The organism is Sphingomonas sp. 1F27F7B, from assembly GCF_005503355.1.
In the GTDB taxonomy this organism is placed as follows: Bacteria; Pseudomonadota; Alphaproteobacteria; order Sphingomonadales; family Sphingomonadaceae; genus Sphingomonas.
In genome coordinates this window covers 1-56174 of the sequence record NZ_SCMK01000005.1, presented here as the reverse complement: position 1 = coordinate 56174, position 56174 = coordinate 1, and the positions used below count along the sequence as shown (strand labels likewise).

Below are 56174 nucleotides of genomic sequence, written 5' to 3'. Positions count from 1 at the left end.
GCCTCGAAGCGCAGCAGCCGGCAGCGCGAGCGGATCGTCGGCAGCAACCGGCCCGGCGCATGGCTCACCAGCAGGAAGATCGTTCCCGCCGGCGGCTCCTCGAGGTTCTTGAGCAGCGCATTGGCGCCGCCGCGCTCCAGATCGTCGATCGCGTCGATCACGATCACCCGGCGCGGCGAGAAGCTCGGCTTGGTGGCGAACAGCGGCTGGAGCGAACGGACCTGGGCAATGGTAATCGACCGGGCCAGCGCCTCATCGGGCTTGTCCGGATCCTTGGGCAGGCGGACGAGCTCCCGATAGTCGGGGTGCGCACCGGCCTCGATCAGATGCACGGTCTGGCTGTCCGCCGGCACCTCCCAGCCGGGAGCGAGCGGATCGCGGCCCGCCGCCTCGGCGAGCAGGCGCAGCGCCGCCTGACGGGCGAACGCTCCCTTCCCCACGCCCTCCGGCCCGGCGATCAGCCAGGCATGGTGGAGATTGCCGTTCCGCATCGCGGCGGCCAGTGCCTCGCGGGCAGGTTCGTTGCCGATCAGGGGCATCAAGACCGTTCAGACCATATCGCCGGCCCCGCGCCGGCGGGGACAGCGGAAAAGGGCGTGAGGCTCGCTGCCGCGATCACATCCCGAACAGCGACCAGAACCCGCGCCAGGCGCGGCCGAAAAAGCCCGCCTCGCCCACGTCCTTCTCGGCAACCAGCGGCACCGTCTGCGACGGCAGGCCAGGCGAATCGATGACGAGATCGGCGATGTGGTCGCCCGCCTTGAAGCCGGCCGGGACCGGGCCGTTATAGACGATGCGGCCCTGCATCTCGGGGGCGGTGCCCGCGGGCACGGTGGCGGACAGGTCGCGCGGCGCGATCACGCCCACGCTGCCCGAAGTGCCGCCCTGCACCTGCACCTCGCCCACCTTGCGGCCCTTCTTGACCAGCGCCTTGCCCTGCCAGGCGCGGAAGCCCCAGTTCATGAACTTCACCGATTCCTCGGCCCGGCCGTTATAGGTGGTGAGGCCGGCGACGACCATCACCAGGCGGCGGCCATTCTGCTCGGCCGAGCCGGTGAAGCCATAGCCGGCTTCGTCGGTATGGCCCGTCTTGAGGCCGTCGGCGCCCTGCACCTTGCCGAGCAGGGGGTCGCGATTCGCCTGGGTGATGTCGGCGCCGGCACCCAGCGTCTTGCCCCAGGTGAAGCTGGTGAGCGAATAGAATTGCTTGTAGAGATCCGGATGGTCCTGGATCGTCGCTTTGGCGAGATGTGCCAGGTCGCGCGCGGTCACATAGGTGACGCCGTTGTCGGGCCAGCCGTTCGACGTCCCGAAATGGCTGTTGGTCAGGCCCAGCCGCTTGCCGGCTTCGTTCATCCGCTGAACGAACGCTTCCTCGGTGCCCGAAATGCCTTCCGCGAGCACGACGCAGGCATCGTTGCCCGACAGCGTGACGATGCCCTTCAGCAGATCGGCGACGGTCGGCTTCTGGCCGACGCTGAGGAACATGGTCGAACCCTGGCTGTGCCACTTCTTCCACGTCTCGGGCGTCACTTCGATCTGCTTGTCGAGCTTCAGCTCGCCCTTCTTGATCAGATCGAAGGCGACATAGACGGTCATCATCTTCGCCATCGAGGCCGGCGGCATCCGCCGGTCGGCATCCTTGGCGTAGAGCACCGCGCCGGAGGACAGGTCCTCCATATAGGCGATCGGCGCGGGCGTATCGAACGGCGGCGGGCCTGCGGCATTCGTGGACTGGGCGGCGGCTAGCGCCAGGAACGATGCGGCAAGCAGCAACTTCTTCATGTGATTCGTCCGGCCTTTCAGTTGGCTTGGACGCGCGCATCTCCATAGCCCGCGCCCGCGGCGCGCCGCCGTGCCGCTTCGGCCTCGCCCGCCGTGGCGAAGGGACCGAGCTGGACGCGATGGAGCCCGCCCCCCGGCTTTACGAAGCCGCCTAGGCTTTGGGCAAGCGCTTGTGCGCGGCTCGCGTTAGAAAGTGCGGCGACCTGCACGATAAATCTGCCGCTCGCGGCCGGACGGGCAGCGGGCGGCGCCGTGCGCACCGGCGCGGGGCGCGGCGCGGCGCTGGGGCGCGGCGGGCTATAGGCCGGCGGCGTGGCGACGACCGGCACCGCGCGGACGGGCGCGCCGGGAAGCCGCTTGCGCAGCGCCGTGAGCAGCACCTGCGGGGCGTCCGCGCGATCGGCGGCGGGGCGGCCGGCCTGGAGTGCGGCCTTGTCCATCGCCGGCGGGTTCACCGTGCGGATCCGCACGCCGATCGAATCGCCGTTCGCGCCGAGCAGCCGCGCGGCGCCGGCCGACAGGTCGATGGGATGGCCGGCGCCGGGATCCGAGCCGGTGATCAGCACCAGGATCGTCTTCCCCGTATCGAGCGAAGTCACTTCGACATAGCTGTTGGCGGGCAGCGAGCGGTGCACCGCGACGACTGCCTGGTCCATCGCCCCGCCTCCGCTGACCGGGCGGATGCCGGCATAGCCGATTTCGTCATAGCGCGGCGTCTCGCCCGGCCCAGGCTGCGACGAACCGCTTGGCCCGGCCACGCCCGCGGTCGGGTCGGCAAAGCCTTGCGGCAACGTAGGTGCCGGCGCCTGTTGCCGGACGACAGGGGCCGGCGCGGGCGCGTTGCGCTTCTTCTGGACCGATTCGCTGCCAGGGACCGCATAGGAGGCACCAGGGCCGCTCGCCTGCCCGGCGGGCGCGGGATCGGCCCATTGCGGCTGCGGCTCGGGCTGCGGCGCTACGGGCTCGGGCGCCGGCGGATAGTCCGGCTGCGGCTGTTGCTGCGATGGCGGCGGCGCGGGGCGCGAACGCAGCGTGCCGTCGGCGGCACGCCAGGTCTCGGAGGACTGACTGTCCTGCAGCGGCCCATAGGCTTGTGCGGCGACCGAGCCCATCCGCTGTGCGGCATGGGCATAGCCCGGCGCCCCGCCGCCCAGAGCGGCGAGGAGCGAGAGCGCGAAGATGCTAGCGTTCGACCTCATCGGCGAGCAGGCCTACCGACAAAGCGTAAAAATTCGAGCAATTATAGTCGAGGATCACGCGATAATTGCCGGTGAGCAGATAGCCGGTCTTGCCGGGCCCGTCAGGCTCGAGCAGCGTCGCCTGGACATTGTCGCCCGGCCAGGCGCGGGTCTGCGGCACCAGGCCGAGCGCGCGCCATTCCGCCATGGTCTTCCAGCGGCTGTGCCGCTCGAAGACGCGAGGGCAGCGCGGCGCCCTGGTCTTGTTCACCAGCGCGGCGCGGTTCAGATTGGCCGGCACGCTCACCGCAAAGCCCCAGGGCTGCCCCTTTCGCCAGCCGGCATTGACGAAATAATTGGCGATCGAGGCCAGCGTGTCCGGCTCGCTCGTCCAGATATCGGCCATGCCGTCGCCATCGCCGTCGCGGGCGAGGCGGAGATAGACCGACGGCAGGAATTGCGGCCCGCCGAACGCGCCGGCCCAACTGCCGACCAGCTTCTCGCGCGGCACGCCGCGGTCGATCATCTTGAGCGTGGCAATGAACTCGCTTGCGAACAGGTCGCGACGGCGCCCCTCATAGGCCAGGCTGGCGAGCGCGCGGGGCAAGTCGAACCCGCCCATCACCCGGCCGTAATTGGTCTCGTGCCCCCAGATCGCGACCATGATCGATTCGGGCACGCCGGTCTCGGCTTCGATCCGCTGCAGGCGCGGGCGCTGGCGCTGATAGGCCGCGCGCCCCTGGCTGATCCGCGCGGCATCGACATGCGCGCGGCGATAGGGTTCGAAATTGGAGATGGGTGCGTTGGGCGCGGTCTCCGGCTGCTGCCGGTCGAGCTGCACGACGCGCGCATTATAGGTGAGCGTGGGGATCACCGAATCGATCGTCCGCCGGCTGACTCCCTCGGCCGCCGCCTGGCGCGAAAGCTCGCCCAGATAGGTCTGGAAGCCGCTTTCGTCCTGTGCGATCGCGGGTGCCCCCATGGGCGCCGCCGCGATCACGGCCACGCCAAGCGCCAACAGGCTACGCATTACGCCACTCGATCCCCGCATGCGCTTTTTGTGCCACAGGGCAGCCAAATGCTGAACCCCCCGGCATCGGCTTTCGTCAACAAATTGTAGCGGATCGTCGCGGATCGCATTAGCGCAGGCACCGACGCGGAGAGGTGGCCGAGTGGTTTAAGGCAGCGGTCTTGAAAACCGCCGTGCGCGCAAGCGTACCGTGGGTTCGAATCCCACCCTCTCCGCCAGCTGCTCAAGGGGGATATGGGCATGTGCAAGGACTGGCTCGGAACCATCGCCGCCATCGCGCTGCTCGCGCTGCTCGCGCCGGGCACCGCCCTTGCGGGCCCGTGCGAGGACAAGGCCGCCTGGGCCGCCGCGGTTCGGCCGGAGATCGAAAGAGCCTTCGCGCTGATGAAGGCCCAGGACAAGCCCGGCTTCGCCGCCCTGCTCCCGGCGCTGCAGAAACGCTACGCCCCGCTTCCCGCGGCCATGCCGGCAGCAGAGCGCTGCGGCGGCGAGGTCCGCGTCTATGACGAGCATCAGTATCTCGCCTATGCCGATGCCCATAAGGCCGGTCGCGCGATCGACGGCTTCCCGGCCGACGCGAATTTCGTGCTGACCAACCTCCATTATGCCGATCTCGCCTATGCGGTGGGCTGGATCCAGTACGAGCTGGAGGACTATGCCGGCGCCAAGGCAAGCTATGCCAAGGGACTGGCGATCGCACCGAACCAGCATGATCTGACCAGGGAATATGTGGCGACGCTGCTCAGCCTCTCCGCCTTTGGCGAGATGGCGCCGTTCATCGACAAGTTCCTCGCCAGCGACCGCGACATGGACGGCCCGGGCCGCGCCAATCTGATCGCCGCCAAGGGCATCGGCTTCGTCGCGCAGGGCGACATTCCAGGCGCCACCAACGCCGCGAGCCAGGCAAAGGCGCTCGATCCGAGCAATGAATATGCCGCCCTGGTGCTCAACCTCGTGGCACAGAAGCAGAAAGCCAACTGATCGCGGGGAGACGGGGCGTCGGGGATCAGGCGCCCCGGTCAGTTCCCCGGCAGCACCTGCCACAGTGCGGAGGCGACGCCGCCCCCGCCAACGCTGAGCGGCCGGCTGTCCTCCTCGCCGTCGATCCGCAGCACCAGCATGGTGCTGAGCGGCGAGCGGCGGAAACGCAATTTGCGATGATCGGAAAGCGTGTCGTACACGGCCCAGGTGCCACCACGCGCACTGGTCGGGTCGGTGCCGGAATCCAGCGTGGCGAGATGCCAGGACGGCCGGGCGCGCAGCTCGGCAATGGAGAAGCCCGCAGTGAGCCGCACCGGCTCCTGCGGCAGCGATATCGCGGATAAGGTGCGAACCTCCCCCCGTTCCAGCCCGCGATAGGCAATCGGCACGAAAGTCGCGATTCGCGGCCGGACGGACTTCCGGCCGGGCGCCGTGCGCGCAATGCCATCGGCAGCGAGCAGTGCCCTCAGATTGGGGACGATCGGCAGGTCCCTCTCACCCGCCATCGCCGTCATGGGCGCGGCACATGCAGCCGCGCAAAGCAGCAGACCCTTGATCATCACCAGTTTCCCCAGCAGGTGAATTGGGGCTAGGATGTCCTATCTTGCGGGCGAGCGCAATCAGGCGGCGCCGCCTTTCGGCGCACGACGCCGTCGCTACGTCGTAAGTGTCTCGAAAGCTTCGGGAGTCAGCGCAGTCTGAAATTCGAGACCGGCCTCGAAGTCGTTGGACCAGACGACGCGTGCCGCGACGTGCCCGATCCCGGGCAGCGCCAGCCAGATCATCGAGTTGGCCCTGATCAGCGAATAGGTCTGGATCCGGGCGCCGTGCAGCGACACGTCAACCACCTTGCACAGCGCACGGTCGAGGCCGCCTCGGCCGATCTTCGCGTCGAGCGAGACCGGCGCGCGCATCGAACGCCGCCGGCCAAGTTCCTCGGCCGGTTCGAACTCTGCTGCGAATGCTCGTGCTGCGCTTGCCATGAACGGCAAGCTAGTCTCGGCTGGCTAACGGCGCGTTAACGTCGTAACGCGCCGAAAGCCCAGGGAATTACTTCTTGCCGAGGTTGAGGCCGCCGAAGCGCTTGTTGAAGCGCGCGACCTGGCCACCCTGATCGAGCAGACGGTTCTGGCCACCGGTCCAGGCCGGGTGCGCCAGCGGATCGATGTCGAGAGTCATCGTGTCGCCTTCCTTGCCCCAGGTGGAGCGCGTCTCGTACACGGTGCCATCGGTCATCTGCACCTTGATCATGTGGTAGTCGGGGTGAGTGTCTTTCTTCACGTCGAATTCCTTGGAAAGCCACCGGTTTCCGACCGGCAGCGGAGGCGCGCGCCTAGCAGAGACGCGAGCGCCGCGCAACCTGAGGCTGCGCGGCGCCGGAAATCGGATACCAGGCCCAGGCCCGGCCCCGCGGATCACGCGGAAGGCGGATCCGCAATCATCGCGGTGAACTCGCATTCGGTAGCGACTTCGCCGTCGAGCATCGCGCGGCCGGCAAACTTGCAGACGCGCGAACGCTTCTGGACGAACTCGACCTCGAGACGCAGCAGGCAGCCGGGCTCGACCGGCTTGCGGAACTTCACCCCGTCGATCGTCATGAAATAGACGAGCTTGCCCGAGCCGGCGAGGCCGAGGCTCTCCACCGCGAGCACGCCTGCCGCCTGTGCCAGCGCCTCCACCTGGAGGACGCCGGGCATGATCGGCCTTCCCGGGAAATGCCCCTGGAAGAATTCCTCGTTCATGCTGACCGCCTTGATCGCGACGATTCGCTGGTCGAGGACCAGTTCCTCGACGCGATCGACCAGCAGCATCGGGTAGCGATGCGGCAGCGCCGCCATCACCCGCTGAATGCTCAACGGGCCGATGTCGGTCGCTGCCGTGGATTCCTCGCTCACCGCGGCTCGGCGGGCTTGTTGCCAGCGGCCGGCTTGGCACCCGCGGCCGGAGCAGGAGCGGCGCCTGCCCCACGCTGCTGCTGCGCAGCCGCCTGATAGGCACGGATCTGCTCGAGCTGGGCGAGCTGCTGCTGCATCGCCTGAGTCTCGCGCGCCGGCTGCCAATCGGCCGGCGGCTGGATGCTCACGGTCGGCAGCGACTTGTCGAGCTCGGCGGTGATCGCGTCGCTGATGTCGGCCGAATCGGGCGCGTACATGAAGACTTCCGGCGAGAGCACGACACCGATCTTGCGGGCAGTGACGACGCGCAGCTGGGCGGCCTCATACTGGCGCAGGATCGATTCGATCGCGAACAGCTCGGCCCGGGCGGCGGGCAGGCTCAGCTTCTGGACGTCGGCATTGGCGGCGTTCTGCAGCGCGGCGATCTTGTCGAGCACCGGATTCTTGGCAGCCTGGGCAGCCTTGAGCTCGGCGTCGTCGACCTTCTTGTCCTTGTTGGTGTCGAGCTGCGCGAGGAGCGGTTCGGCTTCCTTCTGCGCGGCCTGGCGGCGGGCGTTGATCTGATCGAAGGCGCCCTTGTACGTCGTCTGGATCTGCTGCTGGGCAGCACCGAACGCCTTGCTGGCATCGATGACGCGGACCGGGCTGGCAGTGGCGATGCCGTTGACCTGTGCGTGCGCGGGAGCCGCGACGACAAGCGCGGCAGGCGCCGCGAGCAGCGCGGCGAGAATGCGCTTCTTGATAATCATCAGAATTGAGTCCCTACATTGAAGGTTACAAGCTTGGTGTCGTCGCCCTTGGCATGGAGCAACGTCTTGGCCACGTCGATACGCAGCGGGCCGAAGGGCGAATTCCAGTTCACGCCGAAACCGATCGACAGGCGCGGCGAAGCGGTGTCGCCGACATAGCGCTCGAAGAAGGGCGTGATCGGCTGGTTGGCGATGGCGTTGATCGAGGTACCGACGCACGGCGCAGTCGTGCTCGCCGAATAACCGACCTTACAAGTGGTGTAATAGCCCGAATAGGTCGGGTCGGACGCGCTCACGATGTAGAGCTGGTTGCCCGCCGTATCCTTGATGAAATTGTCCTTGGGCAGCAACGTCGGCGAGCCGTCCTTGTTGTACAGCAGGTTGCCGTTGGTGTCCTTCGCCTGATCGAACTCGATCGTCTTGCCCGGACGGGTGATGTTGAACAGGCTGCCCGCCATGACGAAGATCGAAGGCCGCAGGCCCATCTCGCGGGCGCCGGCGCCCAGCGGAATCTCCAGCTCGGCCTTGGTGAGGTAATAGGCCTTGCCGCCGATCGCGTCGTCGACGATCTGGTTGCGATCGGTCACCAGCAGCTGCGTGCCCGTGGTCGGATCACCGGTATAGTTGATGCGCTGAACGCGCGGGCCGACGCCGCGAATGTCGAATCCGCGGAACTGCGGCTCGCCCAGATAGAAGCGATCGGTGATGCGCACCGGATCGATGCCCGGGCCGCTCGCCTTTTCGAGGCTGTGGATGAGGCCGCCCTCGGCCGAGACCGAGGCGATGAAGCCGCTGCCGACATTCCAATATTTGTCGGCATTCATCCGCGCGCGCAGATAGCGCACGTCGCCGCCCACGCCGGCGAAATCGCCGCTCACCGACAGACGCTGGCCACGCGTCGGGCGAATGCGGCTGTTCAAGCTGTCATAGGTCAGCGTCAAGCCAACCAGCGAAGTGATGCGATTGCCCACTGCCTCGCAATAATAGCGGCCGGCCTTGAGCGGATCGCAGACGCCGTTGGTGTAGAAGCTCGCCTTGTCGAGCGTCACATTATCCTGGGCGAGATAATAGCGGCCCGACAGCGTCCAATATTCGGTCAGCGGCACGCCGGCCACGACCTGGAAGCCGGTCGAGACCTGGCTGTAGGTCGTGGAACGGTCCGAGCCGATATAGTTGAACGCGTTATAGTCGCGGCGGAAGATCGTCCCGCCCAGCGCGATGTTCTTGTCGAACAGATAGGGTTCGGTGAAGCCCAGCTCGACCGACTTGGAATAAGTCGAATAATCGACCGAAGCCGAGACGGTCTGGCCCATGCCCCGGAAGTTGCGCTGGCGGATCGAGGCCTGGAGAATGAACTGCTCGAGGCTCGAGAAGCCGGCCGACAGCGTCAGTTCGCCGTTCGCGCGCTCCTCGACATTGGCCTTGAGCACGATGCGGTCCGGCGCCGAACCCTCGACGCGCTCGATCTCGAACTTGTCCTGGAAATAGCCGAGCGAATTGATGCGGTCCTGCGAGCGCTTGACCAGGAAGGTGTTGAAGGCATCGCCCTCGGCCACGCGGAACTCGCGGCGGATCACCTTGTCCTGCGTCTGGCGATTGCCGGTGATGTCGATGCGCTCGATATAGGTGCGATTGGCTTCCGCGATGTGGAAGTTCATCGCCATGGTCAGCGTGTCCTTGTCACGCTGGAATTCGGGGCGGACGTCGGCAAAGGCGTAGCCGGCGATGCCGGCGGTCTCGCTCAGCTGCTCGACCGTGTCTTCCACGGCCTTGGCGTTGTACCAGTCGCCTTCCTTGATGCTCAGCGCCGCCGCGAGCTTCTTGTCGTCGAAGTCGCGGATCGCGCTGTCGACGCTGACCGGGCCGAACTTGTAGCGCGGACCTTCCTCCACCACGTAAGTGATGATGAAGTCCTTCTTGTCCGGCGTCAGCTCGGCCACGGCCGAGATCACGCGGAAATCGGCATAGCCGTTGGTCAGGTAGAACTGGCGCAGCTTCTGCTGGTCATAGGCCAGCCGGTCCTGGTCGTAGCTGGTATTCGAGCTCATCAGGTGCGTGAGGCTGGCCACCTTGGTCGCCATTTCCCCGCGCAGCTTGCTGTCGGAGAACACGGTGTTGCCGATGATGTTGATCTGCCGGACCTTGGACTTGGGCCCTTCATGAACCTCGAAGATCACGTCGACGCGATTCTGGTCGAGGCTGACCATCTTCGGCTCGACCACGGCGGCGAAGCGGCCCTGGCGGCGATAGAGCTCGACGATGCGCGCCACGTCGGCGCGGACCGCGGTGCGCGTGAAGATCTGGCGCGGCGCCAGCTTCACTTCCTTCTTGATCTTGTCTTCCTTGAGCCGCTTGTTGCCCTCGTAGATCACGCGATTGATCACGGGGTTCTCGCGGATGCGGATCACCAGGTCGCCGGTCTCGACGCCTTCGATCGCCACGTCGGCGAGCAGCTCCGAGGCGAGCAGGTCCTTGATCGCCTGGTCGATCGTCTCGTTGGTATAGGCGTCGCCCACACGAAGCCGCGTGTAGCTCATCACCGTCTCGGGCTCGATGCGCTGCGAGCCCTGGACGCGGATCGACCTGATCGTACGCGCCACCGGAGCGGGAACGGCGGGAGCCGGGGCAGCCTGCGCCGCCGGAGGCGCGCTTGCGGGAGCCGCCTGGGGCGCAGTCTGCGCGGCCGCCATGCCCGAGAGCATGGTGCCCGCGAGGAGGGTCGCAGTGGCGCGCGCGCCGATTTTCGTTGCCTTGATCGCAGTCACCATCCCACCCCAGTCGGAATCAAAATACCCGGCCGTCAGCCACGCGGCTTGCACCGCCCTGCACGAACCACATCAGCCGATCAACCCGGCCAGACTTCTCCACACGCCATACGCGCCGAGATCGTTGAACGTGACGAACAGCATGAGCGCGAGAATTGCGACCAAACCGCCACGATAAGCCCATTCCATCACCTGCGGCTCCACCGGGCGGCGGCGAACGGCTTCCACTGCGTAGAACAGGAGATGGCCGCCATCCAGCACCGGGACTGGCAACAGGTTGATGAATCCCAGATTAATCGACACTAGCGCGATGAAGCTCACCAGCGCCAGCGGTCCCATGGAGAGACTCTCGCCGGACGCCTGGGCGATCTTGATCGGCCCACCAAGCTCGCTCACCGGAATCCGGCCCAGGATGATGCGCTTCAGCCCCTCGATCGTGATGCCGACGATCTCGACGGTCTGGCGCAAGCCGGCGAGCGGTGCTTCCCAGAGCGGCACCTGCCGCACCACCGGCGCGCCGGGGCCGATGCCCAGCCGGCCCCGGCTGGAGACATTGCCGAACCGGTCCTTCTCGCGCAGCGTGCTGATCGTCGCCTCGGTATGGCGGATCTGGCCGTCGCGCTCATAATCGATCGTCACCCGCTCGCCGCCGCGCAGCGCCGTGAATACGCGCACGTCGAAGAAATCGTCCATCCGGCGGCCGTCCATCGCCGTGATCCGGTCGCCGGGCTGCAGCCCGGCCTGGGCGGCGGCGCTGTTCGGCTCGATCTCGCCGATCCGGGTCGGCGTGACGTTCTCGCCAAAGGCCACCGCGAAGCTGCCCAGGATCGCGATGGCGATCAGGAAATTCATGACCGGTCCGGCGGCGACGATGATCGCACGCTGCCAGAGCGGCTTGGCCTGGAAGGTCCGCGCGCGCTCGGCGGCCGGCAGCGAGAGCCACTCGGGCGAAGGCTGGCTGGCCGGGTTCATGTCGCCAGCGAAACGGACATAGCCGCCCAGCGGCAGCCAGCCGAACTTCCAGCGCGTCCCGCGCCGGTCGGTAAAGCCCGCGACCTCCCGGCCGAAGCCGATCGAGAACTCCTCGGCCTTCACGCCGAACCAGCGCCCGGCGAGGTAGTGGCCCAGCTCGTGAAGGAACACGAGCGGCCCGAGCACCAGCACGAACGCCAGTAAGGTGAGCAGGATGCCGGGATTCTGAATCAAGCGACGCCGTCCTTCACACGCTCGCCCGCGATCCGCCTAGCCTCGGCGTCGATTGCCCAAACGGCTTCGAGGCTTTCCGGAGCGACCGGGTCATAGCGGTCAAGCGTATCGGCAGAGATTGCGGCAATTTCAAGAAAGTTGAGACGGCCCGCAAGGAAGGCCGCCACGGCCACTTCATTGGCTGCGTTCAGGATCGCCGGACGGGCGCCTCCGGCCTCCAGAGCCTCGCGCGCCAGCCGCAGCGCCGGGAAGCGCGCGGGATCGGGCGCCGCGAAGTCCAGCCTTGCCATTGCCACAAAGTCGAGCGGCGGCATCGGCGTCGCCATCCGGTCGGGCCAGGCCAGCGTGTGCGCGATCGGCACGCGCATGTCCGACGGGCCCATCTGGGCGAGCACCGAACCGTCGACATACTCCACCATCGAGTGGATAACCGATTGGCGATGCACGAGAATCTCCAGCGCATCGTTCGGCACGGGAAAGAGCCGGGCGGCCTCGATAAGCTCGAGCCCCTTGTTCATCATCGTTGCCGAATCGACCGAGATCTTGGCGCCCATCGACCAGTTGGGATGCGCGCACGCCTGGTCCGGCGTCACGCCGCGCATTGCCGCGACTTCCCAATCGCGGAACGGCCCCCCGCTCGCGGTGAGGATGATCCGCCGCACCCGCTCGGGCCGGGCGAAGTCGAAGCACTGGAAGATCGCGTTGTGCTCCGAATCGGCGGGAAGGATCGTGGCGCCGTGCCGCGCCGCCGCCGCGGTCACCAGGTCGCCGGCCGAGACCAGCGGCTCCTTGTTGGCGAGCACCACCGTGCCCCCGCCCTCGATCGCCGCCATCGCGGAGCCCAGACCCGCCAGCCCGACGATCGCCGCCATCGTCCAGTCGGCGCCCATCCGCGCCGCCTCGCAGACCGCCTGCGGTCCACCGGCCGCGGCGACCCCCGTCCCCGCCAGCCGCTCGCGCAGTGCGGGCAGGCAGCTTTCGTCGGCGACAACGGCGTGGCGCGCGCGAGTGCGGATCGCGGCGGCGGCGAGCTTCTCGACATCGCAATTGGCAGTGAGCGCAACCACTTCGAAGCGCTCGGGTTCGCGCTCGATCAGGTCGAGCGTCGAACCACCCACCGATCCGGTGGCGCCCAGGATCGTGACGCTGCGCTTCATCGGACCAGCCAGAGCACCAGCAGGGCCGCCGCGGGCGCGACTGCGACCAGCCCGTCGAGCCGATCGAGCATGCCGCCATGGCCGGGCAGCAGGTCGCCCGAATCCTTCACGCCCGCCACGCGCTTCAAATGACTTTCGAACAAGTCGCCGAACTGCGCGAGCACTGCGAGCAGCGGCGTCGCCCAGGCGAGCGCAGGCGGCAGGTTGCACAGCCAGACCAGCGCGAAGGCGAACAGGGTTGCGCCCGCGATTCCGCCCAGGAAACCGGCCCAGGTCTTGTTCGGGCTGATCGCCGGGGCGAGCTTGGGCCCGCCGATCGCGCGGCCGGCGAAAAAGGCGGCGCTGTCGCACGCCCAGACCAGCGCCATTGCCCAGAAGGTGAGCCAGAGGCCATGCTGCGGCTGCTCGCGGAGCAGCACCAGCGCCAGGATCGGCAAGCCGACATAGAAGGCGCCGAGCGCCAGCTGCGCGCGCTTCGTGACGATCATGAGGAAGAAGAAGGCACCGATGATCAGGCCCAGCGCCAGGAAGCCCGGCCCGGCCGCCAGTCCCGGCGCCATCGCGGCGAGCGGCACCGAGACCGCATATTGGGCGAGCCGCTTGCCCCGGAAGTTCGCGCCGGCGAGCAGTGCCCACTCGCCCATCATCAGCACGCCGGCAACGCTGACCACCAGCCAGAAGCCCAGCCCCCCCGCATAGAGCGCGGCAAAGGCCAGGCCGATCAGGACGAAGGCGACACCCAGCCGGGTGGCAAGCTCGGAACCGGTCTTGCTCACAAGCCCCCGAAACGCCGCTGGCGCCGGCCATATTGCTCAAGCGCCGCCGCCAGCGCGTTCTCGTCGAAATCGGGCCAGAGCGTGTCGACGAACAGGAACTCGGCATAGGCCGCCTGCCAGAGCAGGAAGTTCGACAGGCGCTGCTCGCCCGAGGTGCGGATCAACAAGTCGAGCGGTGGCAGGTCGCCGGTGTCGAGCGCCACCTCGAACGCCTTCTCGTCGATGTCCGCAGGATCGATCGCCCCTGCCCTCGCCTGCTCGGCGAGCGTCCGCGCCGCCTCGGCCAGCTCGGCCTGGGCGCCATAGTTGAGCGCGATCACCAGGGTCGGTCCCGGATTGTTCGCCGTGCGGGCGATCGCGCCGTCGATCATCGCGACCAGATCGGGCGACAGCTTGCGCCACGCGCCGATCACGCGGAGCTTCACCCCTTCGGAGACCAGCTCGTCCAGCTCGCTCGCCAGGAAGTGGCGGAGCAGGCCCATCAGGTCGCGGACCTCCTCCTCCGGCCGGCGCCAATTCTCCGAGGAGAAAGCGTAGAGCGTCAGCACCTCGATACCGAGCTTGCGCGCGGCGCGGCTGATGCGCCGGACCGCCTCGACGCCCTGCTTGTGGCCGGCGATGCGCGGCAGCAGCCGCTTCTTCGCCCAGCGTCCGTTGCCGTCCATGATGATGGCGACATGGCGCGGCGGCGCCGCGCCCTCCGACGCGGGAGCAGGCTTAGCGGCCATCGAACGCACCACTGACGTCATCCCGGCAAGAAACGGACGGGGCGCGCACCACGATCACTTACCCAGGATTTCCTTTTCCTTGGCGCTCGCGGCCGCATCGATCTCGGCGATGGTGCTGTCGGTCAGCTTCTGCACCTCGGTCTCGTGGCGCTTGCGGTCGTCCTCGCCGAACAGGCCCTTCTTCTCGTCTGCCTTCAGGCTGTCATTGCCGTCGCGACGCACGTTGCGCACTGCGATGCGAGCTTTCTCCGCATATTGGCTGGCGAGCTTGGCAAGCTCCTTGCGGCGCTCCTCGGTCAGGTCCGGGATCGGCAGGCGCAGCGTCTGGCCGTCGACGATCGGATTGAGGCCGAGGCCCGCCGAGCGGATCGCCTTGTCCACCGGGCCGACATTGGTCTTGTCCCAAACCTGGACCGACAGCAGGCGCGGCTCGGGGGCCGAGACCGTCGCCACCTGGTTGATCGGCATGTGCGCGCCGTACACCTCGACCGTCACCGGATCGAGCAGCGTCGCGCTGGCGCGGCCGGTGCGCAGGCCAGCCAGGTCGTGCTTCAGCGACTCCACCGCGCCGTGCATGCGGCGCTCGAGGTCGGCCTTGTCATATGCGGCCATTATCGGCTCCTTTTATGCGTATTGGGGTTCGTTCTGAACGATCGTCGAGGTGCCCTCGCCGCGCAGCACGCGCGTAAGGTTGCCGGCGTCGCGGATGTTGAACACCACGATCGGAATGTCGTTGTCGCGGCAGAGCGCGACCGCGGATGCGTCCATCACCTTCAGATTGTCCGCGAGGACACGGTCGTAACTCAATGTATCGTAACGCTTCGCAGTCTTCACCTTCTTGGGGTCGGCATCATAGACGCCGTCCACCGAAGTGCCCTTGAACAGCGCGTCGCACTGCATCTCGGCCGCGCGCAGCGCCGCCGTCGTATCGGTGGTGAAGAACGGCAGGCCGGTGCCCGCCGCAAACAGGACCACGCGGCCCTTCTCCATGTGCCGCTCGGCACGGCGACGGATATAGGGCTCGCAGACCGACGCCATCGGAATCGCCGACTGGACGCGGGTGTCCACGCCGATCTTCTCGAGCGCGTTCTGCATCGCCAGCGCGTTCATCACCGTGGCGAGCATGCCCATATAGTCGGCGGAAGCGCGGTCGAAGCCCTGGGCCGCGCCGGCGAGCCCGCGAAAGATGTTGCCGCCGCCGACGACCATGCAGATCTCGAGACCGCTATCCTTGGCGTCCTTCACTTCGAGCGCCACGCGCTCGCAGGTGTCCGGATCGATACCGAACTGTCCCTGCCCCATCAGGACCTCGCCCGAGAGTTTGAGGAGGATGCGTTTGAATCGGGGAGCGGTCATCGGAGCCTTTGGTTACGACGGATACTGGGAGCGGCGCGGACCCTAGAGGAGCCCGCCGACTGTAACAAGCGCTCAGATGCCGGTTATCCGCCGCTTTGACGACTCTGCCGCCATGCGAGCGCCAGCCCCCAGAGCAGCATCGCCGCGACCAGGCTCAGCGCCGCGATCAGCGCGACGACGATCGCTCCGGTCGGCTCGCCATTGGGTGCGCGGATGCCATAGGACATCGCCTCCAGCCGCCCGAACACGCTGCGCCAGCCAAAGCCGAGCGCATAGGCCCAGCCCGCCGCCAGCAGCCCCGCCGCGCTTCCCGGCCGGGCGGTCAGCGACGCGAAGCCGCCGAGCAGCATCAGCGCGTTGCAGATATAGTCCACCAGCAGCGCCTGGAGCGGCTGGCCCCAAATGAGATGATACCAGGTCTCCAGCGTGAAATGCGTCGCGGCGGCGAACAGGGTGATGACCGCCAGCGCGGTTTCCGAACGATGCCGCATCCCGAACCTCCCCGCCCCCGATCCAGGCAAATTCGCACGCCGGGCGCCGCGAGTCGACGGGGGCTCAGCGCGCGGCCGAGTTGCGCGCGGCCGTGCAGGCGATCGTGCCGCCGCGCCCGTCCGCGACGCGGCGGATCCGGATGACCGGCACGGCCTCCGCACCCGGGACGAGAAACGCCACCTGGCATATTCCCTCGCGCGCCAGCGCGCGCATCGCTATCTGCATCTCCCGCTTCCCGGCGCCGTCCGGAAGGCGTGCGGTCAGATAGGGACCGATATCGTCCGGCCCCCGCGGACCCGGTTCCGGCCGGACCAACCCGGCGGCCGAGGCTTGCCGCCTGCCGTCGGCGATCCAGCCGCCCGTCGCCGGATCGAACATGGGAAGCTTCGCCAGCTCCGCCGCTTCCCGTCCCGGCGTGAGCTCGGCCGAGAAATTGGTGATCTCGAACTCGGTATCGGGCGCTGCGACCTTGCCCGCCGCCAGGAACCACCAGCCATAGCCGAGCAGGATAAGGACGATCGCCCCCACCAGCACGATCCGCGTCTTGATCCCGAACCCTCGCATGCGCGCCAAGCTGCACGAGGCGCGCGCCAAACGCAAACGGGCGCGGCACCCCTGGGATGCCGCGCCCGCGCATTCAGGTCCGGGAAGACCTTACTTGGTGAGGCCCGCCGTCGCGGCCACTTCGGCGGCGAAGTCGCTCTCTTCCTTCTCGATGCCTTCGCCGAGCTGGAAGCGGACATAGTCCTTGAGCACGATCGACGAACCGGCATCCTTGCCGGCCTTGGCGATCACGTCCGCGATCGGGGTCTTGCCGTCCATCACGAACAGCTGGCTGAGCAGCGCGTTCTCCTTGGCGAACTTCTTCACCGCGCCTTCGACCATCTTGTCGATGATGTCGGCCGGCTTGCCGCTCTCGGCCGCCTTTTCCTTGGCGATCGCGCGCTCGCGCTCCAGCGTCTCCTGGTCCAGGCCGGTCTCGTCGAGCGCCAGCGGGAAGGCCGCCGCGATGTGCATCGCAACCTGCTTGCCGAGCGGCTCGAGCACGTCGACGCCCGCATCGCTCTCCAGCGCGACGAGCACGCCGATCTTGCCGAGGCCCGGCGCCGCGGCGTTGTGGACGTACGGGATCACCGCGCCATTGGCCACTTCGACCTTCTTGGCACGGCGGAGGACCTGGTTCTCGCCGATGGTCGAGATGTTGTTGGTCAGCACCTCCTCGACGGTGCCGGCCGGCAGCGGGGCGGCCCGGATCACCTCGAGATCGTCGCCCAGCTCGAGCGCGACCGAAGTCACGTCACGAACGAAGGTCTGGAAGATCTCGTTCTTGGCGACGAAATCGGTCTGCGAGTTGATTTCGACGGCCACGCCCTTGGTGCCGGCGACAGCGACGCCGACCAGACCCTCGGCAGCGGTGCGGCTCGACTTCTTGGCGGCGGCAGCCAGGCCCTTCGAGCGCAGCCAGTCGCTGGCGGCTTCGAGGTCGCCATTGGTCTCGGTCAGCGCCTTCTTGCAGTCCATCATGCCGGCGCCGCTCTTCTCGCGGAGTTCCTTCACGGCTGCTGCGGTGATCTCGGCCATGTTTCTTTCCTCTTGGTTAGGCCACGGCAAAGGCGCGGCCGATAAATCAATCCCCGTTCGCCCTGGGCTTGTCGGGCCGTTCTTCTTGCGGCCCCGGCTGGGAGAAGAAGTACGGGGCTTCGACAGGCGCAGCCCGAACGGGGATGGGATGACACCCCGAACTGACCGGGCGCCTAGTGCGCGCCTATGTCAGTTCGGAGACAGTCACTTGCAAGCTTACGCGTCGATCTGGCGCTCACCCTCGACGGCCTGCTCCGGAACCTCGCTCAGGGCCGGCTCGACCGGAGCCACTTCCTGGGCGCCCAGGTCGACGCCGAAGCTCGCCTGGCGGTCCTGGTTGCCGCGGGTCGCGGCGATCGCGATCGCCTCGCAGTACAGGCGGATGGCGCGCGAGGCGTCGTCGTTCGCCGGAACCGGGAAGGCGATGCCGTCGGGCGAGACGTTCGAATCGAGGACCGCGACGACCGGGATGCCGAGCGTGTTGGCTTCCTTGATCGCCAGCTCTTCCTTGTTCGCGTCGATCACGAACATGACGTCGGGCAGGCCGCCCATGTCGCGGATACCGCCGAGCGAGAGCTCGAGCTTGTCGCGCTCACGGGTGAGCTGCAGCACTTCCTTCTTGGTCAGGCCGTGCGTGTCGCCCGAAAGCTGCTCCTCGAGCGTCTTGAGGCGCTTGATCGACTGCGAGATCGTCTTCCAGTTGGTGAGCATGCCGCCCAGCCAGCGATGGTTGACGAAATGCTGGTTCGCGCGGCGCGCAGCCTCGGCGATCGGCTCCTGCGCCTGGCGCTTGGTCCCGACGAAGAGGACCTTGCCGCCGGCGGCGACGGTCGAGTTCACGAACTCCAGCGCGCGCGCGAAGAGCGGCACGGTCTGCGAGAGGTCGATGATGTGAACGCCGTTGCGCTCGCCGAAGATGTAGGGCTTCATCTTCGGGTTCCAGCGGTGGGTCTGGTGACCGAAGTGCGCGCCCGATTCGAGCAGCTGCTGCAGAGTGACGACAGGTGCCGCCATAGGGATAACTCCTTCCGGTTGAGCCTCTGGGAAGCGAGTGACCAGGCAAGCGCCTTGGCACCGGTTTATGATGCTTCCCATGCGGGTTGAGGCGGCGCGCTTACTCGAAAGCACCGGACGATGCAAGCGGCGAGATCATCGCGGCGCCCCCGGGGAGCATCCGCCGCGGCGGAGGCGCCTGTCCGGGCAGCCCCCCGGAACAACCCGGGAACATCCGCTTGACATTGGAACGTTAACGGAACATAAAGGGCTCACAACGCGGACATGGAATGTCGGCGGGGCCAAGCTGTTGGAATCCTTGAATTCCAGTGGGCGCGGCGCGTTTAGGGAGCCAGGTGATGACTGCACTGCTTACCGTTCTGCTGTTCGGCACTGCCTTTGCCGTGGCGGGCTGGACGATCGTCACGTCGATCGCCGGCGCGCTGCCGCGCATGCGCGAACTGGCCGGCCGCGACGTCTCCCGGCCGCTGCCCGAGCCGGTGCCGGCGCGCGTCACGGTGCGCTGGTCGACTCCGGCGCGGCGCCCCGCGGCGTTCCCGCTGCGCGCAGCAGCCTGATGCGGCGATAGCTGCGCACGCTGAACGGGATCGACGCCAGGTACAGCACCGCGATTGCCGCCAAGGTCGGCCAGGGCGCGGCCACCAGTGCGGCGACGAGCACCACCAGCACGGCGATCGCCTCGAAGCGGATGCGCTGCTTGAGCCGAACGTGTGGCGCGAAGGTGGCGACGCTCGAGATCATGAGTACCGCGACGAACGCGCTCCACGGCGCAACCACGATCGGCGAGCGCAGGTGCGGCTCGTCGGTGAACAGCCACAGATAGAGCGGCAGCAGCGCGAGCACGGCAGCGGCCGGCGCGGGCACGCCGGTGAGGAAGCCGGCGGATTTGTGCGGCTGTTCCTCGGCATCGATCTGGGCGTTGAACCGGGCGAGGCGCAGCGCGCAGAACAGCGCATGGACCAGCGCGATCATCCAGCCGAACCGGCCGAGCGCCTGGAGCGACCAGAGGTACAGGATCAGCGCCGGCGCCACGCCGAACGAGATCGCGTCGGACAGACTGTCGAGCTCGGCACCGAACCGGCTCTCGCCACGCACCATCCGGGCGACCTTGCCGTCCACGCCGTCGAGCAAGCCGGCGATCAGCACCATCAGCACCGCCAATTCCCATTTTCCGTCGATCGCGAACCGGATTCCGGTCAATCCCGAACACAGCGCGAGCGCGGTGATGGCATTGGGCGGGATGGCGCGCAGCGGGATGCCGCGCACCGGCCGCATCCGCCGCATGCGCCGCGGCCGGAGCGCGCGCTCGCCCATCATATCGGCGGGGCGCCGGTCGCTCACTGCGAGATGCCGCTGACGGCGGCGGCTCCCTTTCTGGCGATGACCGTCTCGCCTGCGATCGTACGCTGGCCGAGCGTGACCTGCGCGACATAGTCCGCAGGCAGGAACACGTCGACGCGGCTGCCGAAGCGGATGAGCCCGACGCGCTGGCCGGCAACGACCATGTCGCCCGGCTTGGTGAAACTCACGATGCGCCGCGCGACCAGGCCGGCGATCTGGGTGAAGCCGATGCGCAGGCCGTGCTTGTCCTCGACGATGAAGTGCTGGCGCTCATTCTCCTCGCTTGCCTTGTCGAGATCGGCGTTGAGGAAACGGCCCGAGATGTAGATCACGTGCCGGATCGTGCCGGTGATCGGCGTACGGTTCACATGGACGTCGAACACGCTCATGAAGATCGACACGCGCACCATCGGGGCGTCGCCCAGCGCCTGGGGCCCGCGCAGTTCGGGGGGCAGCTCCACCGGCTGGATCATCGTCACCAGCCCGTCGGCCGGGGCGATCAGCATGCCCTCCCCCTGCGGCGTCACCCGGATCGGATCGCGGAAGAACGCGGCGACGCCAAAGGCCAGGAACACCAGCGGCCAGGTGATGAAATCGAAGATGAACAGGCTCGCCAGGGCGATCGCGGCGGCGATGGCCACATATTTGCGGCCCTCGGGGTGAATGTCCGGGAAACGCCACTTCACCGTCGAGGTCCCCAGCGGGGGCTTGTCCAAAGATGCCATTCGAAGCCTCTAGCCCCGCGCCGCCGCCAACACAACGCGGGCGCGCCGGTCTCTTTTCCGCGGACCCGTTCGGGCGTAGGGAACGCGGCATCGTCACCGGGGGGACTGCGATGCTGACGGGCGAAGCGTTTCGCAACCTTGCCGAAAGGGGGAGCCCCTCCTCTTCGCCCTTCCGTCCGCCCCATCCCGAGCCGCTCGCACGCGCCCTGCCCTGGCGGATCCTGCCTGCCGCCATGCGCAATCCGATCGCGGCATGGCCACGGGCGCTGTTCGAGGGAACCAGCTGGCGCCCGCCCTTCCCCGGCGCGCCCGTATTCCTCACCGATCCCGCCGCCGTCCGTGCCGCGATGGTCGAGCATGCCGAGGATTTCCGCCACGGCAACCTGTGGCGCCGGGTGATGCACCCCGCCTGGGGCGAGGGGCTGGTCGCAGTGGAGGGTGCCGAATGGCGCTGGCAACGCCGCGCCGCCGCGCCCGCCTTCCGCGCAGCCCAGATGGCGGCCCTCGCGCCGCGGATGCGGGCGGCCGCCGAAACCGCCCTGCTGCGCTGGCGCCACGCCGCCCAGCCGATCGACATCGCCGCCGAAACCGGCCGAATCGCCTTCGACGTGATCCTCGACACCGTCCTCTCGGGCGGCGAGGATTTCGAGCGCGCGGCGACCGAATCGCGCGTCGCCGCCTTTCTCGGCCAGCTCGAGCTGCGCCGGTGGAGCTATCTCTTCCTCCCCGATCGCGCCCATCGCGGCAAGCTGAACGCGCCCGCGCCCGAGGCCGCGCTGCTCCGCGCCGATGTCGATCGGATGATCGCGCGCCGCCGCGCCGCCCTGCCGCGCGGCGACCTGGTCGACCTGCTGCTCGATGCCACCGATCCTGAAACCGGCCGCCCGATGGAGGACACGCTGCTGCGCGACAATCTGCTCGGCTTCATCCTGGCGGGGCACGAAACCAGCGCGGTCACGCTCGGCTGGGCGCTCTGGCTCGCCGCCAGCCATGCCCCGACCATCACGCGCATCCGCGCCGAAGTCGAAGCGGTCACCGCCGGCGCGCCGATCGCCTCCGAGCATCTCGACGCACTCGTCTTCACGCGCCAGGTGATCCAGGAGACGCTGCGCCTCTATCCTCCCGGCTATCAGCTCACGCGCGTCTGCGAGCGCGATGCCGTGATCGATGGCTGCAGGATCCGCGCCGGCACGCGCATCCTGATCCCCGTCTACGCGCTCCACCGCCACCGCGCCCATTGGCAGGATCCCGACGCCTTCGATCCCGATCGCTTCGCGCCGGGCGCGCCCGCGCCCGACCGCCATCTCTACATGCCCTTCGGCGCGGGCCCGCGCATCTGCCTGGGCGCCGCCTTCGCGATGACCGAGCTGGCGGTCACGCTCGCCACGCTCGTCCGCGCCGCGCGCTTCACGCCCTTGTCGACACCGTTCCCTGTCGCCGGCGCCAGCATCCGGCCGGGCGGCGGGCTGCCGATGCGCGTGGAATTCCCCTGAGCGCCGCAGGATTTGCCCACAGCGCAGCTGCGCGGATGCGGCGAAATGCAACCGCGGCGCTTGCATGTTCGTTCGAATTGCCCAAATGCCGCGACTGTCCCCAAATTGTAATAAGGTCGCTCATGCCCGCTTCCACTGCCGCCAAGGCCCGCACGCGTCACCGCCGCCCCGCCGGCACGCCGTCGCCCTGGGGCATGTTCTTCCGTGGCTTCCTGAAGCGGCCGGTGATGGTCGGCGCCGTCGCGCCCTCGTCGCGCTTCACGATCAACAAGATGCTGGCTCCGGTCGACTGGGAGAACACGAAGCTCTTCGTCGAATACGGCCCCGGCGTAGGCACCTTCACTCGGCCGATTCTCGATCGCCTGGCGCCGGACGGCAAGCTGATCGTGATCGATACCAATCCCGATTTCATCCGCTATCTGAAGCAGAGCATCGCCGATCCGCGCCTGATCGCGGTGCAGGGCTCGGCAGCCGACGTGAAGCAGATCATTGCCGATCACGGCTTCGAACACGCCGACTATATCGCATCGGGCCTGCCCTTCTCCACGCTGCCGCCGGGCGTGGGCGACGCGATCGCCAAGGCCACGCGCGAAGTGATCCGCAAGGGCGGCGCCTTTCTCGTCTATCAGTACAACCCGCGCGTGAAGAACTTCCTCACTCCGCACTGGTCGCACATCGACCATGCGATGGAGTGGATCAACATCCCGCCCGCACAGCTCTGGTGGGCGTGGAACGACTGACCCTGCGCGCCGGGGGTGCTTGATCCCCCCGGCCCATGCTCCTAGACGCTCGCCAAACCCCTCATAAGGAACAGCGAGCAATGGCGAAGATCAAGGTTGCAACGCCCGTCGTGGAGATCGACGGCGACGAAATGACGCGGATCATCTGGCAATGGATCCGCGAGCGCCTGATCCTCCCTTATCTCGACGTCGAACTGAAATATTACGACCTCTCGATCGAGAATCGCGACGCGACCGACGACCAGGTGACCATCGACTCCGCCAAGGCGATCCAGCAGTACGGCGTCGGCGTGAAGTGCGCCACGATCACTCCGGACGAAGCGCGCGTCGAGGAATTCAGCCTCAAGAAGATGTGGAAGTCGCCGAACGGCACGATCCGCAACATCCTGGGCGGCGTCGTCTTCCGCGAGCCGATCGTGATCCGCAACGTTCCCCGCCTGGTTCCGGGCTGGACCGATCCGATCGTCGTCGGCCGTCACGCGTTCGGCGACCAGTATCGCGCGACCGACTTCAAGGTGCCCGGCGCCGGCAAGCTCACGATGAAGTGGGTCGGCACCAATGGCGACGAGCTCGAATATGAAGTGTTCGACTTCCCGGCCGCCGGCGTCGCCATGGGCATGTACAATCTCGACGAGTCGATCCGCGACTTCGCCAAGGCGAGCATGAACTATGCGCTCGACCGCGGCTGGCCGCTCTACCTGTCGACCAAGAACACGATCCTCAAGGCCTATGACGGCCGCTTCAAGGACCTGTTCCAGGAAACCTTCGACGCCGAGTTCGCGCAGAAGTTCAAGGATGCCGGCATCGTCTATGAGCACCGCCTGATCGACGACATGGTCGCCTCGGCGCTCAAGTGGTCGGGCAAGTTCGTCTGGGCCTGCAAGAACTATGACGGCGACGTGCAGTCGGACACGGTGGCCCAGGGCTTCGGTTCGCTCGGCCTGATGACTTCGGTCCTGATGTCGCCGGACGGCAAGACGATCGAGGCCGAGGCGGCGCACGGCACCGTCACCCGCCATTATCGCATGCACCAGCAGGGCAAGGCGACCTCGACCAATCCGATCGCGTCGATCTTCGCCTGGACCCAGGGCCTGTCGTTCCGCGGCAAGTTCGACAACACGCCGGACGTCACCAAGTTCGCCGAGACGCTCGAGCAGGTCTGCATCGAAACCGTCGAGAGCGGCAAGATGACCAAGGACCTCGCCATCCTGATCGGCCCGGACCAGCCCTGGATGACCACCGAGCAGTTCTTCGAGGCGATCCGCGAGAACCTCGAGGCCAAGATGGCCGCCTGGGCGTAGATCGGCCGCGGCACCGACGAAGGCAGAGGGGGCGCGCGACCGACGGTTGCGGGCCCCCTTTTTCATGCGCGCCGCCATGCCCTCCGCATCGCCCGGCACGGCTCGACTCCGGCGTTGACAATCGCGACCCCGGTGCGCGAATTTGCAGGCATGGGGAATGCGATCTCCCCACGAGGCGCCAGCCAGAGAATCGCGTCCTGTTGCCAATGAAGGACGCACCATGCCCGCGCCGAACACCATCACCGCTGACAAGCTCGCCCGCCTGATCGGAACCCCCGCCGCACCCGCTCTCGTGGATTTGCGCCGCGATCCGGCCGGTCGCCGCATTCCGGGCGCGCTTCCCTATCTTGCCGACGCGATCACCGATTGGGGTCGACCGCTCGCCGGCAACTCGGTCGTCGTCATCGACGAGGACGGCGGCACCGCCTGCCAGGGCATCGCAGCGTGGCTGCGCAGCGAAGGCGTTGCGGCGGAAACGCTCGAGGGCGGCCATGTCGGCTGGACCGCCGCGGGCCTACCCTTGCTCACGCTTGATCGCCTGCCGCCGCGCGACACGGAAGGCCGGACCCGCTGGGTGACCCGCGCACGCCCGAAGGTCGATCGCATCGCCTGCCCCTGGCTCATTCGCCGCTTCGTGGATCCCCTTGCCCGTTTTCTCTTCGTGCCGTCCGCCGAAGTGACGGCAGTCGCCGGGCAGTTCGGCGCCGCACCTTTCGACATCGCGCAGGAAGGCGTGTTCTGGAGCCACCGGGGCGAGTGCTGCACCTTCGATCTCATGGTCGAGGAATTCGGCCTGGCCGGCATCCCCGCATTGGCCCATCTCGCCAGGATCGTGCGCGGCGCGGACACCGCGCGCCCGGACATCGTGCCGGAAGCATCCGGACTGCTCGCGCTCTCGCTGGGCCTCTCGCGCCTGTATGCCGACGATATCGAGCAGCTCGAGGCCGGAATGCTCCTCTATGACGCGCTCTATCGCTGGTGCCGCGATGCGCGGGCGGAAACGCATGACTGGACGGCGCATGCGCCGCGCGAGGCGCGGGCATGACCGGTCTCGCCGGCCGATCCACCGCCGCGCCGGCGCGCCCAGGGCCCGTCTCGCTCGGAGAGGCCTTTCGCGTCTGGCTTCGCATCGCCCTGCTGTCCTTTGGCGGGCCGGCAGGCCAGATCGCGGTGATGCATCGCATCCTCGTCGAGGAGAAGCGCTGGATCGGCGAGCAGCGATTCCTGCACGCGCTCAACTTTTGCATGCTGCTGCCCGGACCCGAGGCCCAGCAGCTCGCCACCTATATCGGCTGGCTGATGCACCGCACCAGGGGCGGCATCGTCGCCGGCACGCTGTTCGTGCTGCCGGGCATGGTCTCGATCATGGCGCTCAGCTGGATCTATGTCCTCTATGGGCGACTCGGCATCGTCTCGGCGCTGTTCTTCGGGCTCAAGGCGGCGGTGCTCTCCATCGTGCTCCATGCCGTGCATCGGATCGGCAAGCGCGCGCTCCGCAGCATGGCGACTCTGTGGCTCGCGGCGGTCGCGTTCGTCTCGATCTTCTTCCTCGGGGCGCCGTTTCCCGCGGTGGTGCTCGCTGCCGGCGCGATCGGCTATGCGGCCGGCCGGAGCGGGATCGCGGGCTTCGACGCAAGTATCGGCCATGGCGCCAGCGGGCCGGATCCGGCCGATGGCGATACCCTGCTCGGCGAGGAACTGCCGGCGCACGCCCGCCCATCGCATCGGCAGGTTCTGCGCGATGCCCTGGCCTGTCTGGTGCTGTGGCTGGCGCCGGTGCTCGCGCTTCTCCTGCTGCTCGGACCCGACAATGTCTTCACCAGGATCGCGACCTTCTTCTCCGCGATGGCCACCGTCAGCTTCGGAGGCGCCTATGCCGTGCTCGCCTATGTCGCGCAGGAGGCCGTGCAATCCCATCATTGGCTCGGCCCGGGCGAGATGCTCGACGGCCTCGGCATGGCCGAGACCACGCCCGGGCCGCTCATCATGGTCCTGCAGTTCGTCGGCTTCCTCGGCGCCTATCGCAACCCGGGCCTGCTCTCCCCGCTATTGGCCGGGACGCTGGGCGGGCTGCTGGCCACCTGGGTAACCTTCGTGCCCTGCTTCCTGTGGATATTCCTCGGGGCGCCCTTCATCGAGCGCATGCGGGGCAACCGCGCACTTGCCGGGGCACTCGCGGCGGTCACCGCCGCTGTGGTCGGCGTGGTGCTCAATCTCGCGGTCTGGTTCGCGATCCATACCCTGTTTCGCGAGACCTGGAAGCTGCGCGCGGGCCCGCTTGCCTTCGACGTGCCGGTGCTCGGGAGCATCGACGTTCCGGCCGCGCTTCTGGCGCTGGCGGTCGCCATCGCCATGTTCCGGTTCAGGCTCGGCATGATTCCCGCGCTCGCCGCCGCCTCGATGGCCGGCGTCGCGCTCCATCTGATCGGTGTGATCGATTGAAGACCCCGGGGTGGCGCAAAAATGCTGCCCCGCACGTCTTGCAATGTGGGACCGCCCATGCTGCCCTTGACCGCATGGCCAGAATCCCTTTCCGCCCCCCCATTTCGCCCTTCTCCTGCCCCGCCTCCCGCATTCCGGCCAACAGCATCGACATTTTCGGCCGAGCCTCCGGCCCATGCTGAACCTCGGCAATCACGGCCTCAGCGACGCGCTGGTGATCCTCGGCGCCGCCGGGCTGGTGATCCCGGCCTTCGCCCGCGTGCGGATCAGCCCGGTGATCGGGTTCATCCTGGTCGGCGCGCTGGTCGGCCCGTTCGGGCTGGGCAGCCTCGTGCCGACCAATCCCTGGCTCTATCACATCACCATTTCGGACGCGCATGCGATCGAGCCGTTCGCCGAGTTCGGCATCATCCTGCTGCTGTTCTCGATCGGCCTGGAATTGTCGTTCAAGCGACTATGGTCGATGCGCACCCTCGTGTTCGGCGTCGGCGCCACCGAGCTGCTCGGCGCCGGCCTCATCCTCGCCGCCGTCCTCTACCTCACCGGGCTCAGCACCGGCGGCGCGATCGGGCTCGGCCTGGCGCTGGCGCTGTCCTCCACCGCCATCGTGCTGCCCATCGCCGGCACCACCAGCGCAGTCGGCCGCTCCGCCTTCGCGATGCTGCTGTTCGAGGATCTCGCGCTCGTCCCGATCATCTTCCTGCTAGGCGCACTCGCTCCCGCCGCGGGCGGCGAGGCCGGCTGGATCAAGCTCGGCGTGACACTGGGCTTCGGCCTGGCCACGGTCGCGGTCCTGTTCATCGGCGGGCGGATGCTGCTGCCGCGCATGTTCGCCCAGGCGGCACGCACCAAGAGCCCGGAGCTGTTCCTCGCTGCCAGCCTGCTCGTGGTGATTGTCGCCAGCCTGGCCACCAGCGCGGCCGGCCTCTCGCCAATCGTCGGCGCGCTGATCGCGGGCCTGCTGATCGCCGAGACCGAATATCATGGCGAAGTCGAAGCGATCACCGCGCCGTTCAAGGGGCTCGCGCTCGGCGTGTTCCTGATCACCGTGGGCATGCGGCTCGACCTCGACTTCATCGTCCACAACTGGGCGCCGCTGCTGGGCGCCTCGCTGCTGGTGATGCTGGTCAAGGCAGCCGTTACGACCGGGCTGCTCCGCCTGTCGGGCGCACGCGCCGGCACCGCGGCGGAAGCCGGCGTGCTGATGGCGAGCCCTTCCGAGACGACGCTGATCGTGCTCGGCGTGGCCGGCGCGGCGGGGCTGATCAGCCCGAGCACCGCCGCCTTCTGGACCACGGTCACCGCAATCGGCCTCACCGCCACGCCGCTGCTCGCCAAGGCGGGAAGCGCGGTCGCCCAGCTGATCGAGCGCTCGAAAATGGAGGAGGCGCCCGATCCCGCGCTCGAGGAAGTACAGAATGGCACCGTCATCATCGGCTTCGGCCGGGTCGGCCGCACGGTGGCGGACATGCTGCGCCGCCACAACCTGCCCTATATCGGCGTCGATGCCGATATCGACAACGTCAACGCGGCGCGGCGCGGCGGTTACAACGTGCTGTTCGGCGACGTCACCCGCTCCGAGCTGGTCGACAAGCTGAACCTCGGCCACGCCAAGGCGCTGGTGCTCACCATGGACGATCCGGTGCTCACAGTGCGCCTCGCCAAGCGCGTGCGCGGCTGGGTGCCCAACCTGCCGATCATCGCCCGCGCCCGCGATTCCGGCCATGCCGCCGAACTCTATCGCGCGGGTGCCAGCGAGGCAGTGCCCGAGGCGCTGGAAAGCTCGCTCCAGCTCTCCGAAGTGGTGCTGGTCGATCTCGGTCTCGCCGTGGGTCCGGTGATCGCCTCGATCCACGAGAAGCGGGACGAGATGCGCAAGAAGATCAAGGAAGTCGCCGGCATGGATCGCGAGCCGCGCTTCCGCCGGGTCCGCACCGAAAACGGCGACTCCGGGGAAGGGAATGCGCCGGCCTGACGCCGATTGCGCTTGCCCGCCGGGCGGCCGCGGCGCATCTCTGGCGCCTGTTCTCGTTCGGAGAGTTTGACGATGTTCCTCAGCCTGCTGCTCCTTGCCAATGCCCCCGCCGGCCAGGCCGCCGATCCGATCGAGCCCGCCCGCGCCGGCCAGTATCAGTGCGTGGTGCCCAATCGGGAGAAGAAGACCTGCCTCGGCACCACCAGCTACAAGATCACCGGCGGCAGCTATGAATCGACCACCCGCCTCTTCCTCGCGCCCAAGCCGCTGGTCACCATGGAGCTTCACACCCGCGGCACCATCGCCGACGGCAAGCTGTGCGAGACAGTGAAGCTCGCCGATTTCCAGGCGGGCACGGTGATGCTGAACGGCGCCCCGGCCGACGAGAACACATCGGCTGCCGTGAAGAGCCAGCTCACCGCCGCCGTCGCCGCGCTCGACGGCAAGGCCACCTGCTCCACGATCAAGCCCGCCGAGAGCGGCCTGCTGCTCAACGAACTCACCGTGGACGGCACCGTCCGCGCCGATCTCAGCCAGAAGTTCATCTGGGTGAGCGAGAAAGACGGCTACGGCTTGGGAATGTGACGATGATCGCGACTCTGCTCCTGCTCGCCGCCGCCGCGCCGATGCCCGGCTCCGACGCTCTCGCCCCGGCACGCGCCGGTAAGATCCGCTGCGTCGGGCCCGACACGCGGGCACGCACCTGCGCCACCATGGTGCGCTACACGGTGCACGAGAATGATAGCTTCGACGCGGTGGTGACCGGCGTCATCTCCACCGAGCCGACGATCCTGATCGAATATCATATCTCGGGCCAGGTCGAGGATGGCGCGGTCTGCTCCACCGTCCGCCCGGTCGACTTCTCCTCGGGCAAGCTCAGCAAGGATGGGGTCGCGCTCGCGCCGGCGCTGGAGACTTCGATCCGCGAGCGGCTGATGCTCATGCTCCAGCCGCTCGCCGGCAGGAAGCGCTGCTATCGCGACAAGGTCGATGGCGACGGGATCGTATCCGACATCACCGTCGACGGCCTCGTCCGCGCCGACATGAACCAGCGCGCCCTGTGGGTCTCGCCAGAGGACGGCTGGGCGCCGGGCATGTGATCCGCGCCCCGCGGCGGTTCAGGCCGCCGCGGTCGCCTCGGCCAGCGCCGCCTTGACCGCGTCGAGCGCGGCCGCACCCTTGTCGCCGTCCGGCCCGCCGCCCTGGGCCATGTCCGGGCGGCCGCCGCCGCCCTGACCGCCCAGCACCGTCACGGCGATCTTGACCAGGTCGACAGCATTGGCCGCCACTCCGTCGGTCACGCCGACCGCCACCGAAGCCCGCCCCTCATTGACCGCAACCAGCGCGACCACGCCGGCGCCGACGCGCTGCTTGGCCTCGTCGACCGCACCGCGCAGCGCCTTGGGATCGAGCCCGTCGATCACCTGGCCGATGAAGCTGATCCCCGCGACCTGCTCGGGACCGGCGGCCGGGGCGGAACCGCCGCCGCCCAGCGCCAGCGCCTTCTTCGCCTCGGCCAGCTCGCGCTCGAGCTTGCGGCGTTCCTCGACCAGCGCGGCCACGCGCGCGGGCACTTCGTCGGGGCTCGCCTTGAGCGCGGCAGCCGCCTCGCGCAGCTTCTCGTCACGCGCATTGAGCCAGAGCCGCGCGCCTTCGCCGGTCAGCGCCTCGATCCGCCGTACGCCCGAAGAGACAGCGCTCTCCGAGACGATCTTGAAGATCGCGATGTCGCCCGTGGCATTGACATGGGTGCCGCCGCACAGTTCGACCGAATAGGACGAATCCGCACCCAGGCCCATCGAGAGCACGCGGACCTCGTCGCCATATTTCTCGCCGAACAGCGCCATCGCGCCCGCCGCGATCGCATCGTCGGGCGTCATCAGCCGGGTCTCGACCGCGCCATTGTGACGGATCTGCGCGTTCACATCGGCCTCGATGTCCGCGAGCTCGTCGGCGGTCAGTGCCGAGGGATGCGAGAAGTCGAAACGCAGCCGGTCCGGCGCCACCAGGCTGCCCTTCTGCGTCACATGCCCGCCGAGCCGCTTGCGCAACGCCGCGTGCAGCAGGTGCGTCGCCGAATGGTTGGCGCGCACGCGGTCGCGGCGATCGGCGTCGACCGTCAGGTGGACGGCATCGCCCACTGCGATCTCCCCCTTCTCGATCTTGGCGTGATGCGCATGCAGGCGCCCGAGCGGCTTGGACGTGTCGTCCACCGCCGCGCTCGCCTTGTCGTTCCAGATCACGCCGGCATCGCCCATCTGCCCGCCGCTCTCGGCATAGAAGGGCGTCTGGTTGGTGAGGATGGTCACCACATCGCCGGCGCCGGCCTTCTCCACCTTCGCGCCGTCCTTGACGATCGCCAGCACCTGGCCCTCGCCCTCCGTGCCGACATAGCCGGTGAACTCGGTGCCGCCGAGCTCGTCGGCCAGATCATACCACAGCTCTTCCGAAGCCTTCTCGCCCGAGCCCTTCCACGCCGCGCGGGCGGCACGCTTCTGCTCGGCCATCGCCGTGTCGAAGCCGGCGCGGTCCACCGTCATGCCCTGGCCGCGCAGCGCGTCCTCGGTCAGGTCATAGGGGAAGCCGAACGTGTCGTAGAGCTTGAACGCCGTCTCGCCGGGCAGCACCCCGCCCTCGGCCATGCCCTGGGTCGCCTCGTCGAGCAAACGCAGCCCGTTGGCGAGGGTTTGCCGGAAGCGCGTCTCCTCCTGGAGCAAGGTCGCCTCGATCAGCGGCTGGGCGCGGACCAGCTCGGGATAGGCGGCACCCATCTCGGCCACCAGCGCCGGCACCATGCGGTGCATCAGCGGGTCCCTGGCGCCGAGCAGATGGGCATGGCGCATCGCGCGGCGCATGATGCGGCGCAGCACATAGCCGCGGCCTTCATTCGCCGGCAGCACGCCGTCCGCCACCAGGAATCCCGAGGAGCGCAGGTGATCGGCGATCACGCGGTGGCTCGCCTGGTTCTCGCCCGTGGTCGCGGCGCCGGTCAGCGCGCCCGATTCGGCGATCAGCGCCTTGAACGTGTCGGTATCATAATTGTCGTGGACGCCCTGCAGCACCGCGGCGACGCGCTCCAGCCCCATGCCCGTGTCGATGCTCGGGCGCGGCAAGTCGCCGATGATCTCGTCATTCTCCTGCACGAACTGCATGAAGACGAGGTTCCAGATCTCGACGAAGCGATCGCCATCCTCCTCCGCCGATCCCGGGGGGCCGCCCCAGATGTGATCGCCATGATCGTAGAAGATCTCCGAGCAGGGCCCGCACGGGCCGTCCGAGCCCATCGCCCAGAAATTGTCCTTGGTCGGGATGCGGATGATCCGCGCCTCGGGCAGGCCGGCGATCTTCTTCCAGAGCTCGAAGGCCTGGTCGTCGGTATGATAGACGGTCGCGGTCAGCCGCTCCGCCGGAATGCCCCACACCTTGGTGAGCAAGGTCCAGGCATGGGTGATCGCCTGTTCCTTGAAATAGTCGCCGAAGGAGAAATTCCCCAGCATTTCAAAGAAGGTATGGTGGCGCGCGGTATAGCCGACATTATCCAGATCATTGTGCTTGCCGCCGGCGCGGACACATTTTTGCGAGCTGGTCGCGGTCGAATAGGGACGGCTCTCCAGCCCCGTGAAGACATTCTTGAACGGCACCATGCCCGCATTCACGAACATCAGGGTCGGATCATTGTGCGGCACCAACGGGGCGCTGGGAACGCGGGCATGACCCTGGCCCTCGAAATAGTCGAGGAAGGAACGGCGGATATCGTTGGTGGACGTCATACGCGCGACTTAGTTGCGCACGGCGTTTCGCTCAAGCGAAACACTTCGATCAGGGTGAAAGGTCCCGCAACTGTGGCGCGGACGCCATTGTCGTCGAACCGTCAGCCCGATGGCGGCGATCCCCTCGAGACGACCTTCTCTTCGTCACCTCCGCCAACTCCGCTCCCTCGTCGTCCTCGGCACCCCTCTCCCTCATCGTCCCCGCCAGCCCCCCTTTTCCGTCATCCCCGCGCAGGCGGGGATCCGGAGTCACGGGCGATACGGCGGAGAAACCCTGGGTCCCCGCCTGCGCGGGGATGACGGTCATGGGATCATATGCACCGAGCGCTGGCCTCCTGCATTGCAAAGCAGGACTTGATTTATTCTACCCTTGCCGATGCCGTCGCAAGGATCCTCGATGCCCCCGCGCGCACGCATCTTCCAGGGCCGGGTTCGAGTTTCGAGGTCCGGAACCCCAGCCTGCCGTGCCCTCAACTTCCCAGACTTTCGAAGCCACCCTACGGCCATTTCACCCCATCGGCGCGTCGATCGACCGGGGCGGCTCGCTGAACCATTTCGGCCCGCCATCGGTCATGTGGAAACAATCTTCCAGCCGCACGCCGAAGCTGCCGGGAATGTAGATGCCCGGTTCGTTGGAGAAGCACATGCCCGGCGCCAGCTTCGTCGCCTCGCCGCGCACCAGGTTGACCGGCTCGTGCCCGTCGAGCCCGATGCCATGCCCGGTGCGATGCGAAAGGCCGGGCAGCTTGTAGTCCGGACCCCAGCCGAGCGAGGCATAATAGCGGCGCACCGCATCGTCGACGCTGCCGGCGGTCGCGCCGAGCCTGGCCGCGGCGAAGGCGGTTTGCTGGCCCTGCGCCACCTCGTCCCACACCTTGCGCTGCCCGGAGGTAGCGGTGCCATGCACCCAGGTACGCGACACATCGCTCTGATAGCCCTGCACGGTGCAGCCGCAATCCATCAGCACGATCCGCCCCTCGGCCACCGGCGAAGGCACCTTGGTGCCGTGCGGATAGGCGGCGCCCTCGCCCACCAGCACCATGCTGAATTCGGGGCTGCCGCCCAGCTTGCGCGTCGCCGCGTCCATCAGCGCGGATACGTCGCGCTGGCTCATTCCCTTCTCGACGCGCGGATGGACCCAGCGATAGGCGGCGATCGTCACGTCGGTGGCAAGCTGCATCAGCGCGATCTCGGCCGGCGTCTTGATCATCCGGCAGCCGCGCACCACCGGGTTCGCCGAGACCACCGTCAGCCCGGCCCGCTGCAGACCGTCGACCGCGAAATAGCGCACCGTCTCCTCGATGCCGACCGGCAGCTGCGCGAGCTTGCGGTCCTTGAGGAAGCCGGCGACCGTCTTCAGCGGATCCTCGTCCTCCTGCCACACCCGGACCTCGGCGGGAATCGCCAGTCCCTCGCGGGTGCGCGCTTCCTCGAAGAAGGGCGTCACGATGCACGGCTCGCCCTCGGCCGGCAGCACCACTGCGGTCAGCCGCTCGCTGCGGCCCCAGCGCAGGCCGGTGAAATAGACCAGCGACGATCCGCCCTCGATCAGCACCGCGCCGATGCCGTTCGCCCGCATCAGCGCCTGCGCCCGGTCGAGCCGTGCGGCGCGCTCCGCATTGTCGATCGGCACGGCGGCCCCGGTGATGTCTTGCAGCGCCGAAAGGTCCGGCTCGGCGGCGCGCAGCACGCCGGGAAGGGCAAGCAGCGGCGCGGCCGCGGCGGCACGGACAAGGGCACGGCGATCGAGGCGCATCGTCATTCTCCGGAAAGAGCGATGCATGCGATAGGACCCCTTCGCGCGCCGCGGCAATACCCGCCGTGCATAGGGGCAGCACGCATCGGCTGGCCGCGCGGGGCTTGACCCGGACGGCGCAATCCCCTTTGCCTGCGGCCAAAGGATTTTTAGGGGGGCCTCCGTTGGGCAAGCGACTTACCTGGTTCATTTTGGCGGCGCTGCTGCTGGGCGGCCTGCTGGGCTATGCCCTCAACATCTCGCTGTCGGGCACGCCGGAAGGGGCGAAGGCGATCGAGAACTGGGCTTACGGCCTCGATATCCCGACCCAGATGTTCCTCCACCTGATCAAGATGATCATCGCCCCGCTGGTGGTCTCCACGCTGGTGGTGGGCATCGCCCATATGGGCGGCGGCGGCGCGATCGGGCGCGTGGGCCTGAAGGCGTTCTTCTGGTTCGTCTGCGCGAGCCTGGTCTCGCTCACCCTCGGCCTGATCTTCGTCAATCTGCTCCAGCCCGGCGTCGGCCTCAACCTGACGATTCCCGCGGCCACGGCATCGAGCGGCGTCGATCGCTCGAGCTTCGATCTCGCCAAGTTCTTCATCCATATCGTGCCGACCAGCGGCATCGAAGCGATGGCGAGCAACGACATCCTCCAGCTCGTCATCTTCTCGCTGTTCTTCGGCGTCGGCCTCGCCGCGATCGGCGAGAGGGGCGCGCCGCTCGTCCGCGGACTCGAGGCGCTGGTGCAGGTGATGCTCACCGTCACCGGCTATGTGATGCTCTTCGCGCCGGTCGCCGTGTTCTGCGCGGTGGCCAAGGCACTGGCGACCAAGGGCATCGGCGTGGTCGGCGACCTCGCCTTCTTCATGGGCAGCTTCTATCTCGGCCTGTTCGCGCTCTGGGCGGTGCTGCTCGGCGTCTGCTTCCTGATCGTCGGCCCGCGCACCCGCACGCTGATCCGCTATCTGCGCGATCCGATCCTGCTCGGCTTTTCGACCGCCTCGTCCGAAGCCGCCTATCCGCGCACGCTCGACGCGCTCGACCGGTTCGGCGTGCCGCCGCGCATCGCCAGCTTCGTGCTGCCGCTCGGCTATTCGTTCAATCTCGACGGCTCGATGATGTACATGACGTTCGCGTCGATCTTCATCGCCCAGGCCTATGGCATCCATCTCGACTGGATGACGATGATCCAGATGCTGCTGATCCTGATGGTCACCAGCAAGGGCATCGCCGGCGTGCCGCGCGCCAGCCTGGTGGTGATCACCGGCACGCTCAGCCATTTCAACATCCCCGAGGCAGGCGTGCTGCTGATCCTCGCGGTCGACCATTTCCTCGACATGGGCCGCACCGCCACCAATGTGATCGGCAATGCCGTGGCGAGCGTGGTGGTGGCGCGCTGGGAAGGCAAGCTCGACGCGCCGCAGCCGATCGAGCCGATCGTGCCGCCCGTCCAGGGGCCGGCCACGGAAGCGGAGAGCTTCGAGGATTATGGCCGCTCCTGATGCCTGCGCGGCGCCGGATCCGGCCCCAAATCCGGCGTTGCCGGTCCGGCCAAATCCGGCGTTGCCGGTCCGGATCGTCGCGCTCTACCAGTTCACGCGCTTTCCCGATGTCGAAGGCCTGCGCACGCAGCTCGCCGCGCTATGCGACGCGCTGGGCATCCGGGGCACGTTGCTGCTTGCCCGGGAAGGGCTGAACGGCACGGTCGCGGGCAGCGACGCGGCGATCGCCGAACTGCTCGACCATGTCCGCGCCCTGCCCGGCTGCTCGGCGATCGACGTGAAGGAGGCGCGCGCCGCGGCCATGCCGTTCGACCGGATGAAGGTCCGCTTGAAGCGCGAGATCGTGACGATGGGCGAGCCGGATATCGATCCGCTTGCCGATGTCGGCCATTATGTCGCGCCAGGGGACTGGAACGCGCTGATCGACGCGCCCGACACGATCGTGATCGATACGCGCAACGCCTATGAAGTCGCGCTCGGCAGCTTTGCAGGCGCGATCGATCCCGAAACGCGCAGCTTCCGCGAGTTTCCCGACTGGTTCCGCCGCTTCCGCGCCGAGCGCGAGACAGGCGGGCCGATGCCGCGCGTCGCGATGTTCTGCACCGGCGGCATACGCTGCGAAAAGGCCACGGCGTTCCTGAAGGCGGAAGGGCTGGACGAAGTCTATCACCTGAAGGGTGGGATCCTCGCCTATCTCGAACAGGTCCCGGCCGAGCAGAGCCGCTGGCAGGGCGAGTGCTTCGTGTTCGACCAGCGCGTCACCGTCGATCACGCGCTCCAACCTCGCAACCGCGCCCTCTGCAAGCGGTGCCAGGGCCTCATCGCCGACGAGGACGCCGCCTGCCCCGCCTGCGACCATCTCGGCTTCCGGGATCAGGCATAGGCATAGGGGCCGCCGGCGGCCAGCGCCGCCTTATAGGCAGGGCGGGCATGGATCTTCTCGAGCCACGCGGCGATGCGCGGACGCCCCGCGGTCGCATTGGCGCGGCTGACGGCGGCTTCCAGCGGGAAGCTCATCATCACGTCGGCTGCAGTGAATTCGGAGCCGGCGAACCAGGGCCGCGCCGCCAGCTCGCTCTCGACATAGTCGAGATGGACATCGACCATCGGCTGGAATTTCTTCTGCGCCACCTTGCCCAGCAGCGGCACCCGGCTCAGCACCAGCTTGGTGAAGAGCGGTGGCATCAGCGAACCCTCGGCGTAATGGAGGAAATGCCGCCAGCGCAGCGCATCCTCGCGGTGCCCCGGCATGCCCAGCCGCCCGTCGCCCAGCTCGACCAGATATTCGACGATCGCGCCCGTCTCGGCAACGACGTTACCCGCATGCTCGATCACCGGCGATTTGCCGAGGGGGTGGACGCGGCGAAGCTCGGGCGGCGCGAGCATCGTCGCCTTGTCGCGCCGATAGCGGCGAACCTCGTAGGGCAACCCCAGCTCCTCGAGCAGCCAGAGCACGCGCTGCGAGCGGGAATTCTCGAGATGATGGACGATGACGGTCATGCGGCGTCTCCGGCTGGGCGGCGCGGACGTTGCCGGGCCGATATCGACTTGACGATGGTCCGCCCATCCTGCGGAGGCAAGGGCCGCTTCGCCCGGTCGAGCGCGGCATCGACCAGCGCAACCACCGCCGGCGCGTCGAGCAGCGCCACGTCCTTCAGGCAGACATAGCGCCCCTGCCGCCCTTCGCCCTGAAGCAGCCCCTCGGGATCGGGCAGCCCCACGCCGGGAAGGAAATAGAGCAATAGATTGCGCGGATAGACCGCCAGGCTGAACACCGCCTCCGAGGTCTTCTCGCCCGGGCTGTAGCCGATCGCGAGCGCGTTGTAATTGTCGTAGACCAGTTCCGTCGCGCCCGGCAGGCGCGCGCGAAGCACCGCCCGTGCTGCACGAACACGATCCGCTATCTCCGGCGTGAAGCGCGCGATGAAGCTTTCGAGCTGCGCTTCGGTGGCCGCCACATCGTCGGGATCGGCGGGGCTGATCACGGCCCCGCTCCGATCGCCTCGAAGCGGACCGCGCGATTCGCCGGATCGGCATCGACCAGCCGCACGCGAAGCGGCGTGCCGGGCGCCGCGCCGGGCGCATCGATCCGCGTGACCACCGGCAGATCGGCCAGCTGCATCCGCGCGCCGCGAACGTCCACATCGGTGACGGTCGCGGCAAATGCCTCGCCCTCGCGGCCCATGAGCATCACCGCCTCGGCCAGGTCGACCACCGCACGATCGATCTGGCCACTCACGGCATCGGCGCGCCCCATCACCTTGGGCAGCCGCTCAAAGGCCTGGCCGACCACCTCGGGAACCGGCTGGCCCGCCATGATCGCCAGCGCCGCCCGGATCACATAGCGATCCGCCAGCCGCCGCAGCGGCGCAGTGGCATGGACATAGGGAGCCGCGACGGCGGCATGCCATGGCACCGTACCGGCGCGCCATGGGGCATAGCTGGCGCCCTGCCCCGCCCGGCGGATCGCGAGCATCAGCGCTGCCTGATGCGGATCGGCCGGATCCAGGGTGGCACGGAATGCCGCAAGCGATTGCGCGCCGGGCCAGGCGATGCCGAGCGCACGGGCCGTGTTCCGGAGCCGCGCTACGGCTGCCGCATCGGGTTCGGCCATCACGCGAAACAGGCCGCTATGATGCGCCTGCAACAGCTCGGCGATGGCAAGATTGGTCGCGAGCGACAGCGCCGCATTGCGGGCCTCGGAGGCATGGCGCGCCCGAAAGGCAAGCGCATAGCCCCCATCGGCGCGACGCGCGACTTCCTGCTCCGGCGGATCGACTCGGGCGGCACCCCGCCGCGCCTCGGCAAGAGCGATACGGCGAGCGAGCTCGGCGAATTGCGGAGGCAGATCCGCGTCGCGCACGGTCTCATAAGCGAGCTTGGCGCGACTCCTGACCAGCGCGCGCTCGGCATCCTCGAGCCGTGCTTCGCCATCGGGATTCACTCGCACCGTGAAAAGCACCGCCGGACGGGGCCCGTCAGGCAACAGGCTGGCCGCACCTTCGCTCAGCACCGACGGATAGAGCCCGGCCTTCCCATCCGGCAGATACAAGGTCGCCCCGCGCCGCCACGCCTCGCGATCGACCGGATCGCCATCGTCAACGAACCAGGCAACATCGGCGATCGCATAGCGCAGCAGCAGATCGCCTCCGCTGGCCTCGATTGCGAGGGCCTGGTCGAGATCGGTAGAGCTCGCCGGATCGAGCGTGACCAGCGGAAGCGCCGTCCGATCGACATGTGCGGCAGGCGCGCGGCGGGCCGCGGCCTCGGCGGCGGCGATCACGTCCGGTGGAAAGGCTTGGGGGACGTGGAACTGGTCACGGATGGCAGCCAGGCCGCCAGCCAGCACGCGATCGGGATCGAAAACCGCCTTCATCGCCACCAGCTATAGCGTCCGGGGCGGATCGTGAAAGCGCGGGTCGCAAACTGTCTCCGATCGGAAAGGTCACCAGGGCCTGTCCGCTCGAGGCAGGCACCCCTTTTGCGTCACCCCCATTCAGGCGGGGATTCACTCTGGCTGACCAAGCGGACAGAGGCCCGGCGGCAACACCCATGGAATCCCCGCCCTTGCGGAGATGACGGGAGCGGCATTTGCCCAAGCGAGATATCACCAGGCCACGGTCCCGCACGCCCGGGGCGTCCCGAAAGGCGAAAGACCCGGCGCGGGGCAGCGCGCCGGGTCTTCCCATGGGTCTCAGCCCGTGACCGCCGCCTCACGCGTCGCGCGCGGGCGCGGCCTGTAATGGATCAAAGGTCGTCGTCATCGGCGTCGGGGCCCGTCATCAGGCCCTCGGCGACCTTCTCGGTACGCGCCCGGATCGCCGCCTCGAGGCGCTCGCGCAGCTCGCCATTCTCCTTGAGGAAGTTCTTGGCGTTTTCGCGCCCCTGGCCGATGCGGACGCTGTCGTACGAGAACCAGGCGCCCGATTTCTCGACCAGCCCCGCCTTGACGCCGAGATCGAGGATCTCGCCGATCTTGGAGATGCCCTCGCCATACATGATGTCGAACTCGACCTGCTTGAACGGCGGCGCCACCTTGTTCTTCACCACCTTTACGCGGGTGGTGTTGCCGATGATGTCCTCGCGGTCCTTGATCTGGCCGGTGCGGCGGATGTCGAGACGGACCGAGGCGTAGAATTTCAGCGCGTTGCCGCCGGTCGTGGTTTCCGGATTGCCATACATCACGCCGATCTTCATGCGCAGCTGGTTGATGAAGATCACCATGCAGCGCGAGCGGCTGATCGAACCGGTGAGCTTGCGCAGCGACTGCGACATCAGCCGGGCCTGGAGCCCGACATGACTGTCGCCCATCTCGCCCTCGATCTCGGCGCGCGGCACCAGCGCGGCGACCGAATCGACCACCAGCACGTCGATCGCGTTCGAGCGGACCAGCGTGTCGGTGATCTCGAGCGCCTGCTCGCCGGTATCGGGCTGGGAGACGATGAGCTCGTCGATATTGACGCCCAGCTTCTTGGCATAGACCGGATCGAGCGCATGCTCCGCGTCGACGAACGCCGCGACGCCGCCATTCTTCTGCGCCTCGGCAATGACGTGCAGCGCCAGCGTGGTCTTGCCCGAGCTTTCCGGCCCATAGACTTCGATCACGCGGCCACGGGGCAACCCGCCCACGCCGAGCGCGATGTCGAGCCCGAGCGACCCGGTCGAGATCGCCTCGACCTGCATCGCCTCCTTGGAGCCGAGCTTCATCGCCGACCCCTTGCCGAATGCGCGGTCGATCTGCGCGAGAGCGGCGTCGAGCGCCTTCTGCTTGTCCGAAGAAATCGCCATGTTGCCGTCAATCACCTTGAGCGAAGCTGCCATTGGAAGTCCCCGTCGCTAGAAGGTTTGGCTCGCGCCTTCAACCTGTGTTGGAACACATGTATCGCGTTTGTTCTCATAGAACAAGAGCGGAACGGAATTTTTTGTTCCATAATCGTTCCGTTGTTCCGCCAGGCCGCGATTGCCCTACGCGCTCGCGCTCGCTAGCCCGGCACGATGACCCGCATCGTCGGCCATGTCCGCGCGCTCAACCGCTTTCCGGTCAAATCGATGGCCGGGGAGCAGCTCGACGTGGCGGAGCTCGACTGGCAGGGAATCGAAGGCGACCGGCAATATGCCTTCATACGCGCGGACAATCGCACGCGCTTTCCGTGGTTCACCGCGCGCGAGGTGCCGGCGATGGTCCTCCACCGCGCCCGCTTCGCCGATCCCGGCAAGCCCAAGACGAGCATGGTGACGGTGGAGACACCGGACGGAGCATCGGTTTCGCTGCACGATCCGCTGCTCAAGGCCGGGCTGGAGGCCGCCGCGGGCGAGCCTGCCGCGCTGATCCAGGTGGCTCGCGGCATCTATGATTCGATGCCGGTCTCGATCCAGACCAGCGCCGGCCATGCCGCGCTGGAGGCGGCGCATGGCGAGGCGCTCGACATCATGCGCTTCCGCATCAACGTAATCGTGGAGAGTGACGTTCCCGCCACCGAATGGCGGGGCCGGCGACTGGCGTTCGGCGACGAGGAACACGGCGCGGTGGTGCAATGCGCGGACCCGATCGCGCGCTGCGTGATCGTGACCATCGATCCCGAAACCGGCACCAGGGCGCCGCGCATATTGCGCACCGTCGCGCAGGACTTCGGCAACAGATACGGCATCTATGCCGGTCCGGCACGGCCGGGGCTGATCCGGCTCGGGGATCCCGTGCGGGTGCTGGACTAGAGTCGCGCAGCCAGGCGACGAAGAAGGAGAAGAAAGCGCTCAGTCCGCCGCGACGAGGCTGTCCAGCACCTTCTCGACACTGTCCATCGTGAACGGCTTGGAGAGCACCGGGCGATCCCGATAGGCTTCGGCGATCATGTCCCCCGCGCCGCCGGTGGCGAGCACGAAGGGGATGCCGCGCGCGCTCAACGCATCGGCGATGGGCCAGCTGGTCTCGCCGCCGCGCAGGTTCACGTCCATGATGGCCGCGTCGATGCCGCCGGCCTCGACCAGCTCCAGTGCCGCGGCGACGCTGTCCGCCGTACCGGCGACAAGCCGGTCGAGCGCGTCGAGAAAGTCTTCGAGCATCATCGCAATGAGTGGCTCGTCTTCGACGATCAGGATCTTCTGGGGCCCCGGCATGGCCGCTCCCATCGCAGGAAAATCACGAAACGCCAAGTATTTATTTGGGCAGAAGCACGTCACGCGCAGCTTCGGCAAGTTGCTGCACCGAAAAGGGTTTGGGCAGGAAGGCGACTTGCTCCAGATCAATCGACTTGCGCAGCTGTTCCTCGGCATAGCCCGACATGAACAGGATCGGCAGATCGGGATATTTGGCGCGGATCCGGCGCGCCATCGTCGGTCCGTCCATCACCGGCATGACCACGTCGGAGATGAGCAGATCGGGCCGGTCGATCGTCTCGATCAGCTCGAGCGCAGCCTCGCCATTGTCGGCGGTGACCACGGTATAGCCCTGCCGGGCGAGCGCCCGCTCGGCGATGGCGCGGACCATGTCCTCGTCCTCGACCACCAGGATCGTGCCGGTGCCCCAGGTATCGGCCGGCTTGTCCCTGGGCGCGGGCAATTTTGCGGGGACCGGTGCCTCGGTGGCGGCGTGGACCGGCAGATAGATGGTGAACTCCGCCCCGCCCGCGGGCGCATTGTCGGCGAAGATGAAGCCGCCGGACTGCTTGATGATGCCATAGACGGTGGACAGGCCCAGGCCGGTACCCTTGCCCACTTCCTTGGTGGTGAAGAAGGGCTCCCAGATCTTGGCGAGGATCTCGCTCGGGATGCCGGTGCCGGTGTCGGCGATGCGCAGCGCGGTATAATCCCCGACCGGAAGCACGTCGTCGTCCATCCGGCGGACATCGGCGGCCGGCACTGCCATCGTCTCGATGGTGAGCGTGCCGCCGCCATTGGGATTCTGCGACAGCATCGCATCGCGCGCATTGACTGCGAGATTGACCACCACCTGCTCGAGCTGGCCGGGATCCGCGCGCACCGGGCCCAGGTTGCGGCCGTGCTTCACTTCGAGCCGGACCGTCTCGCCGAGCAGGCGCTTCAACAGGTTCGAGACTTCGGAGATGACGTCGGGGAGCTGGAGCAGTTGCGGACGCAGCGTCTGCTGGCGCGAAAAGGCGAGCAGCTGGCGCGTCAGCGATGCGGCGCGGTTCGAATTGGCGCGGATCTGCTGGATGTCGTCATAATCGCTGTCGCCGGGCGAATGGCGCATCAGCATCAGGTCGCAATGGCCGATGATCGCGGTCAGGATATTGTTGAAATCATGGGCGACACCGCCCGCCAGCTGCCCGACCGCCTGCATCTTGGTGGCCTGGGCGACCTGGCGCTTGAGCTTGGACTCCTCACCCGAATCCTTGAGGCTGATCAGGACGGCCGCTTCGCCCAGCCCGCGCGCGCCGGCGATGCCGATCGAGACCGGTTCCTCGGGCGCATCGGCCAGGCGCACGGTCATCTCGGCCGATTGCGGCGCGCCGCCGGCGAAGCGGCGGATGGCATCGGCAAGCGCGGCCTTGTCCTCGCGCACCACCAGGTCGCCCGGATAGAGCGGCGGCGCCGCGACGTTGACGCGCGTGGCGCGGACGAACGCGTCGTTCATGCTGGCGAAGCGGCCGTCCCGGTCGACCAGGGCGAGCCCGAGCGGGAGCAGCGCGATCAGCGAACGGACATGCGCGCCGGCACTGGCACCGATCGCCGGCGTCGGCGCATTGCCCTGCTCCTCGTCGAGCAGCGCCACCAGCAGGGGCGCGTCCTCGCCGTCGAGAAACGGTATCTGGAGCACGCGGAGCGGATTGCCCTCCAGCCCCTCGCGCTCGAAGCGGACCAGCCCCATGGAATCGGTGATCAGGAAACGGGCGAAGTCGCGGCCCTCGGCGGCGGCGTCGGGGCTGCCCATGGCGCGCAGGCGGAAGACGCGGTTGGCACTGCGCACCCGGCCATCGGGCGAGATCATCGCGGCCATGATGCCGGCCGCGGCCAGTCGATCGCCGGTATGGCCGTCGATGAGGACCTGGACCTGGCTGGCGAGATCGAGCGCCTGCACCCCGATGAAGCGCCAGACGAGCGATTCCTCGCCAACGCGCTGGACGCGGGCCGAGACCGGAGCGCCGAACACCTGGATGCCGTCCTCGCGGGCCTCGCCGTCGCGCCAGGCAGCCCGCGCGGCGGTGCCGAGCGCGGCGACGGCGGCATCGCTGATGGGCAGGTTGGGTGGCGTCGGCCAGCCGGCGAACAGCGCCTCGAACCGGCTGTTGGCGCAGACCAGGCGGCCGGCACGATCGGTGACGGCGAGCGCATCGTCGCTGGCGGCGGCGAGCGCCTGGGCTACCGACCAGTCAACCGGCAATTCGGCCGCGGTGTCGGTGTGGAACAGCTTGCGCGCGCCCCAGAGGCCGCCCGCGGCAAGCAGGCCGGCAGCGACGAAGCCGACCGCCACCGCGCGATCGTTCAGCGTCAACAGGATCACTGCGCCCGCGAGGAACCCGGCCAGTATCGCCGCCGCGAAGGGCAGCCAACGGCGAGACGTCGAAACCGGGCTATGGGCGGGCAGCGTGGCCATCCGCCACCGATGTTCGGTAGCGCGGCGCGGGTCAAGGACCCAATTCCCTCTCCCCACATGGGAGAGGGAAGCGGCCGATGCGATCGGCGGAAGGGCAAAGGGGAAGCGGGTGAGGAAATATGCCCCCCTCACCCTGCCCATCGCCAGGCGATGGCCCCCTTCCCTCTCCCACAAGGGGAGAGGGAGACCGGATCACCAGATCCGGACGCGCTTGTCGGGCGTCAGGAACAGCTTGGTCGCCGGATCGGGATTGTACGCCCCGTACCAGGGATCGAGATTGCGCACGACCCATGCGCGCTGCTGCGAAGGCGAGTGCGGATCGGTCAACAGGCGCTGGCGCAGGTTCGCCTCGCGATAGTTGCGGCGCCAGACCTGCGCCCAGCCCTGATAGAAGCGCTGGTCGCCGGTGGTGCCGTCGAGCACCGGCGCGTCCTGGCCGCTCAACGAGGCCTTGTACGCGTCATAGGCGACGGTGAGGCCCGCCAGGTCGGCGACGTTCTCGCCGAGCGTCAGCGCGCCCTTCACGTGCATGCCGGGCAGCGGCTCATACTGGTCGTACTGGGCGACGAGCGCGTCGGTGCGCGCCTTGAACGCCTTGACGTCCGCCGGGGTCCACCAGTCGGTCAGTCGGCCTTCCTTGTCGTATTTGGCGCCCTGATCGTCGAAATGGTGGCTCAGCTCATGGCCGATCACCGCGCCGATGCCGCCATAGTTGACCGCCGGATCGGCGTTCGGATCGAAGAAGGGCGGCTGCAGGATCGCGGCCGGGAAGACGATCTCGACCATGCCGAAATTGGCATAGGCGTTGATCGTCATCGGCGTCATGCCCCATTCCCAGCGGCGGATCGGCTGGCCGAGCTTGGAGACATTGTCGTCATACTGCCAGTTGTTGGCGCGGACATTGTTGCCGAACGCGTCGCCCGCCGTGATCGTCAGCGCCGAATAATCCAGCCAGCGGTCCGGATAGCCGATCTTCGGCGTGAAGGCCGCTAGCTTCGCATGCGCCTTCACCTTGGTCTCGGGCGCCATCCATTCGAGCTTGTCGATCCGGCGATCCATCGCCGCGATCACGTTCTTCACCAGCTTGTCGGCCGCCGCCTTGGTCTCGGGCGGGAAATATTTGGCGACATAGACTTGCGAGACGTCGTCGGAGAGGGCGCCGGTGGTGAAGTCCACCGCGCGCTTCCAGCGGGCTTCCTGCTCCGGCGTGCCCGACAGGGTGGTGCCGTAAAAGGCGAACTGCTCCTTGTCGAAGGCGCTGGGCAGCACATCGGCGAAATTGTCGAGCGTGCGGACCAGCAACTGGTCCTTGAGCACCGCCAGCGGCGCCTGCTGGATCAGCTTGGCGATGCCGGTCACCGCGCTGGGCTGGCCGACGATCACGCTCTCCACCGGCGTCTTGCCGGCGGCGAAGAAGGCCTTGAAGTCGAAGCCCGGCGCCGATTTCTGCAGCTGGGCGACGGTCATCTTGTTGTAGGTCTTGGTCGCGTCGCGGCTCTCGACGCGGGTCCACTGGACCCCGGCGATCTTGGTCTCGAAGTCGACGATCGCCTGCGCGCGCGCCGCGGCACCGGGCTCGCCGGCCAGCGTCAGCACGTTGGTGAGGTGCTTGAGATAGGCCGCCTTGATCTCGACGAACTTGGCGTCCTTCGAGAGGTAATAGTCGCGGTCCGGCATGCCCAGCCCGGCCTGGAACAGGCTGAGCGCATAGGCTTCCGGCTCCTTGTCGTCCTGGCCGACATAAGTGGCGAAAGGCACGCCCACGCCGTTGCGGCGTGCGGCGGCGGCGAGCGCGGGATAGCCGGCCTTGGCCTTCAGCTCCTTGATCTGGTCGAGCCACGGCTTGGCCGGCGCCAGGCCCTTGGCGTCGATCGCCGCAGTATCGAGATAGGTGGCATAGGCAGTGCCGATCTTCGAGTTCGGATCGGCCTTCGCCGCGTCGAGGATCTCGTGCGTCTGCTTCTTGGCGTTGTCGTCCAGGATGTTGAACGAGCCATAGTTCGACTTGTCGGCCGGGATCGGCGTGTTCTTCGCCCAGGCGCCGTTGGCATAGGTGTAGAAATCGTCGCCCGGCTTGACCGAGGGGTCCATGCCCGCCGTGTCGAAGCCATAGGTGCCGTAGACCGGCTTGGGCTTTTCCGGCTGCGGCGCCGGATCCGGCTCGGTGACGGGCGCGGCCTCTACCGGCACGGCCGGCAGCGAGGCGTTGTGCGCGCAGCCGGCGAGCAGCACGGGCGCGGCGAGGAAACTGGTGGTGAGGAGCGACAGGCGCATGGGGACCCCCGATGGTTGATCGGGCTGTCTTAGACCGTCGATGGGCTCCGTCAATCGGGCGAGCGTAACATTATTACACCGCGATGACACCCCACCACGTTCAGCTGTGTTCAGCCACGGGCGGCCCGGGCATCGGCGCGCCGCTTCCACTTGCGGGCGATCCACAGGCGCCATGCCAGCGCAGTGCCGAAATAGCCGATCAGGGCGAGCGCACCGGTGATGGTGACCAGGCCGGTGAGCGTCGCCGGGCCGGCCTGGTGGACCAGCCAGTCGCTCCAGCTCCGCTCGATCACCTGCGCCTGCTCGACCACCGCGCCTGGACCGATCATCCAGCTGCCCAGCCAATAGGCCGCCACCCAGAGCGGGGGCGTGGTGAAGGGATTGGTGATGAAGGTGGTCGCCGCAGCCGCGGGAATATTGGCGCGCAGGGGAAGCGCGAGCACGGCCGACGCGGGAATCTGCCCCATCGGCACCAGCACGCCGGTCACCACGCCCAGCGCCACGCCGCGCGGCACCGAACGGCGGGTGAAGCGCCACAGCGAGCTGTGCATCACGCGGTTGGCGACCGGGCGGAGCCAGCGATTGGACTCGACCGATTCGCGGCTGGGCGTCGCCTTGTCGAGCCAGCGGCGGAAACGCGACTTGCCCGATGCGGGCACGGGATCAGCCACGGTCGCGGAGCAGGCGCCCCTGCTCCCGCTTCCAGTCCCGTTCCTTGATCGAGTCGCGCTTGTCATGCGTCTTCTTGCCCTTCGCCAGCGCCAGCTCGACCTTCGCGCGGCCTCGCCCGTTGAAATAGATGGACAGCGGCACCAGAGTCATGCCCTCGCGCGCCACCGCGCCATGGAGCTTGTTTATCTCCCGCTCATGAAGGAGCAATTTACGGGGACGCTTCGGCTCGTGGTTGAACCGGTTGCCGTGGCTGAATTCGGGAATGTTCGAATTGACCAGCCAGACGCCGCCGTCGTTCACCTCGGCATAGGCCTCGGCGATCGAGCCTTCGCCGAAGCGCAGCGACTTCACTTCGGTACCGGTGAGCGCGATGCCGGCTTCGTAGGTCTGCTCGATGAAATAATCGAACCGCGCGCGCCGGTTCTCGGCGACGGTCTTCACTTTTTCCTGGGCGGGACGCGGACGGGCCATAAGGCGATGCGATGTAGGCGCGGATCGCCGCGAGCGCCAGCCCGCCGGTCGCAAGGGTTGCGAACGACGGCGCGCGGGAAATGCGACGAACCGAACCCGCAGCACCGCTATTCGCTCGCCACAACGAAAAAAAATCGTGTAACTACAGAATATTGGCGCCCGACACCCCGAGCAAGGCGCGAACCGACAGCAACTGGAAAGCTGCCGCTTGAAGCCGGAGCTTCCCCATGTCATCGCAGAATGACCGAGAATATCTCGAGCATCGTCACCACCTGAGTGCGGAGAAGGCGCGCGCCGCCACCGATCCCGGTGTCGCCCGCGTCCATGATGCCTTCGCAAGGGCCTATGCGCAGCGCCTTCACCAGGAAATGCCGCAGCCGCCGGCAAAGTGACCCGCAACGGCCCGCGCGCGGGCGAATGGCGGAGGAATGGACAGGCCCCCGCCCCTGTTCCATAGCCGTTGCGATGTCCGCGGTCCTCAACGTTCAACGCTCGATCACCGGCCAGCCCTGGCGCTGGCGCGGGCTCGCCGCCGATTCGCGCGGCGGGCTAGTGCCGGACGACCTGGTGACGCACCTGCTGCTTGCCCGCGGCGTGGCCCGCGACGAACTCGACATCCACAAGGCGCCGAGCATTCGCGCCTTCATGCCCGACCCCTCGATCTTCCGCGACATGGACAAGGCGGCCGAACGGCTGGCCGATGCGATCGAGCAGCGCGAGCAAGTCGCAATCTTCGGCGATTATGACGTCGATGGAGCGACTTCCGCCGCATTGCTCATATTGCTTCTGCGAGATCTGGGCCTGGAGGCACGCCCCTATATCCCCGACCGGCTGATGGAAGGCTATGGCCCCTCGGGCGAGGCGCTGGTGCGCCTGAAGCGCGAAGGCGCCGGCCTGATCGTCACCGTCGATTGCGGTGCCCAGGCCTTCGAGGCGCTCGATATGGCCCGGGATGCCGGCGCCGAAGTGATCGTGGTCGATCATCATAAATGCACGACCGAGCTGCCGGCGGCGCTGGCGCTGGTGAACCCCAACCGCCTCGACGAGGACGAGGGCGCCGCGCACGGCCATCTGGCAGCGGTGGGCGTCGCCTGGCTGCTCGGCGCGGCGCTGGTGCGGGTGCTGCGCGGTCGCGGCCATTTCGCCGGCCGGGCAGAGCCCAAGCTGCTCGACCTGCTCGACATCGTCGCGCTCGGCACCGTCGCCGACGTGGCCGCGCTGAAGGGACTCAACCGCGCCTTCGTCGCCCAGGGCCTCAAGGTGATGGCGCAGCGGCGCAACATCGGGCTGAACGCGCTGATCGAGGCCTCACGCCTCACCCGCGCGCCGACCGCGACCGATCTGGGCTTCGCGCTCGGGCCCCGGATCAACGCCGGCGGACGCGTCGGCCGCTCCGACCTGGGCGTGCGGCTGCTTACCACGCGCGATCCCGACGAAGCGCGAACCATCGCCGAGGAGCTCAACCTCCTCAACGAGGAACGCCGCGCGATCGAGGCGGGCGTGCAGGCCGAAGCGGAGGAAATCAGCCTGCTCAAGGCCAATCACGCAGTGGCGGTAGTGGCGAGCAAGGGCTGGCACGCCGGCGTGATCGGCATCGTCGCGGGACGCCTGAAGGAAAGGCTCGGCCGGCCGGCGATCGTGATCGCGCTCGACGAGGATGGCATCGGCAAGGGTTCGGGCCGCTCGATCCCCGGAGTCGACCTCGGCGCCGCGGTGCTCGCCGCCAAGGATGCCGGGCTGCTCCAGGCGGGCGGCGGCCATGCCATGGCCTGCGGCGTGACGATCGAATCCGACAAGATCGACGCCTTTGCCGCGTTCCTGGAGGAGCGGCTCTCCGAACGCGTCACCCAGGCGATGGGCGAGCGTGCGCTGCTGCTCGATGCGGTGGTGGCGCCAGGCGGCGTCTGCCCCGATCTTGTCAACGCGATGGAGGCCGGCGGCCCCTATGGCATGGGCTGGCCGGCACCGCGCGTGGCGGCCGGGCCGGTCACCGTGATCAAGGCCGACATCGTCGGCACGGGCGGGCATGTGCGGCTGATCGTGGCCGGGCCGGACGGGCGCAGCATCAAGGCCGTTGCCTTCCGCCAGGCCGATACCGAGTTGGGCCAGGCGCTGCTCTCCGCCCCGCGCCACCGCAAGCTCTGGCTCGCCGGCCGTGCCAGGATCGACGATTGGGGCTCCCGCCCCGCCGCCGAACTACATGTCGAGGATGCGGCCTGGGCGGACTGAGCCCGGCTGCCGCCGCGGAAAGCATCGATGCCGGAAAGCCACGCCGCGAGAGGCGGATGGTGACCCCTACGGGAATCGAACCCGTGTTTCAGCCGTGAAAGGGCCGCGTCCTAACCGCTAGACGAAGGGGCCATGCCGAAGCGTGGAGGCGGTCCGTTAGGGAAGGTTGCGCGGCGGGTCAAGCGCATTCGCTCACCCTGACTTGCACACATCCACCCAGCGCTGCGAAACCAGCGCCGCCAGCCGCTCGGGCTCGACTTCGAGCGAAGCGGTGCGCGAGCCCGCGGCCGGGAACACCGTCGCGAATCCCCGGATCGAAACGTCGCAATAGACCGGCAGCGGCGTCGCCAGCCCGAAGGGACAGACGCCGCCCACCGGATGACCGGTCAGCGCCTCCGCCTCCTCGGCGCCGAGCATGGAAGCGCGGCCGCCGAACGCGGCCTTGATCTTCGGATTGTCGAGCCGCGCATCGCCGCGCGCGACGACGAGCGCCACTTCCTCCCCCACGCGGAGCGCCAGGGTCTTGGCGATACGCCCGGGTTCGACCCCGAGCGTCGCCGCCGCCTCCATCACGGTGGCGGTGCTCGCAGCCTGCTCGATCAGGCGGAGATCCGGGGCATGTTCGGCGAGCCAGGCTCGCACGGTCTCGACAGTCATTCCTCGATCTTCCGCCGGAACGTCTCGGGCAGCAGCAACAGGCCGACGATCAGCGTCGCCGCGGCGGCCACCACCGGATACCAGAGGCCGTAATAAATGTCCCCCGTCGCCGCCACCATCGCGAAGGCCGTGGCGGGCAGGAAACCGCCGAACCAGCCATTGCCCAGGTGATAGGGCAGGCTCATCGAGGTGTAGCGGATGCGGCTGGGGAACAGCTCGACCAGCATCGCCGCGATCGGGCCGTAGACCATGGTCACCAGCAGGACGAGCGCGAACAGGATCGCCACCACCAGCGGCTTGTCGATCCGCGCGTCGTCCGCCTTGGCGGGGTAGCCGGCGGCGGTGAGCGCGGCCTGGAGGTCCTTCTGGAAGGCAGCGATCAAATCCTTGCGGCGCCCGATATCCTGGAGTTGGTCAGCCGATGGCGGAAATAGGCGGGTCTTCCCCACGTCCACGGAGACGAAGCCGGGGGATACGTCGCTCCATTTCTCGGGATTCACCACATAGGGCACGCCGGCCTTGGCGAGATAGGATTTGGCGACGTCGCATGGAGTCGCATCGAACTTGTTCTTGCCGATGGGATCGAACTGCACCGAACACTTCGCTTCATAGGGCACCAGCGTCACCGGCGCCCGTGCCTGCGCCTCGGCCAGCGCCGGGTTCGCCGCCTGCGTCAGCGCATGGAATAGCGGGAAATAAGAGAGCGACGCCAGCAGGCACCCGGCCAGGATGATCGGCTTGCGGCCGATCCGGTCGCTCAGCCAGCCGAAGAACACGAAGAAGGGGGTGCCCAGCGCCAGCGCGATCGCGATCAGCACGTTCGCGGTCATCCCGTCGACCTTCAGCGTCTTCTCGAGGAAGAACAGCGCGTAGAACTGGCCCGTGTACCACACCACCGCCTGGCCCACGACTGCGCCGAACAGCGCGATCAGCACGATGCGGAGATTCCCCCAGCGCAGGAACGCCTCGGTCAGCGGCGCCTTGGACGTGTTGCCGCTCGCCTTCATCCGCGCATAGACCGGGCTCTCGTTGAGCTGGAGGCGCACCCAGAGCGACACGCCGAGCAGCAGGATCGAAGCGAGGAACGGCACGCGCCAGCCCCAGCTTGCGAATGCCGCCTCGCCCAGCCAGGAACGCGTGCCGATCACGACGAGCAGCGAAGCGAACAGGCCGAGCGTCGCCGTGGTCTGGATCCAGCTGGTATAGAGCCCGCGCTTGTGGTTGGGCGCATGCTCGGCGACATAGGTGGCGGCGCCGCCATATTGCCCGCCCAGCGCCAGCCCCTGGAGCACGCGCAACGTCACCAGCAGAATCGGCGCGAGCACGCCGGCGGTGGCGAAGTTCGGAAGCAGGCCCACTGCGAAGGTGGAACCGCCCATGATGCCCATCGTCACCAGGAACGTGTTCTTGCGCCCCACCAGGTCGCCGATTCGCCCGAAGACGAGCGCGCCGAAGGGCCGTACCGCAAAGCCGGCCGCGAACGCCGCCAGGGCGAAGATGAAGGCAGTGGTGTCGTTCACCCCGGCGAAGAACTGCGCCGAGATCGTCGTGGCGAGCAGGCCGTAGAGGTAGAAATCATACCATTCGAACACGGTGCCCAGCGACGATGCCGCGATCACCATCTTCTCGTTGCGGGTGGCCGTATGATGTTCGCCCAAGGGCTCCGACGGGGTGTCGGACCGTGCATCCTCGCTCAAGCTATCCTCCCCTGATATTGTTAGCGCTAACCAACCACAGTCCCGCCGCGGTTGGAACCCCCGTCGCCGCGCGCTCTCCGGCGCGTTCCCCGGCAGGGTCAGCGATGGCGGGGGATATTGCAAACAAAGCCGGGCTTGGGCGCGCAAAAGCTGTACTTCACAGTGTCGCCCCGGGAGCGTAAACCGCCCTCATGTTCGAGCGCATCTTCCTGTCCCATCCGCGCGCCGTCGGCGAAAGCTATGGCGAGCATGCCACCACCGCCGCGCGATTCGGCTTCACCATGATCGTCGGAGGCGCGGCCTGCGTCGTGCACGCGATCGTCCCCGTCCTGTTCGTCCGTACCGCGAGCGACGCGGTGAAACGACTCTATGGGCAGATGCTGGCCCGCCAGCCCGGCATGGCGGCGCGCAAGCCGGCCTATGAACAGCCCGAGTGGCAGATCGAGTACGAAATCTGACGTGATCGAGCATGTCGCGATCATCGGTGCCGGCTTTTCCGGCACCTTGCAGGCGATCAACCTGCTCCGCCACGAAGGCCCCCGCGCCACGCTGATCGAGCGCGCGCCGGTGGCCGGCCTCGGCCTCGCTTATGGCGCCGCGCATCCGAGCCATGTGCTCAACGTCCGCGCCGCGAACATGAGCGCCTTCCCCGACGATCCCTCGCATTTCGTCCGCTGGCTCGAGGCGCGCGGCGTGGCGGATGCGCCGGGCGCGTTCATCCCGCGCGTCACCTATGGCGAATATCTGCGCGAATTGCTCGACGCCGCGCTGCGCGATCATCCGGATCGCCTGACGTTGGTGCGCGACGAAGTCGAGGATCTGGAATTCGGGGACGATGTGACGGTCCGGCTGCGGGATCGCGCCATCGAAGCCGATGCCGCCGTGCTCGCAGTCGGCAACCTGCCCCCGCACGACCCGCCCGGGCTCGATCCCGAAAGCCTCTCGGCGGTCCGCTACAAGGGCGATCCCTGGGATGCGAGCGTGCCGGAGGACCTCGGCCCCGACGACACCGTGCTGGTGATCGGCACCGGCCTCACCATGATCGATGTCGTCCTGTTGCTCGATTCGCGCGGTTTCAAGGGCAAGATCGTCGCGCTGTCCCGCCGCGGCCTCCTGCCGCGCAGCCATGCGCCGGGCAGCGACTGGAAGAAGCTCGGCGAGCGCCCTGCCACCACTGCGTCGAGACTGCTCCGGGCCGTGCGCGCGCGCGGCGATGAGATCGGCTGGCGCAACGCCGTCGACGAGCTCCGCCCCTTCACCCAGGCGATGTGGGGCAATGCGAGCGAGGCCGAGCGCGGCCGTTTCCTGCGCCATCTTCGCCCCTGGTGGGACGTCCACCGCCACCGCCTCGCGCCCGAAGTCCATGCGCGGCTGATGGCCGTGGTCGAGCGCGGCCAGCTCGAAGTCATCGCCGGCAAGACGCTCGGCTTCGAGGAGAAGCCCGAGGGCATCGAAGTCAGGCTCCGCCGGCGCGGCGCGGACGCCGCCGAGACCATGACCGTCCAGCGCATCGTCAACTGCACCGGCCCGCTCGGCGACCTGAACCGTACCCAGGAGCCGCTGCTCCAGAAGCTTGCCCGGCGCGGCGTGATCCGCCCCGACGCGGCGCATCTGGGCATCGACGTCGACAATCAGGGCCAGACGATCAATGCCGAGGGACTGCCCAACGGCAATCTCTACGCACTCGGCCCGATGACGCGCGGCGCCTTTTGGGAGATCGTCGCGGTGCCCGACATCCGCACCCAGACCTGGAGCGTCGCCCGCCGCCTCTCGAACGCCCATTGGGTGGGCGGCGAAGGGCTATAGGCTCCGGCTTCGGCCAATTAGTATCATTTGACACTAATTGGCCGAAGGTATAGCCCGCGCGTTACCTTCTTGGAGCGCGCACGCATGACCGATTCCGCCAATCCGCTCGGCCTCAACGGTTTCGAATTCGTCGAATTCACCTCGCCCGATCCCGAGGCGATGGGGAAGCAGTTCGAGATGCTCGGCTTCGTGCCGACGCACCGGCACCCGACCAAGAACATCACCCGCTACAAGCAGGGCCGCATCAACCTGATGCTCAACCGCGACGAGGCCGGCCGCGTGTCGGCGTTCCGCGGCGAGCATGGCCCCTCGGCCAGCGCCATGGCCTTCCGCGTCGCCGATCCGGCCAAGGCAATGGAATGGGCGCTCGCGCACGGCGCCAAGCGCACCGACGAGGACGACACCGTCATCCTCGGCATCGGCGGCTCCTATCTCTATTTCATCCAGGACGGCCACGACCTGTACGAGAATTGGGCCGAGTTCCCCGGCTGGCGGGAAGCCGAGGCGAAGAACAATGTCGGGCTCGACCTGCTCGATCACCTCACCCACAATGTCCGCCGCGGCCAGATGCGGGTGTGGAGCGAATTCTACCGCACGCTCTTCGGCTTCGAAGAGCAGAAATATTTCGACATCAAGGGCCAGGCCACCGGCCTGTTCAGCCAGGCGATGATCGCCCCCGACAAGGCGATCCGCATCCCGCTGAACGAGAGCCAGGACGACAAGAGCCAGATCGAAGAGTTCATCCGCGAATATAAGGGCGAGGGGATCCAGCACCTCGCGCTGACCACGCCGGACATCTACGACACGGTCGAGCGCCTGCGCGCCCGCGGCGTCAAGCTGCAGGACACGATCGAGACGTATTACGAACTGGTCGACAAGCGCGTGCCCGGGCACGGCGAGGATCTGGAGCGCCTGCGCAAGAACCGCATCCTTATCGACGGCAATATCGGCGACGAGGGCATCCTGCTCCAGATCTTCACCGAGAACATGTTCGGTCCGATCTTCTTCGAGATCATCCAGCGCAAGGGCAATGAAGGCTTCGGCAACGGCAATTTCCAGGCGCTGTTCGAGAGCATCGAGCTGGACCAGATCCGCCGCGGCGTGATCAAGGTCGACGCCTGATCAAGGATCGAGCTGTGCTCCATCCGCGATGCGGCGCGAAGGCGCCGCCGTCGACCGGACGGCACGGCAAGCAGGCCCATAGGCCCCAGCTCTGCCGGCACCGACGGGCTCGCGGGTCATAGCAGTTGGAGAGGAAGCCGGGGGAGCAGCGCCAGTCGCGTAGCGCGGAGCTCACCCCGGCCGAAACCGTCAGGCAAGGGCCGGCTCGCCCCGTGCCTCGTGCACTGTCTCGCGCGCGCCTGCCCGGAACCGCGTCTCGTCGAGCAGCCCTTCCCGCTTGGCCACGATCACCGGCACCAGCATCTGCCCCGCAACATTGGTCGCGGTCCGGCCCATGTCGAGGATCGGATCGATCGCGAGCAGCAGCCCCACGCCGTCCAGCGGCAGCCCCAGCGTGGAAAGCGTCAGCGTGAGCATCACCGTCGCGCCGGTCAGCCCGGCAGTGGCGGCCGATCCCAGCACCGAGACGAAGGCGATCAGCGCATAATGCTCGATCCCCAGCGGGATGCCGTAGAATTGCGCGACGAAGATCGCCGAGATCGCCGGATAGATCGCCGCGCAGCCGTCCATCTTGGTCGTGGCGCCCAGTGGTACGGCGAAGGCGGCATAGGCACGCGGCACACCGAGCGCGCGCTCGGTCACGTCCTCGGTTACCGGCAATGTGCCGACCGAGGAACGCGAGACGAAGCCGAGCTGGATCGCCGGCCAGGCCGAGGCGAAGAAGCGCAAGGGGCTGAGGCCGTGTGCCGCCAGCAGCGCGGGATAGACGACGAGCAGCACCAGGGCGAGCCCGAGATAGACTGCCCCCGCATAAGTGCCGAGTGCCGCCAGCGACTCCCAGCCATAGCGCACCACCGCATCGCCGATCAGCGCCGCCGTGCCGATCGGAGTCAGCCGGATCACCCAGCGTAGCAGCAGCCGGAAGACCGCCAGCGCCGAGGCGTTGAAATCGAGGAAACGATGCCCCGCCTCCCC

54 protein-coding genes and 2 tRNA genes (1 of these 56 running past the window's edge) are annotated in these 56174 nt (G+C 67.7%); 19 read left to right on the top strand and 37 right to left on the bottom strand.

Annotation, left to right across the window (positions count from 1 at the left end):
* The 4 genes from FFS08_RS06115 to FFS08_RS06100 all read right to left on the bottom strand — a co-directional run.
* On the bottom strand, positions 1–539 hold the 5' portion of the coding sequence (locus FFS08_RS06115) for a DNA polymerase III delta subunit-related protein (RefSeq protein WP_137863919.1). 439 nt of this gene lie to the left of the window's left edge; 539 of the gene's 978 nt are visible here — the first part of the coding sequence; the start codon lies at positions 537–539; the stop codon falls past the left edge of the window.
* Between the two features lie 76 nt (positions 540–615).
* Positions 616–1785 (bottom strand): D-alanyl-D-alanine carboxypeptidase family protein, encoded by a 1170-nt coding sequence (locus FFS08_RS06110; RefSeq protein WP_137863920.1) that lies wholly within the window; start codon positions 1783–1785, stop codon positions 616–618.
* A gap of 17 nt (positions 1786–1802) precedes the next feature.
* Complete coding sequence (locus tag FFS08_RS06105) at positions 1803–2984, bottom strand: SPOR domain-containing protein (protein ID WP_137863921.1); 1182 nt, start codon at positions 2982–2984, stop codon at positions 1803–1805.
* Positions 2968–3993, bottom strand: coding sequence for a lytic murein transglycosylase (locus FFS08_RS06100; protein WP_249341199.1), 1026 nt, complete (start codon positions 3991–3993; stop codon positions 2968–2970). The genes FFS08_RS06105 and FFS08_RS06100 overlap by 17 nt, the downstream gene beginning before the upstream one ends.
* Before the next feature lie 128 nt (positions 3994–4121).
* On the opposite strand from FFS08_RS06100, the gene FFS08_RS06095 reads away from it, so the two are divergent.
* Together FFS08_RS06095 and FFS08_RS06090 are read left to right on the top strand one after the other, a co-directional pair.
* Positions 4122–4211: transfer RNA gene (locus FFS08_RS06095), tRNA-Ser, on the top strand.
* A gap of 22 nt (positions 4212–4233) precedes the next feature.
* Positions 4234–4974, top strand: coding sequence for a hypothetical protein (locus FFS08_RS06090; protein ID WP_137863922.1), 741 nt, complete (start codon positions 4234–4236; stop codon positions 4972–4974).
* A gap of 38 nt (positions 4975–5012) precedes the next feature.
* Here FFS08_RS06090 and FFS08_RS06085 read toward each other — a convergent pair whose 3' ends face one another.
* The 16 genes from FFS08_RS06085 to rpsB form a co-directional block, all read right to left on the bottom strand.
* Entirely contained in the window at positions 5013–5534 is a 522-nt protein-coding gene (locus FFS08_RS06085; protein WP_137863923.1) for a hypothetical protein, read from the bottom strand.
* 96 nt (positions 5535–5630) lie between these two features.
* Positions 5631–5888: a PilZ domain-containing protein gene (locus FFS08_RS06080; RefSeq protein WP_249341200.1), complete on the bottom strand. Its 258-nt coding sequence runs from the start codon at positions 5886–5888 to the stop codon at positions 5631–5633.
* Between the two features lie 136 nt (positions 5889–6024).
* The gene (gene rpmE / locus FFS08_RS06075) at positions 6025–6255 is read right to left on the bottom strand and encodes a 50S ribosomal protein L31 (RefSeq protein WP_137863925.1); all 231 of its coding nucleotides are present in this window, start codon (positions 6253–6255) and stop codon (positions 6025–6027) included.
* A 134-nt stretch (positions 6256–6389) separates the two neighbouring features.
* Complete coding sequence (gene fabZ / locus FFS08_RS06070; RefSeq protein WP_283214638.1) at positions 6390–6869, bottom strand: 3-hydroxyacyl-ACP dehydratase FabZ; 480 nt, start codon at positions 6867–6869, stop codon at positions 6390–6392.
* Positions 6866–7618, bottom strand: coding sequence for an OmpH family outer membrane protein (locus FFS08_RS06065; RefSeq protein WP_249341201.1), 753 nt, complete (start codon positions 7616–7618; stop codon positions 6866–6868). The genes fabZ and FFS08_RS06065 overlap by 4 nt, the downstream gene beginning before the upstream one ends.
* On the bottom strand, positions 7618–10386 hold the full coding sequence (gene bamA, locus FFS08_RS06060; protein WP_171012493.1) for an outer membrane protein assembly factor BamA: 2769 nt from the start codon (positions 10384–10386) through the stop codon (positions 7618–7620). Before bamA ends, FFS08_RS06065 begins: the two co-directional genes overlap by 1 nt.
* A gap of 69 nt (positions 10387–10455) precedes the next feature.
* Complete coding sequence (gene rseP, locus FFS08_RS06055) at positions 10456–11589, bottom strand: RIP metalloprotease RseP (RefSeq protein WP_137863926.1); 1134 nt, start codon at positions 11587–11589, stop codon at positions 10456–10458.
* Entirely contained in the window at positions 11586–12746 is a 1161-nt protein-coding gene (dxr, locus tag FFS08_RS06050) for a 1-deoxy-D-xylulose-5-phosphate reductoisomerase (RefSeq protein ID WP_137863927.1), read from the bottom strand. The genes rseP and dxr overlap by 4 nt, the downstream gene beginning before the upstream one ends.
* Positions 12743–13522 carry a phosphatidate cytidylyltransferase gene (locus tag FFS08_RS06045; protein WP_137863928.1) on the bottom strand — a complete coding sequence of 260 codons (780 nt, stop codon included), beginning with the start codon at positions 13520–13522 and terminating at the stop codon, positions 12743–12745. Before FFS08_RS06045 ends, dxr begins: the two co-directional genes overlap by 4 nt.
* Positions 13519–14250, bottom strand: a complete 732-nt coding sequence (locus tag FFS08_RS06040; protein WP_137863969.1) for an isoprenyl transferase — start codon at positions 14248–14250, stop codon at positions 13519–13521. Before FFS08_RS06040 ends, FFS08_RS06045 begins: the two co-directional genes overlap by 4 nt.
* Before the next feature lie 54 nt (positions 14251–14304).
* Positions 14305–14862, bottom strand: a complete 558-nt coding sequence (gene frr, locus FFS08_RS06035) for a ribosome recycling factor (protein WP_137863929.1) — start codon at positions 14860–14862, stop codon at positions 14305–14307.
* A 12-nt stretch (positions 14863–14874) separates the two neighbouring features.
* Positions 14875–15606 (bottom strand): UMP kinase, encoded by a 732-nt coding sequence (gene pyrH / locus FFS08_RS06030; RefSeq protein WP_137863930.1) that lies wholly within the window; start codon positions 15604–15606, stop codon positions 14875–14877.
* Between the two features lie 83 nt (positions 15607–15689).
* A complete protein-coding gene (locus FFS08_RS06025) occupies positions 15690–16097 on the bottom strand; it encodes a hypothetical protein (protein WP_137863931.1) in 408 nt (135 codons plus the stop codon).
* Between the two features lie 64 nt (positions 16098–16161).
* Positions 16162–16662: a hypothetical protein gene (locus FFS08_RS06020; protein ID WP_137863932.1), complete on the bottom strand. Its 501-nt coding sequence runs from the start codon at positions 16660–16662 to the stop codon at positions 16162–16164.
* A gap of 90 nt (positions 16663–16752) precedes the next feature.
* The gene (tsf, locus tag FFS08_RS06015) at positions 16753–17679 is read right to left on the bottom strand and encodes a translation elongation factor Ts (protein WP_137863933.1); all 927 of its coding nucleotides are present in this window, start codon (positions 17677–17679) and stop codon (positions 16753–16755) included.
* A 216-nt stretch (positions 17680–17895) separates the two neighbouring features.
* On the bottom strand, positions 17896–18693 hold the full coding sequence (gene rpsB / locus FFS08_RS06010) for a 30S ribosomal protein S2 (RefSeq protein ID WP_137863934.1): 798 nt from the start codon (positions 18691–18693) through the stop codon (positions 17896–17898).
* Positions 18694–19031: 338 nt separating this feature from the next.
* On the opposite strand from rpsB, the gene FFS08_RS06005 reads away from it, so the two are divergent.
* Entirely contained in the window at positions 19032–19250 is a 219-nt protein-coding gene (locus tag FFS08_RS06005) for a hypothetical protein (RefSeq protein ID WP_137863935.1), read from the top strand.
* On the opposite strand, the gene FFS08_RS06000 is transcribed toward FFS08_RS06005, so the two are convergent.
* Positions 19186–19977 carry a CDP-alcohol phosphatidyltransferase family protein gene (locus tag FFS08_RS06000; RefSeq protein WP_137863970.1) on the bottom strand — a complete coding sequence of 264 codons (792 nt, stop codon included), beginning with the start codon at positions 19975–19977 and terminating at the stop codon, positions 19186–19188. The two genes, FFS08_RS06005 and FFS08_RS06000, sit on opposite strands and share 65 nt — an antisense overlap.
* 53 nt (positions 19978–20030) lie before the next feature.
* A complete protein-coding gene (locus tag FFS08_RS05995) occupies positions 20031–20759 on the bottom strand; it encodes a phosphatidylserine decarboxylase (protein WP_137863936.1) in 729 nt (242 codons plus the stop codon).
* 110 nt (positions 20760–20869) lie between these two features.
* Here FFS08_RS05995 and FFS08_RS05990 point away from each other — a divergent pair, with 110 nt between their 5' ends.
* From FFS08_RS05990 to FFS08_RS05955, 8 genes are all read left to right on the top strand, one after another.
* Entirely contained in the window at positions 20870–22252 is a 1383-nt protein-coding gene (locus FFS08_RS05990) for a cytochrome P450 (RefSeq protein WP_171012492.1), read from the top strand.
* A gap of 122 nt (positions 22253–22374) precedes the next feature.
* Entirely contained in the window at positions 22375–22992 is a 618-nt protein-coding gene (locus FFS08_RS05985) for a class I SAM-dependent methyltransferase (RefSeq protein ID WP_137863938.1), read from the top strand.
* Positions 22993–23072: 80 nt separating this feature from the next.
* Positions 23073–24293 (top strand): NADP-dependent isocitrate dehydrogenase, encoded by a 1221-nt coding sequence (locus tag FFS08_RS05980; protein ID WP_137863939.1) that lies wholly within the window; start codon positions 23073–23075, stop codon positions 24291–24293.
* A gap of 220 nt (positions 24294–24513) precedes the next feature.
* Positions 24514–25338 (top strand): chromate resistance protein ChrB domain-containing protein, encoded by an 825-nt coding sequence (locus tag FFS08_RS05975; protein ID WP_137863940.1) that lies wholly within the window; start codon positions 24514–24516, stop codon positions 25336–25338.
* Positions 25335–26735 (top strand): chromate efflux transporter, encoded by a 1401-nt coding sequence (chrA, locus tag FFS08_RS05970; protein WP_137863941.1) that lies wholly within the window; start codon positions 25335–25337, stop codon positions 26733–26735. Before FFS08_RS05975 ends, chrA begins: the two co-directional genes overlap by 4 nt.
* A gap of 175 nt (positions 26736–26910) precedes the next feature.
* Entirely contained in the window at positions 26911–28710 is a 1800-nt protein-coding gene (locus FFS08_RS05965) for a cation:proton antiporter domain-containing protein (RefSeq protein WP_137863942.1), read from the top strand.
* Positions 28711–28782: 72 nt separating this feature from the next.
* Complete coding sequence (locus tag FFS08_RS05960) at positions 28783–29295, top strand: hypothetical protein (protein WP_137863943.1); 513 nt, start codon at positions 28783–28785, stop codon at positions 29293–29295.
* Positions 29296–29297: 2 nt separating this feature from the next.
* A complete protein-coding gene (locus tag FFS08_RS05955) occupies positions 29298–29810 on the top strand; it encodes a hypothetical protein (protein ID WP_249341202.1) in 513 nt (170 codons plus the stop codon).
* An 18-nt stretch (positions 29811–29828) separates the two neighbouring features.
* Here FFS08_RS05955 and alaS read toward each other — a convergent pair whose 3' ends face one another.
* Positions 29829–32480, bottom strand: coding sequence for an alanine--tRNA ligase (gene alaS, locus FFS08_RS05950; protein ID WP_137863944.1), 2652 nt, complete (start codon positions 32478–32480; stop codon positions 29829–29831).
* Between the two features lie 508 nt (positions 32481–32988).
* The gene (locus FFS08_RS05945; RefSeq protein WP_137863945.1) at positions 32989–34236 is read right to left on the bottom strand and encodes a M24 family metallopeptidase; all 1248 of its coding nucleotides are present in this window, start codon (positions 34234–34236) and stop codon (positions 32989–32991) included.
* 164 nt (positions 34237–34400) lie between these two features.
* On the opposite strand from FFS08_RS05945, the gene FFS08_RS05940 reads away from it, so the two are divergent.
* Entirely contained in the window at positions 34401–35720 is a 1320-nt protein-coding gene (locus FFS08_RS05940; protein ID WP_137863946.1) for a dicarboxylate/amino acid:cation symporter, read from the top strand.
* Positions 35707–36603 carry an oxygen-dependent tRNA uridine(34) hydroxylase TrhO gene (gene trhO / locus FFS08_RS05935; protein ID WP_137863947.1) on the top strand — a complete coding sequence of 299 codons (897 nt, stop codon included), beginning with the start codon at positions 35707–35709 and terminating at the stop codon, positions 36601–36603. Before FFS08_RS05940 ends, trhO begins: the two co-directional genes overlap by 14 nt.
* Here the strand turns inward: trhO and FFS08_RS05930 are convergent.
* The 4 genes from FFS08_RS05930 to recA all read right to left on the bottom strand — a co-directional run bounded on the left by FFS08_RS05930 (position 36594) and on the right by recA (position 40541).
* Positions 36594–37220: a glutathione S-transferase family protein gene (locus FFS08_RS05930; RefSeq protein WP_137863948.1), complete on the bottom strand. Its 627-nt coding sequence runs from the start codon at positions 37218–37220 to the stop codon at positions 36594–36596. The two genes, trhO and FFS08_RS05930, sit on opposite strands and share 10 nt — an antisense overlap.
* A complete protein-coding gene (locus FFS08_RS05925; RefSeq protein WP_137863949.1) occupies positions 37217–37705 on the bottom strand; it encodes a hypothetical protein in 489 nt (162 codons plus the stop codon). Before FFS08_RS05925 ends, FFS08_RS05930 begins: the two co-directional genes overlap by 4 nt.
* Positions 37702–39096 (bottom strand): RNB domain-containing ribonuclease, encoded by a 1395-nt coding sequence (locus FFS08_RS05920; RefSeq protein ID WP_137863950.1) that lies wholly within the window; start codon positions 39094–39096, stop codon positions 37702–37704. Before FFS08_RS05920 ends, FFS08_RS05925 begins: the two co-directional genes overlap by 4 nt.
* Positions 39097–39467: 371 nt before the next feature.
* On the bottom strand, positions 39468–40541 hold the full coding sequence (gene recA, locus FFS08_RS05915; RefSeq protein ID WP_137863951.1) for a recombinase RecA: 1074 nt from the start codon (positions 40539–40541) through the stop codon (positions 39468–39470).
* A 174-nt stretch (positions 40542–40715) separates the two neighbouring features.
* On the opposite strand from recA, the gene FFS08_RS05910 reads away from it, so the two are divergent.
* Positions 40716–41432, top strand: coding sequence for an MOSC domain-containing protein (locus FFS08_RS05910; protein ID WP_137863952.1), 717 nt, complete (start codon positions 40716–40718; stop codon positions 41430–41432).
* Between the two features lie 39 nt (positions 41433–41471).
* Here FFS08_RS05910 and FFS08_RS05905 read toward each other — a convergent pair whose 3' ends face one another.
* From FFS08_RS05905 to smpB, 5 genes are all read right to left on the bottom strand, one after another.
* Positions 41472–41834 (bottom strand): response regulator, encoded by a 363-nt coding sequence (locus FFS08_RS05905; RefSeq protein WP_137863953.1) that lies wholly within the window; start codon positions 41832–41834, stop codon positions 41472–41474.
* Positions 41835–41874: 40 nt separating this feature from the next.
* Positions 41875–44271 carry a hybrid sensor histidine kinase/response regulator gene (locus tag FFS08_RS05900; RefSeq protein WP_137863954.1) on the bottom strand — a complete coding sequence of 799 codons (2397 nt, stop codon included), beginning with the start codon at positions 44269–44271 and terminating at the stop codon, positions 41875–41877.
* A 192-nt stretch (positions 44272–44463) separates the two neighbouring features.
* The gene (locus FFS08_RS05895; RefSeq protein WP_137863955.1) at positions 44464–46545 is read right to left on the bottom strand and encodes a M13 family metallopeptidase; all 2082 of its coding nucleotides are present in this window, start codon (positions 46543–46545) and stop codon (positions 44464–44466) included.
* A gap of 110 nt (positions 46546–46655) precedes the next feature.
* Positions 46656–47216: a DUF2062 domain-containing protein gene (locus FFS08_RS05890; RefSeq protein WP_249341203.1), complete on the bottom strand. Its 561-nt coding sequence runs from the start codon at positions 47214–47216 to the stop codon at positions 46656–46658.
* Positions 47209–47688: an SsrA-binding protein SmpB gene (gene smpB / locus FFS08_RS05885; protein ID WP_086129916.1), complete on the bottom strand. Its 480-nt coding sequence runs from the start codon at positions 47686–47688 to the stop codon at positions 47209–47211. The genes FFS08_RS05890 and smpB overlap by 8 nt, the downstream gene beginning before the upstream one ends.
* A 227-nt stretch (positions 47689–47915) precedes the next feature.
* Between smpB and FFS08_RS23390 the strand changes: the two genes are divergently transcribed.
* Together FFS08_RS23390 and recJ are read left to right on the top strand one after the other, a co-directional pair.
* Positions 47916–48080, top strand: a complete 165-nt coding sequence (locus FFS08_RS23390; RefSeq protein ID WP_163554999.1) for a hypothetical protein — start codon at positions 47916–47918, stop codon at positions 48078–48080.
* Positions 48081–48153: 73 nt separating this feature from the next.
* Positions 48154–49917 (top strand): single-stranded-DNA-specific exonuclease RecJ, encoded by a 1764-nt coding sequence (gene recJ / locus FFS08_RS05880; protein WP_137863957.1) that lies wholly within the window; start codon positions 48154–48156, stop codon positions 49915–49917.
* Positions 49918–49974: 57 nt separating this feature from the next.
* Here the strand turns inward: recJ and FFS08_RS05875 are convergent.
* The 3 genes from FFS08_RS05875 to FFS08_RS05865 form a co-directional block, all read right to left on the bottom strand.
* Positions 49975–50049, bottom strand: a tRNA-Glu gene (locus tag FFS08_RS05875).
* 60 nt (positions 50050–50109) lie between these two features.
* Positions 50110–50574, bottom strand: coding sequence for a YbaK/EbsC family protein (locus FFS08_RS05870; protein WP_137863958.1), 465 nt, complete (start codon positions 50572–50574; stop codon positions 50110–50112).
* On the bottom strand, positions 50571–52196 hold the full coding sequence (locus FFS08_RS05865) for an MFS transporter (protein ID WP_137863972.1): 1626 nt from the start codon (positions 52194–52196) through the stop codon (positions 50571–50573). Before FFS08_RS05865 ends, FFS08_RS05870 begins: the two co-directional genes overlap by 4 nt.
* Before the next feature lie 266 nt (positions 52197–52462).
* Here FFS08_RS05865 and FFS08_RS05860 point away from each other — a divergent pair, with 266 nt between their 5' ends.
* From FFS08_RS05860 to hppD, 3 genes are all read left to right on the top strand, one after another.
* Positions 52463–52729: a DUF6356 family protein gene (locus tag FFS08_RS05860; RefSeq protein WP_137863959.1), complete on the top strand. Its 267-nt coding sequence runs from the start codon at positions 52463–52465 to the stop codon at positions 52727–52729.
* A 1-nt stretch (position 52730) separates the two neighbouring features.
* Entirely contained in the window at positions 52731–54077 is a 1347-nt protein-coding gene (locus FFS08_RS05855; RefSeq protein WP_137863960.1) for an FAD/NAD(P)-binding protein, read from the top strand.
* A gap of 84 nt (positions 54078–54161) precedes the next feature.
* On the top strand, positions 54162–55199 hold the full coding sequence (hppD, locus tag FFS08_RS05850) for a 4-hydroxyphenylpyruvate dioxygenase (RefSeq protein ID WP_137863961.1): 1038 nt from the start codon (positions 54162–54164) through the stop codon (positions 55197–55199).
* A 189-nt stretch (positions 55200–55388) separates the two neighbouring features.
* On the opposite strand, the gene FFS08_RS05845 is transcribed toward hppD, so the two are convergent.
* Positions 55389–56174, bottom strand: a 786-nt coding sequence (locus tag FFS08_RS05845; RefSeq protein WP_137871820.1) for a dicarboxylate/amino acid:cation symporter, incomplete at its 5' end; no start/stop codon positions are given.

Coding starts and splice junctions, on each gene's coding strand:
- pyrH (WP_137863930.1), bottom strand. CDS start 15,606: ATGACCGCTCCCCGATTCAAACGCATCCTCCTCAAACTCTCGGGCGAG.
- dxr (WP_137863927.1), bottom strand. CDS start 12,746: ATGAAGCGCAGCGTCACGATCCTGGGCGCCACCGGATCGGTGGGTGGT.
- trhO (WP_137863947.1), top strand. CDS start 35,707: ATGGCCGCTCCTGATGCCTGCGCGGCGCCGGATCCGGCCCCAAATCCG.
- FFS08_RS05965 (WP_137863942.1), top strand. CDS start 26,911: ATGCTGAACCTCGGCAATCACGGCCTCAGCGACGCGCTGGTGATCCTC.
- FFS08_RS05870 (WP_137863958.1), bottom strand. CDS start 50,574: ATGACTGTCGAGACCGTGCGAGCCTGGCTCGCCGAACATGCCCCGGAT.
- alaS (WP_137863944.1), bottom strand. CDS start 32,480: ATGACGTCCACCAACGATATCCGCCGTTCCTTCCTCGACTATTTCGAG.
- hppD (WP_137863961.1), top strand. CDS start 54,162: ATGACCGATTCCGCCAATCCGCTCGGCCTCAACGGTTTCGAATTCGTC.
- FFS08_RS05905 (WP_137863953.1), bottom strand. CDS start 41,834: ATGCCGGGGCCCCAGAAGATCCTGATCGTCGAAGACGAGCCACTCATT.
- FFS08_RS05865 (WP_137863972.1), bottom strand. CDS start 52,196: ATGGTGATCGCGGCATCGTCGCTGGGCACCGTGTTCGAATGGTATGAT.
- FFS08_RS23390 (WP_163554999.1), top strand. CDS start 47,916: ATGTCATCGCAGAATGACCGAGAATATCTCGAGCATCGTCACCACCTG.
- FFS08_RS05990 (WP_171012492.1), top strand. CDS start 20,870: ATGCTGACGGGCGAAGCGTTTCGCAACCTTGCCGAAAGGGGGAGCCCC.
- FFS08_RS06105 (WP_137863921.1), bottom strand. CDS start 2,984: ATGAGGTCGAACGCTAGCATCTTCGCGCTCTCGCTCCTCGCCGCTCTG.
- recJ (WP_137863957.1), top strand. CDS start 48,154: ATGTCCGCGGTCCTCAACGTTCAACGCTCGATCACCGGCCAGCCCTGG.
- tsf (WP_137863933.1), bottom strand. CDS start 17,679: ATGGCCGAGATCACCGCAGCAGCCGTGAAGGAACTCCGCGAGAAGAGC.
- FFS08_RS06100 (WP_249341199.1), bottom strand. CDS start 3,993: ATGCGTAGCCTGTTGGCGCTTGGCGTGGCCGTGATCGCGGCGGCGCCC.
- frr (WP_137863929.1), bottom strand. CDS start 14,862: ATGGCCGCATATGACAAGGCCGACCTCGAGCGCCGCATGCACGGCGCG.
- FFS08_RS05895 (WP_137863955.1), bottom strand. CDS start 46,545: ATGCGCCTGTCGCTCCTCACCACCAGTTTCCTCGCCGCGCCCGTGCTG.
- FFS08_RS06080 (WP_249341200.1), bottom strand. CDS start 5,888: ATGCGCGCGCCGGTCTCGCTCGACGCGAAGATCGGCCGAGGCGGCCTC.
- FFS08_RS05900 (WP_137863954.1), bottom strand. CDS start 44,271: ATGGCCACGCTGCCCGCCCATAGCCCGGTTTCGACGTCTCGCCGTTGG.
- FFS08_RS05930 (WP_137863948.1), bottom strand. CDS start 37,220: ATGACCGTCATCGTCCATCATCTCGAGAATTCCCGCTCGCAGCGCGTG.
- chrA (WP_137863941.1), top strand. CDS start 25,335: ATGACCGGTCTCGCCGGCCGATCCACCGCCGCGCCGGCGCGCCCAGGG.
- FFS08_RS05960 (WP_137863943.1), top strand. CDS start 28,783: ATGTTCCTCAGCCTGCTGCTCCTTGCCAATGCCCCCGCCGGCCAGGCC.
- FFS08_RS06040 (WP_137863969.1), bottom strand. CDS start 14,250: ATGGCCGCTAAGCCTGCTCCCGCGTCGGAGGGCGCGGCGCCGCCGCGC.
- FFS08_RS05975 (WP_137863940.1), top strand. CDS start 24,514: ATGCCCGCGCCGAACACCATCACCGCTGACAAGCTCGCCCGCCTGATC.
- FFS08_RS05955 (WP_249341202.1), top strand. CDS start 29,298: ATGATCGCGACTCTGCTCCTGCTCGCCGCCGCCGCGCCGATGCCCGGC.
- FFS08_RS06090 (WP_137863922.1), top strand. CDS start 4,234: ATGTGCAAGGACTGGCTCGGAACCATCGCCGCCATCGCGCTGCTCGCG.
- FFS08_RS05920 (WP_137863950.1), bottom strand. CDS start 39,096: ATGAAGGCGGTTTTCGATCCCGATCGCGTGCTGGCTGGCGGCCTGGCT.
- FFS08_RS05985 (WP_137863938.1), top strand. CDS start 22,375: ATGCCCGCTTCCACTGCCGCCAAGGCCCGCACGCGTCACCGCCGCCCC.
- smpB (WP_086129916.1), bottom strand. CDS start 47,688: ATGGCCCGTCCGCGTCCCGCCCAGGAAAAAGTGAAGACCGTCGCCGAG.
- FFS08_RS05910 (WP_137863952.1), top strand. CDS start 40,716: ATGACCCGCATCGTCGGCCATGTCCGCGCGCTCAACCGCTTTCCGGTC.
- rpsB (WP_137863934.1), bottom strand. CDS start 18,693: ATGGCGGCACCTGTCGTCACTCTGCAGCAGCTGCTCGAATCGGGCGCG.
- FFS08_RS06000 (WP_137863970.1), bottom strand. CDS start 19,977: ATGCGGCGGATGCGGCCGGTGCGCGGCATCCCGCTGCGCGCCATCCCG.
- FFS08_RS05945 (WP_137863945.1), bottom strand. CDS start 34,236: ATGCGCCTCGATCGCCGTGCCCTTGTCCGTGCCGCCGCGGCCGCGCCG.
- bamA (WP_171012493.1), bottom strand. CDS start 10,386: ATGGTGACTGCGATCAAGGCAACGAAAATCGGCGCGCGCGCCACTGCG.
- FFS08_RS06065 (WP_249341201.1), bottom strand. CDS start 7,618: ATGATTATCAAGAAGCGCATTCTCGCCGCGCTGCTCGCGGCGCCTGCC.
- FFS08_RS06085 (WP_137863923.1), bottom strand. CDS start 5,534: ATGATCAAGGGTCTGCTGCTTTGCGCGGCTGCATGTGCCGCGCCCATG.
- FFS08_RS06025 (WP_137863931.1), bottom strand. CDS start 16,097: ATGCGGCATCGTTCGGAAACCGCGCTGGCGGTCATCACCCTGTTCGCC.
- recA (WP_137863951.1), bottom strand. CDS start 40,541: ATGGCAGCTTCGCTCAAGGTGATTGACGGCAACATGGCGATTTCTTCG.
- FFS08_RS06005 (WP_137863935.1), top strand. CDS start 19,032: ATGACTGCACTGCTTACCGTTCTGCTGTTCGGCACTGCCTTTGCCGTG.
- FFS08_RS05980 (WP_137863939.1), top strand. CDS start 23,073: ATGGCGAAGATCAAGGTTGCAACGCCCGTCGTGGAGATCGACGGCGAC.
- FFS08_RS06110 (WP_137863920.1), bottom strand. CDS start 1,785: ATGAAGAAGTTGCTGCTTGCCGCATCGTTCCTGGCGCTAGCCGCCGCC.
- FFS08_RS05860 (WP_137863959.1), top strand. CDS start 52,463: ATGTTCGAGCGCATCTTCCTGTCCCATCCGCGCGCCGTCGGCGAAAGC.
- FFS08_RS05995 (WP_137863936.1), bottom strand. CDS start 20,759: ATGGCATCTTTGGACAAGCCCCCGCTGGGGACCTCGACGGTGAAGTGG.
- FFS08_RS06020 (WP_137863932.1), bottom strand. CDS start 16,662: ATGCGAGGGTTCGGGATCAAGACGCGGATCGTGCTGGTGGGGGCGATC.